This is a genomic window from Klebsiella indica, assembly GCF_005860775.1.
Lineage (GTDB): Bacteria > Pseudomonadota > Gammaproteobacteria > Enterobacterales > Enterobacteriaceae > Klebsiella > Klebsiella indica.
Map to the genome: position 1 here is coordinate 57672 of NZ_VCHQ01000026.1, position 57671 is coordinate 115342.

51 protein-coding genes (2 of these 51 cut by a window edge) are annotated in these 57671 nt (G+C 53.6%); 26 read left to right on the forward strand and 25 right to left on the reverse strand.

The genetic code is table 11. The features are described 5' to 3' along the window. The 6 genes in view from FE839_RS18155 to xdhC are tightly spaced (at most 29 nt apart) and all read left to right on the forward strand, a layout consistent with a single transcriptional unit that may run on beyond the window. Positions 1-1180 carry the 3' portion of a xanthine dehydrogenase family protein molybdopterin-binding subunit gene (locus FE839_RS18155; RefSeq protein ID WP_138362181.1) on the forward strand. It extends 1136 nt beyond the left edge of the window, so the window shows 1180 of its 2316 coding nt (coding positions 1137-2316); its start codon lies off the left edge, out of view; its stop codon occupies positions 1178-1180. Between the two features lie 11 nt (positions 1181-1191). After that, the gene (locus FE839_RS18160) at positions 1192-3582 is read left to right on the forward strand and encodes an FAD-dependent oxidoreductase (RefSeq protein ID WP_138362182.1); all 2391 of its coding nucleotides are present in this window, start codon (positions 1192-1194) and stop codon (positions 3580-3582) included. A gap of 26 nt (positions 3583-3608) precedes the next feature. Further along, positions 3609-4280, forward strand: a complete 672-nt coding sequence (locus FE839_RS18165; RefSeq protein WP_138362183.1) for a nucleotidyltransferase family protein — start codon at positions 3609-3611, stop codon at positions 4278-4280. Further along, positions 4277-5125 (forward strand): TylF/MycF/NovP-related O-methyltransferase, encoded by an 849-nt coding sequence (locus FE839_RS18170; RefSeq protein WP_138362184.1) that lies wholly within the window; start codon positions 4277-4279, stop codon positions 5123-5125. The genes FE839_RS18165 and FE839_RS18170 overlap by 4 nt, the downstream gene beginning before the upstream one ends. A 10-nt stretch (positions 5126-5135) precedes the next feature. Further along, positions 5136-6209, forward strand: coding sequence for a histidine phosphatase family protein (locus tag FE839_RS18175; RefSeq protein WP_138362185.1), 1074 nt, complete (start codon positions 5136-5138; stop codon positions 6207-6209). 29 nt (positions 6210-6238) lie between these two features. Then, positions 6239-7249 (forward strand): xanthine dehydrogenase accessory protein XdhC, encoded by a 1011-nt coding sequence (gene xdhC, locus FE839_RS18180; RefSeq protein WP_138362186.1) that lies wholly within the window; start codon positions 6239-6241, stop codon positions 7247-7249. Positions 7250-7454: 205 nt separating this feature from the next. Here the strand turns inward: xdhC and FE839_RS18185 are convergent, their stop codons facing one another. Genes FE839_RS18185 through FE839_RS18195 form a run of 3 tightly spaced genes read right to left on the reverse strand, consistent with a single transcriptional unit; the run spans position 7455 to position 10403 of the window. Continuing rightward, positions 7455-8969, reverse strand: a complete 1515-nt coding sequence (locus tag FE839_RS18185) for a tripartite tricarboxylate transporter permease (RefSeq protein WP_138362187.1) — start codon at positions 8967-8969, stop codon at positions 7455-7457. 10 nt (positions 8970-8979) lie between these two features. Continuing rightward, positions 8980-9411, reverse strand: a complete 432-nt coding sequence (locus tag FE839_RS18190; protein WP_138362188.1) for a tripartite tricarboxylate transporter TctB family protein — start codon at positions 9409-9411, stop codon at positions 8980-8982. Positions 9412-9425: 14 nt separating this feature from the next. Continuing rightward, positions 9426-10403: a Bug family tripartite tricarboxylate transporter substrate binding protein gene (locus FE839_RS18195; RefSeq protein ID WP_138362189.1), complete on the reverse strand. Its 978-nt coding sequence runs from the start codon at positions 10401-10403 to the stop codon at positions 9426-9428. A 152-nt stretch (positions 10404-10555) separates the two neighbouring features. Here FE839_RS18195 and tctD point away from each other — a divergent pair, with 152 nt between their 5' ends. Then, complete coding sequence (gene tctD, locus FE839_RS18200) at positions 10556-11230, forward strand: transcriptional regulator TctD (RefSeq protein WP_138362190.1); 675 nt, start codon at positions 10556-10558, stop codon at positions 11228-11230. Further along, complete coding sequence (locus FE839_RS18205; protein ID WP_138362191.1) at positions 11217-12686, forward strand: sensor histidine kinase; 1470 nt, start codon at positions 11217-11219, stop codon at positions 12684-12686. The genes tctD and FE839_RS18205 overlap by 14 nt, the downstream gene beginning before the upstream one ends. Positions 12687-12739: 53 nt before the next feature. Here FE839_RS18205 and FE839_RS18210 read toward each other — a convergent pair whose 3' ends face one another. The 3 genes from FE839_RS18210 to FE839_RS18220 all read right to left on the reverse strand — a co-directional run bounded on the left by FE839_RS18210 (position 12740) and on the right by FE839_RS18220 (position 14904). Continuing rightward, positions 12740-13222, reverse strand: coding sequence for a cold-shock protein (locus FE839_RS18210; RefSeq protein WP_138362387.1), 483 nt, complete (start codon positions 13220-13222; stop codon positions 12740-12742). A gap of 115 nt (positions 13223-13337) precedes the next feature. Next, entirely contained in the window at positions 13338-13877 is a 540-nt protein-coding gene (locus FE839_RS18215) for a DUF2058 domain-containing protein (RefSeq protein ID WP_138362192.1), read from the reverse strand. A 754-nt stretch (positions 13878-14631) separates the two neighbouring features. Next, positions 14632-14904: an ElaB/YgaM/YqjD family protein gene (locus FE839_RS18220; protein ID WP_138362193.1), complete on the reverse strand. Its 273-nt coding sequence runs from the start codon at positions 14902-14904 to the stop codon at positions 14632-14634. 437 nt (positions 14905-15341) lie between these two features. Here FE839_RS18220 and FE839_RS18225 point away from each other — a divergent pair, with 437 nt between their 5' ends. Further along, positions 15342-15596 carry a hypothetical protein gene (locus FE839_RS18225; RefSeq protein WP_138362194.1) on the forward strand — a complete coding sequence of 85 codons (255 nt, stop codon included), beginning with the start codon at positions 15342-15344 and terminating at the stop codon, positions 15594-15596. Between the two features lie 28 nt (positions 15597-15624). Further along, positions 15625-15885 (forward strand): hypothetical protein, encoded by a 261-nt coding sequence (locus tag FE839_RS18230; protein WP_171034922.1) that lies wholly within the window; start codon positions 15625-15627, stop codon positions 15883-15885. A gap of 156 nt (positions 15886-16041) precedes the next feature. Here the strand turns inward: FE839_RS18230 and FE839_RS18235 are convergent, their stop codons facing one another. Both FE839_RS18235 and FE839_RS18240 read right to left on the reverse strand, forming a co-directional pair. Then, the gene (locus FE839_RS18235; RefSeq protein ID WP_138362196.1) at positions 16042-17292 is read right to left on the reverse strand and encodes an MFS transporter; all 1251 of its coding nucleotides are present in this window, start codon (positions 17290-17292) and stop codon (positions 16042-16044) included. A gap of 341 nt (positions 17293-17633) precedes the next feature. Further along, a complete protein-coding gene (locus tag FE839_RS18240) occupies positions 17634-20741 on the reverse strand; it encodes a beta-galactosidase (protein WP_138362197.1) in 3108 nt (1035 codons plus the stop codon). A 208-nt stretch (positions 20742-20949) separates the two neighbouring features. Here FE839_RS18240 and FE839_RS18245 point away from each other — a divergent pair, with 208 nt between their 5' ends. The 3 genes from FE839_RS18245 to FE839_RS18255 all read left to right on the forward strand — a co-directional run bounded on the left by FE839_RS18245 (position 20950) and on the right by FE839_RS18255 (position 24666). After that, entirely contained in the window at positions 20950-22020 is a 1071-nt protein-coding gene (locus FE839_RS18245) for a LacI family DNA-binding transcriptional regulator (protein ID WP_138362388.1), read from the forward strand. A 603-nt stretch (positions 22021-22623) separates the two neighbouring features. Further along, a complete protein-coding gene (locus FE839_RS18250; RefSeq protein WP_138362198.1) occupies positions 22624-23607 on the forward strand; it encodes a DUF1852 domain-containing protein in 984 nt (327 codons plus the stop codon). 27 nt (positions 23608-23634) lie between these two features. Next, the gene (locus FE839_RS18255) at positions 23635-24666 is read left to right on the forward strand and encodes a methionine synthase (RefSeq protein WP_138362199.1); all 1032 of its coding nucleotides are present in this window, start codon (positions 23635-23637) and stop codon (positions 24664-24666) included. A gap of 140 nt (positions 24667-24806) precedes the next feature. On the opposite strand, the gene ydfZ is transcribed toward FE839_RS18255, so the two are convergent. Then, a complete protein-coding gene (gene ydfZ, locus FE839_RS18260) occupies positions 24807-25010 on the reverse strand; it encodes a putative selenium delivery protein YdfZ (RefSeq protein ID WP_138362200.1) in 204 nt (67 codons plus the stop codon). Positions 25011-25332: 322 nt separating this feature from the next. On the opposite strand from ydfZ, the gene cybB reads away from it, so the two are divergent. The 3 genes from cybB to FE839_RS18275 all read left to right on the forward strand — a co-directional run bounded on the left by cybB (position 25333) and on the right by FE839_RS18275 (position 27572). Continuing rightward, positions 25333-25860, forward strand: coding sequence for a cytochrome b561 (gene cybB / locus FE839_RS18265; RefSeq protein ID WP_138362201.1), 528 nt, complete (start codon positions 25333-25335; stop codon positions 25858-25860). A 295-nt stretch (positions 25861-26155) separates the two neighbouring features. Continuing rightward, the gene (locus FE839_RS18270; protein WP_138362202.1) at positions 26156-26431 is read left to right on the forward strand and encodes a metal/formaldehyde-sensitive transcriptional repressor; all 276 of its coding nucleotides are present in this window, start codon (positions 26156-26158) and stop codon (positions 26429-26431) included. A 22-nt stretch (positions 26432-26453) separates the two neighbouring features. Beyond that, positions 26454-27572, forward strand: a complete 1119-nt coding sequence (locus FE839_RS18275; RefSeq protein WP_138362203.1) for an S-(hydroxymethyl)glutathione dehydrogenase/class III alcohol dehydrogenase — start codon at positions 26454-26456, stop codon at positions 27570-27572. Between the two features lie 50 nt (positions 27573-27622). Here FE839_RS18275 and FE839_RS18280 read toward each other — a convergent pair whose 3' ends face one another. The 4 genes from FE839_RS18280 to pcaH all read right to left on the reverse strand — a co-directional run bounded on the left by FE839_RS18280 (position 27623) and on the right by pcaH (position 32925). Next, positions 27623-29995 carry a glucose/quinate/shikimate family membrane-bound PQQ-dependent dehydrogenase gene (locus tag FE839_RS18280; protein WP_138362204.1) on the reverse strand — a complete coding sequence of 791 codons (2373 nt, stop codon included), beginning with the start codon at positions 29993-29995 and terminating at the stop codon, positions 27623-27625. A 479-nt stretch (positions 29996-30474) separates the two neighbouring features. Beyond that, positions 30475-31398 (reverse strand): LysR substrate-binding domain-containing protein, encoded by a 924-nt coding sequence (locus FE839_RS18285; protein ID WP_138362205.1) that lies wholly within the window; start codon positions 31396-31398, stop codon positions 30475-30477. Positions 31399-31567: 169 nt separating this feature from the next. Then, positions 31568-32188 (reverse strand): protocatechuate 3,4-dioxygenase subunit alpha, encoded by a 621-nt coding sequence (gene pcaG, locus FE839_RS18290; protein ID WP_138362206.1) that lies wholly within the window; start codon positions 32186-32188, stop codon positions 31568-31570. Continuing rightward, positions 32185-32925 (reverse strand): protocatechuate 3,4-dioxygenase subunit beta, encoded by a 741-nt coding sequence (pcaH, locus tag FE839_RS18295; RefSeq protein ID WP_138362207.1) that lies wholly within the window; start codon positions 32923-32925, stop codon positions 32185-32187. The genes pcaG and pcaH overlap by 4 nt, the downstream gene beginning before the upstream one ends. 237 nt (positions 32926-33162) lie before the next feature. On the opposite strand from pcaH, the gene hglS reads away from it, so the two are divergent. The 4 genes from hglS (at position 33163) to rimL (ending at position 38588) form a co-directional block, all read left to right on the forward strand. After that, positions 33163-34506 carry a 2-oxoadipate dioxygenase/decarboxylase HglS gene (gene hglS, locus FE839_RS18300; protein ID WP_138362208.1) on the forward strand — a complete coding sequence of 448 codons (1344 nt, stop codon included), beginning with the start codon at positions 33163-33165 and terminating at the stop codon, positions 34504-34506. Between the two features lie 46 nt (positions 34507-34552). After that, positions 34553-36061 carry a carboxylesterase/lipase family protein gene (locus FE839_RS18305; protein ID WP_138362209.1) on the forward strand — a complete coding sequence of 503 codons (1509 nt, stop codon included), beginning with the start codon at positions 34553-34555 and terminating at the stop codon, positions 36059-36061. Positions 36062-36305: 244 nt separating this feature from the next. After that, positions 36306-37961, forward strand: coding sequence for a glucan biosynthesis protein D (locus FE839_RS18310; RefSeq protein ID WP_138362210.1), 1656 nt, complete (start codon positions 36306-36308; stop codon positions 37959-37961). Between the two features lie 60 nt (positions 37962-38021). After that, positions 38022-38588: a 50S ribosomal protein L7/L12-serine acetyltransferase gene (gene rimL / locus FE839_RS18315; RefSeq protein ID WP_138362211.1), complete on the forward strand. Its 567-nt coding sequence runs from the start codon at positions 38022-38024 to the stop codon at positions 38586-38588. Between the two features lie 53 nt (positions 38589-38641). On the opposite strand, the gene ydcK is transcribed toward rimL, so the two are convergent. Then, positions 38642-39622 (reverse strand): YdcK family protein, encoded by a 981-nt coding sequence (gene ydcK / locus FE839_RS18320; protein WP_138362212.1) that lies wholly within the window; start codon positions 39620-39622, stop codon positions 38642-38644. Positions 39623-39850: 228 nt separating this feature from the next. Here ydcK and tehB point away from each other — a divergent pair, with 228 nt between their 5' ends. Then, positions 39851-40447: a tellurite resistance methyltransferase TehB gene (tehB, locus tag FE839_RS18325; protein WP_138362213.1), complete on the forward strand. Its 597-nt coding sequence runs from the start codon at positions 39851-39853 to the stop codon at positions 40445-40447. On the opposite strand, the gene pepT is transcribed toward tehB, so the two are convergent. Next, entirely contained in the window at positions 40444-41673 is a 1230-nt protein-coding gene (gene pepT / locus FE839_RS18330; protein ID WP_138362214.1) for a peptidase T, read from the reverse strand. The two genes, tehB and pepT, sit on opposite strands and share 4 nt — an antisense overlap. A gap of 113 nt (positions 41674-41786) precedes the next feature. On the opposite strand from pepT, the gene FE839_RS18335 reads away from it, so the two are divergent. Beyond that, positions 41787-43379, forward strand: a complete 1593-nt coding sequence (locus tag FE839_RS18335; protein WP_138362215.1) for an ABC transporter substrate-binding protein — start codon at positions 41787-41789, stop codon at positions 43377-43379. Between the two features lie 100 nt (positions 43380-43479). On the opposite strand, the gene FE839_RS18340 is transcribed toward FE839_RS18335, so the two are convergent. Beyond that, entirely contained in the window at positions 43480-44376 is an 897-nt protein-coding gene (locus FE839_RS18340) for a DMT family transporter (protein ID WP_138362216.1), read from the reverse strand. 181 nt (positions 44377-44557) lie between these two features. Between FE839_RS18340 and FE839_RS18345 the strand changes: the two genes are divergently transcribed. Continuing rightward, entirely contained in the window at positions 44558-45424 is an 867-nt protein-coding gene (locus FE839_RS18345; RefSeq protein WP_138362217.1) for a helix-turn-helix domain-containing protein, read from the forward strand. Here FE839_RS18345 and FE839_RS18350 read toward each other — a convergent pair. The 4 genes from FE839_RS18350 to FE839_RS18365 form a co-directional block, all read right to left on the reverse strand. Next, complete coding sequence (locus FE839_RS18350) at positions 45404-46570, reverse strand: benzoate/H(+) symporter BenE family transporter (RefSeq protein WP_138362218.1); 1167 nt, start codon at positions 46568-46570, stop codon at positions 45404-45406. The genes FE839_RS18345 and FE839_RS18350 overlap by 21 nt on opposite strands. Before the next feature lie 182 nt (positions 46571-46752). After that, positions 46753-48381: a DUF4435 domain-containing protein gene (locus FE839_RS18355; protein WP_241675644.1), complete on the reverse strand. Its 1629-nt coding sequence runs from the start codon at positions 48379-48381 to the stop codon at positions 46753-46755. 278 nt (positions 48382-48659) lie between these two features. Further along, positions 48660-49091: a bifunctional diaminohydroxyphosphoribosylaminopyrimidine deaminase/5-amino-6-(5-phosphoribosylamino)uracil reductase RibD gene (locus tag FE839_RS18360; RefSeq protein WP_138362219.1), complete on the reverse strand. Its 432-nt coding sequence runs from the start codon at positions 49089-49091 to the stop codon at positions 48660-48662. Positions 49092-49310: 219 nt separating this feature from the next. Then, on the reverse strand, positions 49311-49754 hold the full coding sequence (locus FE839_RS18365; protein ID WP_138362390.1) for a cell envelope integrity TolA C-terminal domain-containing protein: 444 nt from the start codon (positions 49752-49754) through the stop codon (positions 49311-49313). A 337-nt stretch (positions 49755-50091) separates the two neighbouring features. On the opposite strand from FE839_RS18365, the gene FE839_RS18375 reads away from it, so the two are divergent. After that, positions 50092-50652 (forward strand): helix-turn-helix domain-containing protein, encoded by a 561-nt coding sequence (locus FE839_RS18375; protein WP_138362220.1) that lies wholly within the window; start codon positions 50092-50094, stop codon positions 50650-50652. A 207-nt stretch (positions 50653-50859) separates the two neighbouring features. After that, positions 50860-52821 carry a peptidase U32 family protein gene (locus tag FE839_RS18380; RefSeq protein ID WP_138362221.1) on the forward strand — a complete coding sequence of 654 codons (1962 nt, stop codon included), beginning with the start codon at positions 50860-50862 and terminating at the stop codon, positions 52819-52821. Positions 52822-52834: 13 nt separating this feature from the next. On the opposite strand, the gene FE839_RS18385 is transcribed toward FE839_RS18380, so the two are convergent. The 5 genes from FE839_RS18385 to FE839_RS18405 form a co-directional block, all read right to left on the reverse strand. Then, a complete protein-coding gene (locus tag FE839_RS18385) occupies positions 52835-53068 on the reverse strand; it encodes a DUF2554 family protein (RefSeq protein WP_138362222.1) in 234 nt (77 codons plus the stop codon). 156 nt (positions 53069-53224) lie between these two features. After that, positions 53225-53509 (reverse strand): hypothetical protein, encoded by a 285-nt coding sequence (locus tag FE839_RS18390; RefSeq protein WP_138362223.1) that lies wholly within the window; start codon positions 53507-53509, stop codon positions 53225-53227. A 97-nt stretch (positions 53510-53606) separates the two neighbouring features. After that, a complete protein-coding gene (locus tag FE839_RS18395; RefSeq protein WP_138362224.1) occupies positions 53607-53732 on the reverse strand; it encodes a DUF2474 domain-containing protein in 126 nt (41 codons plus the stop codon). Continuing rightward, the gene (cydB, locus tag FE839_RS18400) at positions 53732-54742 is read right to left on the reverse strand and encodes a cytochrome d ubiquinol oxidase subunit II (RefSeq protein WP_138362225.1); all 1011 of its coding nucleotides are present in this window, start codon (positions 54740-54742) and stop codon (positions 53732-53734) included. The genes FE839_RS18395 and cydB overlap by 1 nt, the downstream gene beginning before the upstream one ends. Then, positions 54743-56140: a cytochrome ubiquinol oxidase subunit I gene (locus FE839_RS18405; RefSeq protein WP_138362226.1), complete on the reverse strand. Its 1398-nt coding sequence runs from the start codon at positions 56138-56140 to the stop codon at positions 54743-54745. A gap of 162 nt (positions 56141-56302) precedes the next feature. On the opposite strand from FE839_RS18405, the gene FE839_RS18410 reads away from it, so the two are divergent. After that, positions 56303-57671: the 5' portion of an aminotransferase-like domain-containing protein gene (locus FE839_RS18410; RefSeq protein ID WP_138362227.1), read on the forward strand. The gene runs 44 nt beyond the window's last position; 1369 of the gene's 1413 nt are visible here — the first part of the coding sequence; it begins with the start codon at positions 56303-56305; its stop codon lies off the right edge, out of view.

The window sequence follows — 57671 nt, forward strand, 5'->3', positions numbered from 1 at the left end:
TTGTCTCTCGCTCCTGATGGCCAGAGCCATGCAGGCGGGCAATTTTGATCCTGTCGAGTGCTATAAGAAAAACTACGTTTCAGACGGCGACCCCTATATCTGGCGCGATGGCAGATTGTGGATCGCCCATTCCATTAATTATGTTCCGGCCATTGAAGCGGCCGCCGCGAAATTTGGCTGGAAAGACAAGTGGAAAGGATGGGGCGTGCCGACCTGGACCAGCGAAGACGGGACTCGGGTGCGGGGCGTAGGATGCAGCATTATCGGTAATGCCGACGTTGGCGAAGATAACACCGAAGCTTATGTACGCATCGTGCCCGATATGGTTGGCGATAAGGCTCGGGTCATTCTGCAAACGGACATCACCGAGTCCGGCATGGGGCAGCGCAGCAATATAGCGAAAATGGTGGCCGAAATACTTAACGTCCCCTATGAGCGCGTTGAGCTGACGCCGCCGTCCACGAAAATCAACCCGACCGGTTTCGGCCTTTGCGGTAGCCGCGGCACCATTACATATGGCCATGCCGTCAGTAATGCCGCGGAAAACGCGAAAAAGAAATTGTGCGAATTGGCTGTCCACCATCTTGATATATCGATGGACGCTATGGAATTACGCGATTTTGGCGTGAGCAGTAAAGCGCGGCCTGACCAGTTTGTTAGCTGGAAGAAACTGATTCCGCCGGATCTGACCCTGACAGGCTACGGCCAGCATCTGGAAAACTTTTCCACCCCCAACTTTTTTATGGTGCTTATCGAAGTTGAGGTAAACAAAGAAACCGGAAAAGTGGATGTCGTTCGCATGGTGGGCGGGACGGACTCCGGCCAGACAATCGACCCGTCGATGCTGGAAATGCAGTGCCAGGGAGGTATCGGGGCCGCATCTCTTGATACCGCCATTTACGAAGAACACATTATCGATCCCATCACTCACCGGACGCTGACATTTAACATGCTTGAATACAAATGGCGTCCGTTCAATGAGTTCCCGGTATACGAAACATCAATATTGCAGTCGCAATTCGATACCTTCCAGTTTAAGGCCGTCGGGGTAGGGGAAATCGCAGGCGCTTCGGCGGCCAGCGCGACCATGCAAGCCATTTCCAACGCCATCGGCATTCAGGTTGCTCAGTATCCCGCAACCCCGGACGTTATTTTGCAGGCCCTTGGTAAAGTCGCATAGGAGAGGTCACCATGAAAAATTTTTACTATTATCGCGCCGAAAGTTTTGCCGACGCTGCCGATTACGTAAAACATGGCTCACGTCCTCTTGCCGGGGGAACCGATCTCCTGGGCGGCATGAAAACAGCCATTTTACCGGAATACCCGGATTCGCTGGTCAGCCTGTTGTGGATCCCGGGGGCCGATGGCATCTACATCAACGGGAATAGTCTGTATATCGGCGCAACAGCGAAACTAAGCGATATCGCGGAAGACAAGACGATTCTTGACGCGGTCCCGATACTCGCCGAAGCGGCCCATTCCGTCGCGTCTCCCAACATTCGAAACCGGGGCACTATTGGGGGAAATCTCTGCCAGGACGTGCGCTGTTGGTTTTATCGTTACCCACATGAGGGCGGCGGGCGGATGGTATGCGCCAGAAAAGGGGGCGACACCTGCTACGCTATCCAGGGAGACAACCGGTATCATTCCATCTTTGGCGGCATGAAAACCCACGCCACGCCCTGTAGCCAGCACTGTCCCGCCAGCACGGATATCCCTGCCTATATGGAGCAGTTGCGTAAAGGGAATAAAAAAGCCGCCGCGCGCATCCTTATGCAGGCTAACCCCATGCCGATGCTGACCAGCAGGGTCTGCGCGCATTTTTGCCAGTCTGGCTGTAACCGCGGGCATACCGATGACAGCGTGGCGATACGCGAGGTGGAGCGCAGCGTTGGCGACTATATTCTGGAAAATGGCCGTGAATTTTATGCCCCTCCGCAGTGGGATACCGGTAAGGCAATTGCCATTGTCGGGGCCGGTCCTTCGGGCCTCGCCGCCGCTTTTTACCTCCGTAAAGCCGGGCATCGCGTAACGGTTTACGATGCCAGACCGAAAGCGGGCGGAATGCTGATGTATGCCATTCCCAATTACCGCTTGCCCAAACAACTTGTCAGAACATTCACTGAACTGCTGCAACATATGGGGATTTCTTTTGTCCTCGACACCACAATTGGCCAGGGTGTCACTCCCGCCGACCTGGAAAAACAGTACGACAGCGTCTATTACGCGCCGGGAACCTGGAAACGTCCCACCCTCGGTATTCCCGGCGAAGAACTGACTATGTACGGGCTGGATTTTCTGGTGGATATCAATACCCGGATGGAAGGCAAGATCGGCAACCGCGTTCTCGTGGCCGGGGGAGGCAACGTCGCGATGGACGTTGCGATCACCGCCCGACGCCTGGGCGCGCAGACGGTGATTCTCGCCTGTCTTGAATCCGAAGAAGAGATGCCTGCGGGCCGCGACGAGGTGGCCCGTGCCAGAGAAGAAGGCATCATCATTATGCCGCAATGGGGGCTCGATAAAGTCCTGGCTGATAACGGAGTCGTCACGGGCATGCGGCTCAAACGCTGTGTTGCGGTTCGCGATGCGAAAGGCGCTTTCAACCCGCACTATGATGACAGCGAGAAAAAGGACATTGCAGCCGACAATATCCTGATGGCCGTCGGACAGGCGGGCGACCTCTCTTTCCTTGACGAGAAGTATGACATGCAACTGACGCGCAGAGGCCTGATAGGCGTGGATGCTGGTTCGCAGATGACCAGCCGTCGCGGCGTATTCGCGGGAGGCGACATCGTTACCGGGCCATCCACGGTCATCAATGCGGTTGCAACGGGGCATAGCGCGAGCCGCAGCATAAACAGGTATCTGGGCTGCCCGGAAAACTATGAGGGAAATGTCGATAAAGCGAACGAGGCCACAGGCATTCAGTTCCTCTCTCTTGAGCCTTCAGGCATCAAAAAATACCAGCAAGCCAGACTCACAGAGTTGCCCGTGGCTGCGCGTAATATCAAAAAAGAGGACGCCTTCAGCCTGCCGATGGAACAGGCGCTCGCGGAAGCGGCGCGCTGTCTGAATTGCGGCTGCTATGCGGTCAACCCTTCTGATTTGGCACCGGTATTAATGGTCCTGGACGCGCGTATCCACACGACGCAGCGCATTGTCCCGGCAGATGAATTTTGCGGATCGACGCTGAAAGTAACGGATTGTCTTGCGCCCGGAGAGCTTGTCGAAAGTATCGAGATCCCTTTGCCGAAGGAAAGTATCGGCCATTATGACAAGTTTCGTCTGCGCGACGCCATAGACTTCGCCATTGTCAGCCTGGCCAGCCTTTTTACCGTTCAGGACGGCAAAATTACCAAAGCCCGGTTAGTCATGGGGGGCGTTGCGCCGGTTCCGTTACGCTGTCACGCGGGGGAGCGCTATCTGCTGAACAAAAAGCCTGATGCGCAGATTGCGGAAGCCGTCGCGGAACTGGCTGTAAATGGCGCGATTCCGCTTGATAAAAACAGATATAAAATCAATGAGATAAAGGGTCTTATCAAAACTGCGGTACTGCGGCTGCAGAACGCGCGCGAGTAGGTCTACGTGTAAACGCGGAGGTTGACATGTTCGCCGGAAAGTATGCCTCGCTCATCCTGGCGGCAGGATTTTCTACACGCATGCGTCAGGGCTTTAAACCGCTGCTGCCCATTCCTTTTATGGATGGCAGCCGCAGCGCGCTCGAAAACCTGGCCTGGATATATTCGGCGGCGGACGTTTCTCCCGTTCTGCTGGTTGGCGGGCAGGTCAATCAGGCGGCGCTGGCTGCCGAAGCGCAACGTCTCGGGCTGAATTACGTGCAAAATCCCGATGCGCGGCGGGGCATGTTTTCCACGGTCCGTATCGGCCTGCAGCATCTTATCGCGCTTGCGCCAGCCTGTTCGGGATGTTTCGTACATCCCGTGGATATTCCCCTGGTACAGCGGGATACGGTGCGTCTTCTGCTTGCAGCCGCGCGGCATCATCCGGGGGACGTACTCATTCCTGAGTTTGAAAATAGGCAGGGACACCCGCCGGTGATCCCGGCAGCTTACTTTGCTGGTATATGTGCGATGGCGGGGCGGGATGGCCTGCGGGGCGCCCTGATGACGTTGCCGCGCAGGCCGGTGGCTGTCGGGGACAGCGCGATCCTTCTGGATATGGATACGGATGACGACTTCACTATCGTATGTGATCGCGCCGCCCGGCTATATGCCCAGGACGCGCCAGGTATGAACCAGACGGGAAGGGGATTATGAAAACCGTGGTATTGCTGGGCGCGGGACAGATGGGCAGAAATGCTGCGTTGTTGCTTAATGAACAGGCGTTGCAACTCCTGGCCTTTGGCGACAACGCGGCGACGCGGCAGTCAACGGCGCATTATCCGCCTGTACTGTCGGTTGCTGCAGCGCTTGCGCTCCGGCCTGATGTTGTTTTTGTCAGCGTTGCGGCAAAAGAACGCGGGCTGGAACTGGAACAACAGGCCAGAGCGGCAGGCTACCACGGGCCAATCTTCCGGCTGGATACTTTACAACCGGCGATCGATATACGCGGCGCGATGACCAGGAGGATTGCCGGGCGGCTCAATGAGCTTCACACCGAAGGCGCAGTAGCCGAACTTGGCGTCTACCAGGGCAATTTCGCCCGTCTTCTGAACGCGGTTTTCCCGGACAAATCGCTGTACCTGTTTGATACGTTCCGTGGGTTTGCTGAATCAGACATAGATACAGAAAAGGCGCACGGTTTTCCGCCGGTGCGCCGGGATGAGTTCTGTGCCACCAGCGTGGAGGCGGTGATGGCGAGGATGCCCCATCAGGCGCGGGTGATCATTCGGGAAGGTCATTTCCCGGGCACGGCCACCGGTATTGAAGAACGCTTCGCCTTTGTGAGTCTGGACGCTGACCTATACGCGCCGACGCTGAGCGGCCTTGAATGGTTCTATCCCCGGCTTGTCCCAAATGGCTGCATCCTGCTGCATGATTACCACAACGCGCGTTTTCCGGGGGTGAAACAGGCCATGTCTGATTTTGAAAACCAGGCCGGTCGGCTTTGTCTGGTCCCACTTTGCGATCTGCACGGTAGCGTGTTGATCGTCAGGAATTGAGGCGATTTTTATGCCCGGCATTTTTCTCGTCCGTCACGGCCGTCCGCAAACGCCGGACAACAGGCGTTATTGTCTGGGAAACGGGAGTGATTTTCCCCTGGCGCCTGAAGGCCTCACGCAATCCTCGGCGTTGATCCCGTGTTTCTCCGGGATGGAATACGCGCTGTATTGCAGCCGTCTCAGGCGCAGTCGCGAAACGGCTGAGCGGCTTGCTACAGGGAAACGGAAAATATCCGTATCGTCGGGCCTGGATGAAATTGCCGTCGGCGAGTGGGAAGGGATGCGTTTTGAGGCGATACGCGCCAGATATCCTGAGCTGTATGCCAGGCGGGGGCGGAACTGGGCGCTGATGCCTCCCGGCGGCGAAAGCCTGGATAGCGGGGCGACGCGTATGGAAACGACGCTCAGGGAGATCGCGGAAAGAGAGGGCTCCGATATTGTGGCGATAACCCACGAGGGCGCTATTCGCGCACTGTTGTGGAAGCTTATGCATCTCGACCCCCGACATGATGCGCTAATACGTCTGCCCTACGGCAGTATTACGGTTTTGCGCTATGCCAACGGCGCATTTGCCGTGACGGCCACAGGTAAAAGTCCTGACGATATCCCGTCAGATGAAGAGATTCGGGAACTCTGGCGTTTATGCGCAACGCCGGAACCCGTGCGCGCGCACAGCCTGGCCGTCTGCGAAGAGGCGCTCAGGATTAGCACGAGTTTGCAGCGTGACGGGATAATTTTATCCCCCGGGCGGTTACGGGCCGCCGCGCTTCTTCATGATATGGCCCGGCGAGAAGGGAAAAGCCATCCGCACAAAGCCGCAGCAATACTGAGGGCGAGGGGGTATTTGCAGGTTGCCCGTATTGTTGAACTGCACCACGACATAACTTTGAGCGAGCCCATTAGCGAAGCGCATGTGCTTTTTCTCGCTGATAAAAGGATGTACGGCACGAAAAAGGTCACTCTTCAGGAACGCTTTACCGCCAGTATGGGGAAATGTCTGACGAAAGACGCGGTGTTGGCCCATGACGACAGATGGCAACAGGCTTTGGCTATCGAAAAGGCAATCACTAACAGAGTTAAGTGAGCATTGTATCTTTGCTGAAGGAGCGGACGATGAAAACACTTTTCGCACTCTTGCTGGAACGCTGCAAGAGGGGGCAAGCGACCCAGCTTGTCACGGTGGTAGCGGAAATGGGCAGCGCCCCGCGCCACGCAGGCGCCAGCATGGTTGTTGGCGAAGATGGCCGACTGGGCGGTACTATTGGCGGCGGTGTGCTGGAGTATAGCGCAGTTCAGTCGGCGCAAAGCCTTCTGGCTACCGGGCAGGGAGGGTTAAGAAAGTATCAGCTGACCCGGATCGGCATGGTTTGCGGGGGCAACGTGGATCTGCTTTTCACGTATATTTACCCCTCCGAGGTGAATCAATCGACCCTGACGGTCGCCTGTGACCATTCGGAAAAGCATAAAACAGGATGGCTTATGCTTCCTTATACCGGTGTTGAATTTGGGTTTTACAGTCGCGAAGAGGGACTTTTCGGCCTCTCCCCGGCATTCGTTCCTGAACGGAGGGGCGAGCAAGACTACCCGGCGGGCAAGACAGAAACGCCAGCAGGAACGTGCTATATACAAAAGCTGATGAATTCGGGCCGTATTTATGTCTTTGGCGGCGGGCATATCGCTCAGGCGCTTATTCCTTTACTCGAACAGTTGAATTTTCGTTGCACCGTGACCGACGACAGAGCGGAATACTCCACCCGTGAGCTTTTTCCCTGCGCCGAAGAGGTGCATACATTGGATTATGTTAACCTTGCCGACGAGATTACGATCCAGCCGCAGGATTGTATCGTTATCATTACGCGCGGACACAAGTGTGATTACGAAGTTTTGCAGTTCGCATTAAGAACATCGGCTTACTATATCGGCGTTGCCGGTAGCCGGACAAAAATTGCGACGCTCACCGCCGCCATAAAAGCCGATGGGTTTAATGAGCATGATATCGCGCGGATTACCGCGCCAATCGGGATTAAGATCAAAAGCGAAACTCCGGCCGAAATTGCCGTCAGCATCGCGGCGCAGTTGATTGAGCAACGGGCCCTGTACACAAGCAGGAGTAAAATATACTGACGAATCTGTTTAGATATGGGGCAGGATTTCTGGCTGATGACGGCCGCGCCTTATTTTGCCTTAATTTTCTACAATATCAACAGGTTATACATCACCTGTAGGCCCGTGCAAGCGGATGCGCCGCCGGGCAATTGTTTTGTGTTATGCAGAGTAAGTTATTGTGCCGCTATTTCCGCCGGATGGCGTAATGCCATCCGGCAATCCATTAACCGATATCCACCTGTGGCTTATTGTTGCGTTTGCGAATAAGGCGCAGCAGCGGCGGGATGACAATTACCGCTATCGCCATCGTCAGCAGCGCTTTCGTCACGCCGCTCTCCCACAGAATCGCCATATTGCCGTTGCTGATAGAGAGCGCCCGGCGCAGGTTTTGCTCCAGCATCTCGCCCAGCACAAAGCCGAGGATCAGCGGCGACATGGGGAAATGCATTTTACGCAGAATGTAGCCCAGTATGCCGAGCGCCACCATCAGCACCAGATCGAACGTGGTGCTGTGTACCGCGTACACGCCGACCGCGGACACGGCGGCAATCGCCGGGACAAGGAACCACAGCGGGATGGTCAGCATGCGGGTGAACAGGCCAATCAGCGGGATGTTCATCACCAGCAGCATCACGTTGGCGATCAGCAGCGCGGCGATCAGCCCCCAGACGATATCCGGTTGTTCGGTGAACATCGCCGGTCCTGGCGTGATGTTATACAGCGTCAGCGCGCCCATCATTACCGCCGTGGTGCCGGAACCTGGCACGCCAAGGGTCAGCATCGGGATAAACGAGCCGCAGGCTGAGGCGTTGTTGGCGGCTTCCGGTGCCGCCACGCCACGGATATCGCCTTTGCCGAAGCTGTCGCTGTTGCCGCTGAGCTTTTTCTCGGTCATGTAGGTGATGGCGCTGGCGATGGTGGCGCCTGCGCCCGGCAGCACGCCGACGAAGAAGCCGATCACCGATGAGCGTAACGTCGCGCCCACGCACTGCGCCCCTTCTCTGGCGTTAAACAACATACGCCCGGTTTTGCGTACCAGCTTCTGGCCGCTGCTGGTATGTTCGAGCATTAAGAGTATTTCTGAGACCGAGAACAAGCCGATCACCACCACGATGAACTGCACACCGTCGGAGAGATGAACGCTGTCAAAGGTAAAGCGATAAACCCCGGTGTTGGCGTCCACGCCGACGGTCGCCAGACCCAGACCGATCAGCGCGGCCAGAAATGATTTCAGCGGGTTTTGCGCCATCATGCTGCCGAGGCAGGCGATGGCAAAGACCATTAGCGCAAAGTATTCCGCCGGACCAAACGCCAGCGACCATTGCGCCAGCAGCGGTGCGAACAGGATGATCCCGCCGATGGCAATGATCGAACCAAAAAACGAGCTGACCGCTGAGATGGAGAGGGCGATACCGCCTCGACCCTGTTGCGCCATCGGATACCCGTCGAGCGCGGTCATGATCGCCGCCGCATCGCCGGGCACGTTGAGCAGAATCGACGAAATACGCCCACCATATTCACAGCCGATATAAACCGTCGCCAGCAGGATCAGCGCGGATTCCGCAGGCAGATGCAGGGCGAAAGCCAGCGGCAGTAAAATCGCCACGCCGTTAATCGGCCCAAGCCCCGGCAGCAGGCCGACAATGGTGCCGACGAAGCAGCCGATCAGGGCAATTATCAGATTCTCCGGCGTCATGGCCACCGCAAAACCCTGAGAAAGATATATCCAGGTATCCATCATTTCTCCGTTAACTCAGCCAGGCGCCGAGAGGTAAGGTGACATCAAGCAGGCGGTCGAAGGCATACCACAGCAGGGTGCCGAGAACCGCGCCGGAAATACCCGCTGCCGGGACCGTTGCGCCGAACAGAATGCCGACGACCAGGGTGAGAATGGCGGTGGCAATCGGAAAGCCCAGCCATTCAAAACCCCAGGCATACATCAGCAGGACGATGACCATCGTCAGCAGCTTTTGCAACACATGGCGGTGAGGCCAGTTAACGGTATCGGGATGGCGCAATAACAGCGCCAGCGCGCAGAACGCCATCAGACCGAGAATACCCAGCGGAAACGGGCGAGGGCCCACCGGTTCGTAGCTGTATTCACTGTGAATCTGCCAGGCGATAAACAGCCCGGCAATGCAGAGCAACAGCCAGATCCCGGCAAAAATACGATCGCTCATGAGTGCCTCCTGAGCTATTTCGCGAGGCCGAAGGCTTTCGCCTGTTCGCGGTAATCGGTGACCTGTTTTTTGACGTAGTCGTCAAGCTGTTTGCCGGTCATATCGAATGCAAACAGACCGCGCAGATCGCGCTGCTTTTTAAACTCGTCGGTCTGCTGGAGTTTTTTGAAGGTCTCCACCCACCACTGGTAGTCGGCATCGCTGACTTTCGGCCCCACGTAAAAGCCACGAATGATCGGCCAGACCAGGTCGTATCCTTGCTCTTTGGCGGTCGGGACGTTGGCTAACTGACCCGGCAGGCGTTGTTCAGCAAATACCGCCAGCACGCGAATTTTATCGCCGCTCAGGTAAGGCACCATTTCACTGAGGTCGCCGGAAACCACCTGCACATGGTTGCCCATCAGCGCCGTAACCGGTTCGCCGCCGCCTTCAAACGCCACGTAGCGCATCTTGTGCGGATCAACATTGGCCTTCTGCGCCAGTAGCGCCGCCTTCATCCAGTCCTGGCTGCCGATTGACGCGCCTGCGCCAATGACCACGCTCTCAGGTTTTTTTTCCATGGCGCTCAGCAGATCCTTCAGCGACTTCCACGGGGAGTCGGCGCGCACGGCGATCATCCCGTAGTCGGTCCCCACACTCGCCAGCCAGCGCACATCATCCACACCGTAACGACCAAATTTCCCCTGCGACAAATTGAGCAGCGATCCACCGGAGAAGGCGACCAGCGTTCCCGGTTCGCCAGGACGCTGGGCGACAATCGCGTTATAGGCCACCGCGCCGACGCCGCCCGGCATATAAGTGACGCGCATCGGTTTATCGATTGCGCCGGTTTCCATCATGCTCACCTGAATCAGCTTACAGGTAAGGTCGAATCCGCCGCCGGGTTTGGCCGGGGCGATGCATTCGGTGCGCGACGGTGCGTCCTGCGCCAGTACAGCGGTACTCATCAGTAAAATGCTTGCAGTAAGGGTGCGAAGTAATTGTTTTTTCATTGTTTATCCTCACGCGGATGTCCGAATTTTCAGGTACGGAAGAAGATTTTTGTGATTATGTGAACCGACATGTAGCAGTACGGTTGCGTGATTGTTAAAACAATAACCTTTCAATTCCCTTTCAATGGGGCAGAAACTTTACAGGATGTGATATGCGTCTCTTATTAGCGGAAGATAACCGTGAGTTGGCTCACTGGCTGGAGAAAGCGCTGGCGCAAAACGGTTTTGCCGTGGACTGCGTATTCGATGGCCTGGCGGCCGATCATCTTCTGCACAGTGAAAGCTACGCGCTGGCGGTGCTGGACATCAATATGCCTGGACTGGACGGGCTGGATGTGGTGCAACGCCTGCGCAAGCGTGGACAAACGCTGCCGGTGCTGCTGCTGACGGCGCGCAGCGCGGTGGCGGATCGGGTGAAAGGGCTGAATGTCGGGGCGGATGACTATCTGCCAAAACCGTTTGAAATCGAAGAGCTGGATGCGCGATTACGGGCATTACTGCGGCGCAGCGCGGGCCAGGTGCAGGAGTTACAGCAGCTTGGCGATCTGGCGTTTCACGATGAAGGTTACTTTTTGCTTCAGGCGCAGCCGCTGGCGCTGACCCCGCGTGAGCAGGCGTTGCTGACGGTATTGATGTACCGCAGAACGCGACCGGTGTCGCGCCAGCAGCTGTTTGAACAGGTCTTCAGCCTGAGCGATGAGGTCAGCCCGGAGAGCATCGAACTCTATATCCATCGTCTGCGCAAAAAATTACAGGGCAGTAACGTGCGGATCACCACCCTGCGTGGGCTGGGTTACGTGCTGGAGTGCGGCGATGAGGTGGGCTAAACCCCAGTCGCTGTATCTGCAACTGCTGCTATTCCTCGGATTGCCGCTGGTGCTGCTATGGGCGCTTTCCGCCTTTAACAGCTACGTTAGCGCGCTACAGGCTGCAACCCAGGCCTACGACAGGACGCTGCTCTCTTCTGCCAGAACGGTGGCGGAGCGGCTGGTGGTGCGCGACGATAAACTGGAAGTGAATGTGCCCTGGGTGGTGCTCGACAGCTTCGAACTGAACATGAACGATCGGCTCTATTACAAAGTGGTGGATCCGGATGGAAAGGTTATTTCCGGGTATGACGATCTGCCTGCGATGCCGCCAGCGACCTCGCGAACCCGGCTCTATCCGGCGCTGGCATGGTTTTATCATACTCAGTATCGCGGGGAAGCGATCCGCGTGGCGCGGCTATTACAGCCGGTAAACGAAGGGGCGATTTTCGGCATGGCGGAGATTTACGTTGCCGAAACGTTGCAATCCCGGCGCTATCTGGCCGGGCATTTGTTGTTTTCATCCTGGGTATCGCAAGGTCTGCTGGTGCTGCTGACGTTAGTGCTTGTGGGCTGGTTGCTGCGGCGGATATTAAGACCGATACGTCAGCTCTCTTCGCTGATGGTGCGGCGCGAACCGGGCCTGCTGACCCCCTTGCCGGAACTGCTGCCCTGGTCAGAGACCCGGCTGCTGATCGTCGCCTTTAACCGCTACATCGATCGCCTGCGCGCGCTGATCTCCCGTCAGGAGCGCTTTAGCGCCGATGCGTCCCATCAGTTAAAAACGCCGCTGGCGGTACTGAAAACCCAGGCGGCGGTGGCGTTAGCCAGTCAACAGCCGCAGCAGTGGCACGAAAGTTTGCGGGCGATGAGCGCCACGCTGGATAATACCATTCAGTTGACGGAGAGATTGCTACAGCTTTCGGCGGTGAAACGTAAAGAGCAGGGGGAGCGACAGTTCTTGCCGGTTAATCTGTATGATGTGGTGCAGATGAGCTGTTTTAGCCGTCTGGCGCAGGCCCGTAGCAAAGCGATCGATCTGGGATATGAAGGCGAGCAGACGGCGCAGTGGATCGAAGGCGATGAGGTTTTACTTGGCGAACTGTGTGCGAATCTGCTGGATAATGCGTTGAAATATACCCCATCACCGGGCACCGTCACCGCGAGGCTTCTGCGTGATGACGATGCGGTCATTCTGGAGGTAGAGGATAGCGGTCCGGGCATTGAGGATGAGCAGATCTATCAGGCGTTGCAGCCGTTTCAGCGACTTGACAACGCGGGGACCGAGGCGGGGGCGGGGATCGGGCTGGCGCTGGTTAACGATATTGCGCGTTTGCACCACACACATCCCCGGCTTTTACGCAGCGAAACGTCAGGTGGATTAATGGTGCGGGTGCGGTTCCTGGCTATTCGTTCCCCCGGGGAAACGCGATATGATGAAAACAAGCGGGCTGAGCAGCATTTCAGCAAGATATAATCTGACAGATATCGGTATAAATAATCGCTGGCTGCCAGATCGGGCCGGAATGATTACACCTTCAGCATTTTCACTGTGGCTTCTATATCTATCTCATCTTCCGAGAAGATAAGCGTCGTTCCCTGGAAGGTGGTGATCGCCAGTTTTTTCAGTGAACGCATTTCGCCGGGCTTAGCGGCTGATTTTGGCTTGATATTGCCCATCAGCAAACCGACAGACAGCACCGCATTTTCTTTATCGATGCGGGTATCGGCAGGAACCTCTTCACTGTATACCAGCCACGATTTGATTGAGGTAAGTTTAAGACGCTCGCCTGCGATGTAGATGTATTTGCTTTCAGGGATGACCTTCACGGCATACGATGACAAGCCCTTGTTATTTGTCGTGGGCTCGAACGTTACCGCCGCGTTTTTTTTAAGCAAATCAGGGTTGGCAACCTTAATCACGTGAAAATAGCGATTATCACCGTTTTCATCTTTGATAAATCCAAAGCCTTTATCTTTAAACCATGTCGTGATCGTTCCGTTCATTGCCATTACCGCCTGATTAATCATTCATTACCTAATTTTTGCCGCGCGCAGTGTAAAGCATAATGCCCGCGCAGACTACGCCTTTAGTGTGACCGATGGATCTCTGCTCCGCGAGCGCTGCTTACCACATTAAATCATCGGGCACTTTAAAATCAGCATAAGGATCGTCTTCATCCTGTGTCTGCTCACTCAGCGCGCTGTTTAAGACAATGCAGCTTGCGTCCCGCTGGGCGATTTTATCGGCTACGCTCCCGGGGATGATTGCGTATTTATTCTCGCCGTTATGATCAACAGCCAGGCGGACAATAGCCAGACGACCGCTAATCAACTGGGCCTGCGTCAGCTTGTCTACGGTCATTTTCTTAATAAAATTATTATCCGTAAAGTTAAAATCAATATCGCCTTTTGCAATGTCGATTTTGTTCATTTCAATAAGCTGCTTGATCTGAGCTTGATATTCTTTGGCCAGCGCCGCTTGTTTTTGCTGCTCGCTTAGCTGCTTATCCCGCTCAAGTTGCGCTCTCTTATTCTCTTCCACGGCTTCTCTGGCTTCGCGAGCCTGAACGCGCGACTTTTTAGCGGTTCTCTGGACCTTGGCCATTTTTTTGCTGGTTACTAATCCGGCTTTGAGCATCTGCTCTTGTAAGGTGAGTTTTGTCATACGGGTGTCTGAATCTGCTGAATATTGTGGGGCATTATAGCGGTAAATTTAGCGAATGTACCAGGCGGCGTGTTGCGACCTGTAGGGCCTTGAGGCTGATGACAACTCTGTTTGAGATATTGTGTCCGCATTTTCGCCGGGTGGTGATTACCGCCTTTTCTGGCTTGAAAAAACAATAATATCATTATGTTATCTGCTTTTTATCGGCCCGCGATCGGTGGTTCTGGCGAACATGACGCATTTTTCATTTTCACCCATTCAGATTCCGTGGTCTGTTCCGTTCACGGGTAATTCGCGGATATTCGTTATATCCACAGCGTGTGAACGGGCAGGGGGACGTTTCGCCCGTCCCCCTGCACCCCCGGCATGGCGCTGAAAACCTGCCGCTGCGCGGTCCGCTCCACTCCGGCTTCATCTGGCGGACCGGCTGAGACGCGGCATCCTTGCCGCGACTCAGCCTCTGGCCGCCGTCCTGGCGGCCAGTCCTGGATGTGCGCCTGCGTTCCCGCCAGGTTTCCTTGATGCGCCCAACCCCCATGCGGTGAGTCCGTTATTCGTCAGGGGCTTTTCAGAGGCTGAAAGTCATAAAAAAAGTTATATCCTTTATATTTCAGCCTGTATCAGCTCAGTTAGTGAATCAACCGAATCAGATTTTCGTTTAAACCACCGATAATGCGATTGCCACAGGCAAATAAAACAAAAGACAACACCGATGATTTGCTTAAGTGAACGGCATTGGCCCGGTGGCCTGAGATTATTTCCGACCGACCAGTAAACCAATCACCAGTCCGATGGCACCGGCTGCCAGTAGCCCGGTCAGCGGATTTTCCTTTACGCGTTCTGAGACTTCTGAAACCGCATCCGAAGCCTGGGCGGCGTATTTACGGGCCGCGCCTTTGAGCTGATGCCTGGGCGAATCTACGACATGACCAAATTGTTGTTGGGCTTCCCCGGCAAATTCATTGACTTTATTGTCGACTTTGTCCACCAGATCTTGCGCGTCGTTTTCATAATCTTGCGATGACATAGGACTCTCCTTTTGGTTGACTTGTTTAAGTCTAGTGGCTGACAAGAGAAGTTCAAATGTGTGAGACACTCCAGGATTAATCCAGAGGGGGCAGGCGGCTCGTTTATGCGGCCAGACCCCCGCGACCAGAGTGATGCCATGCGTCTGGTGAATAGCCTGTATTTGTTATTGCGAATATCAGCGATGTGTTTGCTGATGATGTCGCGCGGGTTGATGGTTTATCCAGAGGACTGTCGTGGCGCGGTGATTTCAATTGATTAAGATAATTCCGGGTTATAGAATTCTGCGCCTGTGTGCGGATTAACGGCCATAACAGGTAAATAAGGGGTAATGAGATTCACAATTTCTCATTTTTCCTTCATCATTTGCCAGATTTTATGCCTAATAATCAACGTGTCGCTCAGCATAAGAATTAAATTTTTTTACTCAAGGCCGGTATGAACTATAAGAATGTACTGAAGACTGCGTTTCTGTTTGCTCCCGTGGCGCTCCTGATTCTGCAAACCTCAGCCAGGGCCGCAGAGGTAACGAAAACGTCGACCTGTCAGAAAGCGTCGCCTGTAGTGGATAAAGACGGTGTTCCACTACCGCCGATAGTGGAAGGCGAAAGCACCCATCGGCTCCCTGCGCATGACACGTCCGGCTACGGTGGCGCAACAGTCAACTGCCAGCCTGCGGCCATCAAAAATTAATCATTGACCTCAACCCGGGAGGGACATGGTGCACTCGCTAATTAAGGTGATGCTGGTAGGTGGAAAAGGCGACGGTCTGATGGTCAGCGTTGCCGATAACGCGACAGAGGTTTCCGTTACCCCCGCGCAATACGGCGCGAAGTCCGGTCAGCCGCTAAACTACAGGATCGTGTCGCAAACCATTGACAATGAACGCTATTTCTTTGGCGTTTTCAACGAGAGTCATGAGAACACGGATAAGCTTAAAAGAGTGGCATTGACTCGTGGCATGAAAAAATTCTTCTGTTAAGCCGTATTGGCGAAATATCTGGCAGAAAAGATCATAAAAAAACAGATGGCCCGATATTCTTCAGGCTGGATCGGCGCTGCATGCCTGCACACCTTATCATCTTTGTCAGCCTGCAAATGTGAAAAGCCGCAGGCAACTGCCCGCGGCGGTATTATTTTACGCTGTTGCCGTAAGCAGCGTTTTGCTCCCTTTTAGGGTAAACAGTGAAATAATGGTAAAGCTCAGCGTAATACAGCCCAGAATCAGATAAGCCTGATGGAAACCGACGGTATCATACATCCGTCCAACCCATGCCGAGAGCACAACCCCCGAAAGCTGTTTCGACAAATTAAAACCAATCAGGAATAGCGTTGCCGAAAGCTTTGGATTAAACGCAGAGGCGATATACTTAAAGGTGCCGACCAGCAGGAACGGTACTTCAAACATATGCAGCATTTTCAGGATAACCACTTCCACCGCCGAGCTGGCAAAAGACGACCCCAGAATACGCACGGACATAATTAATCCTGCGGTCAGCAGGGCGTTCTTGGCGCCGATTCGGTTAACGATAGCCGGGGCGCAGAACATAATCAGCGCATTGAGCAATTCTCCGCCAGTGGTGACGAAGCCAAAAACTTCGGTTCCACGTTGCGGGCTGGAAAAGAATCCTTTGAAAAAATTAGCGAACTGCTGGTCGAAAACGTCATACACGCTGGCAACGCCGACCACGTAAATGATAAAGCCCCAGAAACGCGGCATGCGCAGCAGTTCAGCGGCGGTGCGCATCGAAAAAGCCTTGCGGTTAGCGCCAAGCGCATCGATAACTTCAGCGCTATTGCTGCTCTCCGGCTTCGATACCCACAGCAGTACGCCGAGGATCAGGGCAAAACCGGAGGCGATCCAGAAGGTGATATTGGGGTCAATCCCAAACAGAATACCGGTGATCGAGGCGCACAGGGCCCAGCCGACACAGCCGGAGACACGGACTTTGCCATATTCAAAGCGGTTAGCGCGACTGACGCGTTCGATATAGGCTTCTACAGCCCCGGAACCGCTGGAGAAGACAATTCCCAGATAGATCCCGCCCACCAGGGCACCTGCAATAATATTGATCTGCAATAGCGGCGAGAAGACAAAAATAAAGAAAGGGGCAAACAGCATTAATAAAATGGCGATAGTCCACAACAGATGCTTGCGCAGCCCAAGCTTATCGGAAACCAGACCAAAAATAGGCTGGAAGATGATAGCGAATAACGAAATAGAGGAAAAAACAATCCCCGTTTCAGTTTTGGTTAAGTGGTTCACTTCCGCCAGCCACACCGGAAAGAAGGGGAAGTAGGCCGACATAATGAAATAGTAGAAGAAAAAGAACAGCATAAAATAGATAAAGTTATGCCGTTCCCGTGGTGCGAGTTCAGAGAGTTTCATTGTGAATAGTCCATATTATGATACGTTGTCATTCAGGTTGTCTCTTCATTGGCTACGCCAATTACCGGCCCATCCCTGGACCTTAGCCCTACGGCACCGTTGTAAACGGCGTCTTTTGATTCGCCTGCGGCCGCGATGAGAGCCGAGTGACATTATGTATCTGTTTATTATAGGGATTTATAGCCTATCCCATTAAGGCTATTTTGCTTGTCATTTTGAACCTGGGCAGTGTTCAGAATCCTCACGTACTGCGTGTACGCTCCGGTTCATCCGCGCTGGCCGTGTTCAAACTGTCTGCGCCAATAACGCCTGGTGGGATAGGCTCTTATATTCCCCGCTTATTATTGGAAATAAATCGTTAGCTGATAGTGCCAGTGCGTCTCCAGCAGCAGCCATTGCGGGAGTACGCTGGGAGTCCAGGAGTCATCGCCGCCGATACCCATATGCTGGCCATCAAGAGTGATCCAGACGCCGTTTTCCGGTTTCATCCAGTGCCAGTGGTCAGTGTCCATTAGCTGCCGGGTGCTGTAGGGTTGTACAGAGAAGTGGAAATTACCCGCCACGTGCCAGTGTCCCCAGTCCAGCGCTTTGTTGTCACAGCGCAGGCCATTTTCCGTCGGGAAAATATAGGGCGTGGTCATCTCCTCCAGCGGCAACTCCCAGCGGGAGAAACAGGCGCTGCTGCGGCGGTCCGGGTAGTTTTCGTGCGGGCCGTAGCCAAGCCAGGAGACCGGTTTACGCTGATCAGGAACCTGGAAATTGAGTCCGATGCGCGGCAGCGGCGGCAGGGTTCCGGCGCGTTCGCCCTCGATCGCCAGGTGCAGCTTACCCGCGGCATCGAACGTCATCCGCCAGTGGCTGACGATCGCCACCTCGTCGCCGCGTAGATAGTGCCAGCGGCAATCAATCACCACCTCATGGTTCAGGCGCTGAGCCTCACACTGCACGCAGCGCGGGCTAAGGTTGTAGAGATCCGCGCTTTTCCAGCGTTCCACCCAGGCATCAGGATCGATACGTTCCACTTCGCTGACGCCAATATCATTATCCAGCGGCGCGCGCACAAACTGGTCGCGCAATGGCGTCAGCAGTTGTTGCACACCGTCCACCCGCCAGTGGGTTAACAAACCGCTTTGTTTGTCGATAACCCAGTGCTGCGCGCCGCAGCGTACGGTCCAGGCGTTATCGCTACATTCCAGCGCGGGCGCAGTACCGGCGGGAGCCGGTGCGTGAACAACTAACGGAGCGGCGAGCGGAAATTGCTGCCAGGCGACGCGATGCCCGGCAGCGGACCAGGCGGTGGCCTGCGGCTGGATAACTTCCAGCGTCAGCCACACCTGTTCAGCACCGGCGGGTAGCGGCAAATTCTCGCACAGCGTCAGTTCGTTGCGTCCTTCCGGCGCAAGCGCAAGCCTGACGCTCCCCTGCGCAAAGGTTTCGCCCGCTGCTTGCACCTGCCAGCGCAGCAGTTCGTTATCGGTGGCGCGGAACAGATATTCGCTGCAGATGCTGATACGCAGTGGACTTTGCGCCAGCAGGGAGAACTGGAAAAACTGCTGTGCGTGTTTGGCTTCAATTAATGATGGGTGCGGGCGGCGATCGGGGAAAACCAGCCCGTTCATGCAGAACTGGCGATCGTTGGGTTTATCGCCAAAATCACCGCCGTAGGCCCAGCCAACTCGGCCGTCATCAAACGTTTTACTGATGGCCTGATCGGCCCAGTCCCAGATAAAACCGCCCTGCAGGCGCGGATAGTCGCGAAACGCCTGCCAGTAATCTGCAAAGTTGCCCAGGCTGTTCCCCATCGCATGGGCATATTCGCAGAGGATCAGCGGGCGCTGCTCGCCTGGCAAACCGATCCACTTCTTGATCCCCCATTTCGGCACTTCGGGAATGCGCTGGTCGCGTTCGACGCGGGCGTACATTGGGCAGATAATATCGGTTGTCGTGCTGTCGGCGCCGCCGCCTTCATACTGCACCGGACGGGAGGGATCGTTGCGCTTCAGCCAGTGATACATCGCTTCATGGTTGCCGCCGCCACCGGACTCATTTCCCAGCGACCAGATAATAATCGACGGATGGTTGCGGTTGCTTTGCAGCATCCGGCTGACGCGCGCGCTGAAGGCCGGTAGCCAGGCTGGATCGTCGGAAAGACGATTCATTGGCACCATGCCGTGGGTTTCAATATTGGCCTCGTCAACGACATACAGCCCGTAATGGTCGCACAGTTCGTACCAGCGCGAGGCGTTAGGGTAGTGGGAGCAGCGCACCGCATTGAAGTTGTTCTGCTTCATCAGCAGAATGTCCTGCACCATATCCTCTTCATTCACCACCTGCCCGCGCTGGTGGTGATGTTCGTGGCGGTTGACGCCGCGGATCAGCAGCGGTTTACCGTTCAGCAGCAGCAGGCCGTCTTTGATTTCCACCCGGCGAAAACCGATATCCCAGGCTTCGGCTTCAAGCAGATGATCTCCACGCCACAGGGACACAACCGCGCGGTAGCAGTTCGGCGTTTCCGCGCTCCACAGCGCCGGGCGTTCTACCGGCAGGTGAATCGTCGCGCGTTCAGCATAGTTTCCACGCTCATCAATTATCGGCGATCCTGGTGTCTGCTGGTGACTGGCGACACGGTGCGCGTTATCCCAGAGCTCTACTTTCACCGTCAGTTCGTCCAGTTGCGATGCCGGTGCGGCGACGCTTACATTCACCAGCAGATCGGCATCGCGATAGAGTGCATCCAGGCGTGGCGTGAGCTGCACATCGCTGAGATGTAACGACGGTTTATTCAACAGCCAGACCGACCGGAAGATCCCGCTCATACGCCACATATCCTGATCTTCCAGCCAGCTTCCCGCGCTCCAGCGCATCACCATCACACAAAGGCGGTTATCGCCTGCCTGAAGGTATGGCGTGAGATCGAAGGCCGCAGGCAGACGACTGTCCTGCGAGTAACCGACCCATTCGCCGTTACACCACAGGTGGAACGCGGAGTTGACGCCGTCGAAGATAATTTGCGTCTGGCCGTCGGTCCGCCAGCCTTCGTCGACGCGAAATATCAGCGAATAGCAGCCGGTCGGGTTCTCCTCTGGCACGCGCGGCGGCGTTGTGTCGATAGGGTAACGGACATTGGTATAGATAGGGGCGTCATAGCCTTCCATTTGCCAGTTAGACGGGACCGGCGTACTGCGGCTGTCCGGCAAATCCCTTTCCAGCCAGCAGGCATCGACGTCAAACGGGCTGCGGGCGTAAGAAAACTGCCACTGACCATCAAGCTGGCGGCGATTGAGCGAAGGCTGGTTTTCCCGTGCCGCGCCGGTATCGCGCCAGCTGGAAAAGGTCGGGTGGGCCGGCAGGCGATTAAGATGAGTGATAGTCTGGTTTTGCCAGTCTTCCCGGGCGAGCACTTGATGAAACTTTGCGCTCGTAGCGGAGATGGAATCGAGTTGTTGCATACGTATACCTGACGAATTTTTGATAAAAATGTCGTTCGCTAGACAATGATGATCCGGTTATCAGGTATTTTCCTTTTTCCCGCAATATTGGTGAAAATGAAACCCACTTTCGATCACGAAACGTGAGTAAAATGGCGGATTTTTGTCGTTTTCTAAACATAAAATGTTAGCGTAAGACATTGAGGTTTTCTGACAGAAGGAGCGTATGATGCCGCGGCGTTTGGCAAGGTTAGAAGATGTGGCCCGCGAGGCGGGTGTTTCTCAGCAGACGGTTTCCCGGGTACTGAATAATCCGGACGTGGTTTCCGAGCGTACTCGCGATAAAGTGATGCGCGCCATGCAGGCGCTGCACTATGTGCCGAACCGTTCAGCACAATTACTGGCTGGCAAATCCGCGTCATCAATTGGGCTGATTACTGCCTCGCTAACGCTGCATGCGCCTTCACAAATTGCGGCGGCGGTAAAAAGTCATGCCGGTGCGCACCAACTGGAGGTCTCTATCGCGATGCCAGCGCAGGTCAACGCTCCCTCCCTGCAGGCCAGGCTAAATGAGTTTCGCGCCCAGAATATTCGCGGGGCGATTATCAGTTTGCCATTAGAAAGTACGCTTGCGGAGCAACTTGTGGAGGAGAATCCCGACATTGCCTGCCTGTTTCTGGATGTGTCGCCGGAGACCGATGTGTGCTGTGTACGTTTCGATCACCGCGACGGTTGCGGCGCCTGCGTGCGCCATCTTTGGGACGCGGGGCACCGTGAGTTCGGCCTGCTTGCAGGGCCGGAGAGTTCCGTCTCCGCGCGCATGCGGTTAAGCAGCTGGCGCGAGGCGCTGCACCGGCTGGGAGTCAGCAATGCGGTGACGGTATTTGGCGACTGGAGCGCCGCCAGCGGCTGGAATAAGACCTTTGAGCTGCTGCATCGGCACCCGCGGATTACGGCGATCGTAGTGGCTAATGACCAGATGGCGCTCGGTGTACTTAGTGCCCTGGCGCAGCTTAATCGCACCGGAAGCCAGGCGATTTCAGTCACTGGCTATGACGATACGGCCGACAGCCTGTACTTCCAGCCGCCGTTAACCACCGTCGCTCAGGATTTTAACCTGTTGGGTAAACGGGCGGTTGAGTTACTGATTCAGCTAATGGCCGCGCCGCAGATGAAAATTCGTGAATTGCTGCCCGCGCGCTTGATTATCCGCCAGTCAACCTGGCCTCATACGTCAGGCGACGACGGGGAAAAAAAAGCGTTAATTGCGCAGCTTAAAGCGCTGGCAGAGAAACTTTGAGCACCAGCGCTGTTTAGCTTTCATTGAAGTCGTTTGTGGTAGCGTGACGAAGAGACGTAAGCAGGGTGCCTTACACCCTGACTATAAAAATGCATAATACGATCTATACCCTAAATTATTCGAGTTGCAGGAAGGCGGCGACGCAGTGAATCCCCGGGAGCGTACTCCAGTACGTGACTGGGGTAAACGAGGAAAGCCTACGCACATGCAACTTGAAGTATGACGGGTATATCCATGCAAGCATTCATTTACCGCCAGATATATGGCGGTTTTTTTTGCCCGTTTCCCGGTAGTGCGCATGTAACGTAATCATGATATTCCTGTCCTCTTCCGGACAGACCCGCAGCAGATCCGGGGATTTCGCCCAGTTCCGGATGAACAAGAGGGGAGACAATAGCGCATGACCCGGCCGTCTCTTCGATCATGAATATGGCTCATGTTGTAATGAAATTAACTCGCTTTCACTCAGCCGCTGGTTCTGGCATAAAATATGCAATATTAACTTACTGGCAACATGAAAGCTGCGGTATGCGTAACCAGTTAGTGCTGGGAAATCAACAAAAAACGCAGTTTTCATAACAGAACTCAGGATGCAAGTTCGCGATGAATCAAGATTTTACATTTACTGTTAAGCGCACACTTTTCGATGAAAACTATAACCCTTCGGCGAATACGCGTATTACGACCAACTTTGCGAATTTGGCCAGAGGTGACAATCGTCAACAGAACCTGCGCAACACATTAGTGATGATGAACAATCGCTTCAATACGCTGGCGTACTGGGATAACCCCAAAGCCGACCGTTATTCCATCGCGCTGGAAATCATTTCTGTTGATATGCAGATTGCAGCTAACGGTGATACCTTTCCAGTAATTGAAATACTGGAAACCGCTATTGTTGACCACAAGACCGATAAACGTATTGCAGGCATTGTCGGGAATAACTTCTCTTCATATGTCCGGGATTACGATTTTAGCGTATTATTATTGCAGCATAATAAAAACCAATCCAGCTTTAGCATCCCGGATAACTTTGGCGACGTACACGGAAATATCTTCAAGCATTTTGTTAACTCGAAAGAGTACAAAGATAATTTCCAAAAACAGCCGGTGATTTGCCTTAGCGTATCAAGCAAAGATGTTTATCAACGGACGGGGAATGAGCATCCTGTGCTCGGTATTGAATATCAGCCAGATGGTTCGTCTTTGACCGAACAGTACTTCAATAAAATGGGTCTGCGGGTGCGTTATTTTATGCCCAAAAACAGCGTTGCGCCCCTGGCATTTTATTTTGCCGCTGATGCCGATTTACTGACTGATTACACTGATCTTGAACTTATCAGTACTATCAGCACTATGGAGACATTCCAGAAAATCTACCGGCCTGAAATTTATAATGCGAATTCTGCCGCGGGACAATGCTATCAACCTGATCTGAATCATCAGGATCACTCATTAACAAAAATTGTTTATGACCGGGAAGAGCGTACTCAGTTAGCTATTGAACAGGGTAAGTTTACTGAAGAGCACTTTATCAAGCCGTATAAAAATATGTTTGAGCAATGGTTTGCTCACTATGCTCTTTAATTAACCGAACAAATAAGGCGATTTACGATGAAAACGTTGTTACCCACTTCGACTGCCGGTAGTTTACCGAAGCCTTCCTGGCTTGCACAACCTGAGACGCTCTGGTCCCCCTGGAAATTACAAAACGAAGAGTTAGTTGAGGGGAAAAAAGATGCGCTGAGTCTGGCCCTGTACGATCAACTCCGTGCCGGTATTGATATCGTCAGCGACGGCGAACAAACGCGTCAGCACTTTGTCACAACCTTTATTGAGCACCTCAGCGGTGTCGATTTTGAGAAACGTCAGGTGGTTAAAATTCGCGATCGCTATGATGCGAGCGTACCGACGGTGGTGGGGGCCGTTGAGCGCCAGAAACCTGTTTTTGTTGAAGATGCCAGGTTTCTACGGCAGCTCACTAAAAAGCCGATTAAGTGGGCGCTGCCGGGACCAATGACGATGGTCGATACGCTCTATGATAGCCACTATAAAAGCCGTGAAAAACTGGCCTGGGAATTCGCAAAAATTCTCAACCAGGAAGCGAAAGAACTGGAAGCTGCCGGCGTCGATATTATTCAGTTTGATGAGCCTGCCTTTAATGTTTTTTTTGATGAAGTGAATGAGTGGGGAATCGCCGCGTTAGAAAAAGCCATCGAAGGGCTTAAATGCGAAACCGCCGTTCATATCTGTTATGGCTATGGCATTAAGGCCAATACCGACTGGAAAAAAACGTTGGGATCGGAGTGGCGACAATATGAAGAAGCGTTTCCTAAACTGCAAACCTCCGCGATCGATATCATTTCACTGGAGTGCCATAACTCGCATGTGCCAATGGACCTGCTTGAACTGATTCGTGGCAAAAAAGTGATGGTTGGGGCCATTGACGTGGCAACCAATACCATAGAAACAGCGGAAGAGGTCGCCGCGACGTTACGTAAAGCACTTCAGTTTGTTGATGCCGATAAGCTCTATCCTTCAACTAACTGCGGAATGGCTCCGTTATCTCGTCGGGTAGCCAGAGGTAAGCTCGATGCGTTAACGGCCGGCGCAGAAATTATCCGCAGAGAATTGCAGGCTAAATAATCGGGCCAACTGGCTGAAATTGACCCGTTTTTGCGCATTATTCTCCTGTTCGTTACAGGAGAGCGCCTTCCCGGCGCCGTTTGCCGAACCTCTGATTTTCCAGAGTGTTGTCAGTCGGCGCCGCAGCAATATTCACGTTCTTAGTGGAACCCCAGGCGGATCAGTTCGACAGGTTCGAACTTGCCTTCATTGCCTTCGACTTCAACAGTTTTGTTGCGACGTAATTGGGCTGGAGTTAACCCATTGGAATGTATGGCAATAATTCTACCTGTCTTACCTGTCCCATTAATCATCACCTGGCTTCCGTTGGTAATGGGATTGCGGTTACGATCGTAAGTGACCATGGTTACTTCTCCTCTTAATGCTTTGGTATCGAAAAATCCGCGCAATAACACTCAGGGCATACCCCGGTAACGGACGTAATACAAATACTCCTCTGCGTCGGTTATTTTTTTGTGTTTGATCAACATCACACTTTTTTGTCGTATGTAAAGGACGATTTACCTGCGAGTGGTCGGACGGTTAATTGCCTTCGCCGATAACGCCAGTACGCCCCGGCAGAGGTGTCTATGGGGTATTGTTTTTTATAAGTACGTAAACGTTAATGATTTTTTAATAAAAGGTGGCTATGTTGACGGCATCACAGCGTCTTTAAAGGGTTTTTCCATGCGCGATAAATACTCCGGCATACAGATTGGTATCCACTGGCTGGTCTTTCTATTCGTGATCGTTGCTTATGCCGCGATGGAACTGCGGGGCTTTTTTCCACGTAGCGCACGGCCAGCCATTAATATGCTTCATGTCTCATGCGGGATCGCTATCTTTGTTCTGATGGTGGCGCGCTTGTTAGTGCGACTGAAATTTCCGGCACCGCCGATTGTACCCAAACCGTCACCAATGATGACGGGCTTTGCTCACCTCGGTCATCTGATTATCTATCTGCTGTTCATTGGGCTGCCGGTGATTGGCATGGTGATGATGTATTATCGCGGTCATCCCTGGTTTGCTTTTGGTCTGACTATGCCGCATGCGGCGGAAAGCGACTTTGAGCTGGTGGATACGCTGAAAGGGTGGCATGAGCTGCTGGCCAATACAGGTTACTTTATTATTGGCCTGCATGCGCTGGCAGCGCTGATGCACCACTATTTATGGAAAGACAACACGCTGCTGCGGATGATGCCCCGCAAACGCTAATTGCGCTGAAAACCTGCCGCTGCGCAGTCCGCTCAACTCCCGCGTCATCTGGCGGAGCGGGCGCGACTCGTGATGAGGGACTCGCCCTTCCAGGGCCAGCACAAGCGCTGTTCAAAATTGCTCCGGGACATTTTGTTTCGTCTGGCTGAGCAGATTTACGCGGCGAATCGATGATCCTTCACCTCAGTTAAACGCAAATTCTCATCGCTATGCTACGGTTAAAACGGCGAGTTAATTTGCCTCTTTATACGAATCAATATAGTATACCCCCCTATATAATATGGAGGGCGTAATCATGCCACATTCACCTGAAGATAAAAAGCGCGCCCTCAGCCGGGTACGGCGCATCCGCGGCCAGGTCGAAGCGCTCGAACGGGCGCTGGCGTCCGGAGAACCCTGCATGACCATTCTGCAACAGATTGCCTCTATTCGCGGCGCGGCTAACGGTCTGATGGGAGAAATGGTTGAAATTCACCTGAAAGATGAACTGGTCAGCGGTGAAACAACGCCCGATCAGCGGGCCGCCAGAATGGCGGAAGTCGGCCATCTGCTACGATCCTATTTAAAATAAAATCACCATGAGGAAGAGAGATATGAAATCACGTGCAGCCGTCGCGTTTGGCCCGGGCCAGCCGCTGAAAATTGTTGAGATTGACGTCGCGCCGCCGAAAAAAGGCGAAGTGCTGGTCAAAATCACCCACACTGGCGTTTGTCATACCGATGCCTTCACCCTTTCAGGCGACGATCCCGAAGGCGTTTTCCCGGCGGTTCTCGGCCATGAAGGCGGCGGTATTGTGGTTGAAGTCGGTGAGGGCGTGACCAGCCTGAAAGCAGGCGACCACGTTATTCCTTTGTATACCGCCGAATGTCGCGAGTGCAAGTTCTGCAAATCAGGTAAAACCAACCTCTGTCAGGCGGTTCGCGCCACTCAGGGTAAAGGCCTGATGCCGGACGGCACCACCCGTTTCTCTTATAACGGCGAGCCGATTTATCACTATATGGGCACCAGCACCTTTAGTGAATATACCGTCTGTGCGGAAATTTCCCTGGCGAAAGTGAACCCGCAGGCGCCGCTGGATAAAGTGTGTCTGCTGGGCTGCGGCGTGACCACCGGTATCGGCGCGGTACACAATACGGCGAAAGTGAAAGAGGGCGACACCGTGGCGGTCTTCGGTCTCGGCGGGATCGGCCTCGCGGTGATCCAGGGCGCGGTGCAGGCGAAAGCCGGACGTATTCTGGCGATCGATACCAACCCGGAAAAATTCACTCTCGCTAAAGAGATGGGGGCGACCGACTTTATCAACCCCAACGACTACGATAAGCCGGTTCAGGACGTGATTGTTGAACTGACCGATGGCGGCGTGGACTTCAGCTTTGAATGCATTGGCAACGTTAACGTGATGCGCGCGGCGCTTGAGTGCTGCCATAAAGGTTGGGGGGAAAGTGTGATTATCGGTGTGGCTGGCGCCGGGCAGGAGATCAAAACCCGTCCGTTTCAGCTGGTTACCGGGCGCGTCTGGCGTGGTTCGGCGTTCGGCGGCGTTAAAGGGCGTACCCAGTTACCGGGGATGGTGGAAGAGGCAATGGCGGGCAAAATTCGTCTTGATCCGTTTATTACCCACCGCATGCCGCTGGACCAAATCAATGAGGCTTTCGACCTGATGTATCAGGGGAAATCAATTCGTACCGTTATTCATTTCGGCGAGAATTGATCTTTCTGACGCTAACAATAACCCGGGCATGCCCGGGTTATTCAACCGTATCACTTCCGATCCGGCAGCGCGTAGGCGATGATGTAATCGCCACGATCCGGTGACTGGCGAGCGCCGCCGGCGTTGATGACGATATACTGCTTGCCGGTTTTTGGCGACACATAGGTCATCGGCCCGGACTGGCTTCCCACCGGCAGACGAGCTTTCCAGATCTCTTTCCCGTTAGCGGTATCAAATGCCCGCAGATAGAAATCCTGAGTGCCAGCAAAGAACAGCAGGCCGGACTGGGTTGCCAATGACGCGCCCAGGGTCGGCATACCGATAGGGATGGGCATATGCATGCGGATCCCCAGCGGGCCAGTGTCTTCGACGGTGCCCACCGGAACCTGCCATACCAGTTTGCCGGTTTTCAGATCGACAGCCGACAGGGTGCCGAAGGGCGGTTTCTGGCAAGGAATACCCAACGGCGACAGGAAACGCTGGCGCATCGCGCCGAACGGTGTACCGTCCATTGGCACAATACCCATCTCAATACCGCTGGCGTTTTTCGCTACTTTTGCGCGTGGCACCATATAGTTGGCGAGACCGAGGCGCATATCGTTAACGAACATCAGGCTGTTATTCGGGTCAACGGACACGCTTCCCCAGTTCATGCCGCCTAAAGAGCCCGGATACTGCAAAGAACGATCTTCGCCCGGCGGCGTAAAGATACCCTGGTGGCGCATCTCTTTAAACTCAATACGGCACAGCAACAGATCGACTGGCGTTGCGCCCCACATATCCGATTCTGTCAGCGTTTCGTTACCGATCATTGGCATTCCGACGGAGTAGGGCTGGGTCGGGGAGTAGCGTTCGCCTTTGATGTTGCCAGCCGGAACCGGGCGTTCTTCCACTTTCGCGACGGGCTGACCGGTTACCCGGTTGAGCATAAAGATCATGCCCTGCTTGCTGGTTTGAACCAGCACCGGCGTCGTGCCGCCTTTACCGTCAGGCAGATCGTACAGCAAAGGTTGAGACGGCAGGTCGAAGTCCCACAGATCGTGATGAGTGGTTTGGTAATGCCAGCGTACCTGACCAGTGGTCGCATCAACGGCAACGATAGATGAACTGTATTTATCGTCGAGCGGGGTACGTTCGCCGCCAAAGAAATCCGGTGTAGCGTTACCAGTTGGTAGATAAATCAGATTCAGTTTCGCGTCATAAGACATCGCCGACCAGACGTTAGGTGTCCCGCGAGTATATGTCTGGCCTGCTGGCGGTTCGCCAGTCAGATTCGGGTTACCCGGATCCCATGCCCACGCCAGCTTACCGGTATGTACATCATAAGCGCGAACGACGCCCGGAGGCTCGCCGGTGGAGAAGTTATCCGCCACGCGACCGCCCACCACCACTAAGTGGCCTGCAACCAGCGGTGTTGAGGTTTGCTGATAGTAACCCGGTTTGATTTCTCCCATACCGACGCTGAGATCGACAGTACCGTGGTTGCCAAAGTCGTCGCATAGTTGGCCATTGTCGGCATTAATGGCGATCAGACGGGCATCAATGGTTGGCAGAAACAGACGACGGGTACAGGCGGCAGGTTGCGCGTCGGTGACTGGCGTCGTCCGGGCCTGGCTATCTTCGTAATAACCTAAACCACGGCAGCGCTGCCAGTTAGGAGAACTGGCTTTTGAATCGTAGCGCCATTTCTCTTTACCGCTATCCACGTCCAGCGCCAGTACTTTACTGTAAGGGGTGCAGACGTAAAGCGTATCGCCAATCTGTAGCGGTGTATTCTGATCCTCCGCCCCAGCGCCATTGCTCTGTGGAATATCGCCGGTATGGGCAATCCACGCGACCTTCAACTGGTTAACGTTCTGTTTGTTGATCTGGTCAAGCGCGGCGAAACGGTCACCGTGGGTGGTGTTGCCCCAGTTCTCCCAGTTTTTTTGTTCTTCGCCAGCGGCGACAGGTTTTACCGGTACCGCTTCAGTGGCGCTGATCAGCGGCTGGGATTTGAACATCCAGCCGAAGCTGGCCAACAGCACAATAGCGATCACCGCCGCGAGGCTAAATGCCGGACCTTTTTTCGCTGGCGTGGCTGAAAGGAAAGGCCAGAGCAGCGCTGAAAGACAGGCCAGTACGCCAAAGGTAAACAGGCGCGAGAACAGCGGCCAGTAGGTCCAGCCAGCGTCACCGATCGCCCAGATGATCGATGCAATAAACGCAATTGCATAGAGTATGAGACCGCTGCGGCGGTGACGGAAAATGAGTACCGAGGCGATAACCATCGCCAGGCCCATTATCGCGAAATAGAAAGTGCCGCCGACAGCGATGAGTTTTGCGCCGAGAATACCGATTGCCAGGCCAATGATGAGCATCAGCCCGGCAAGAATCCACTGCAGGATCCGAGGGAGCCCACGTGGCGCATTGTCAGTTGCCATTTTTTCTCCTTAACCATGCCGGAACAGGCATGAACCATATGGATCAATTTTTGAAGTAAGATCTTTGAATGAAGGCATAATAACCGTCATAAAAGCAGGTATTTTTGCTATTATTGATTTCAAATGAATCATTTGGTGAAATCGAGAATATGATAGATCTGTTAAATAAATTTACGCAATTGTTAATGAATTATTCCGCACTAATTGATTATCGAGGTAAATGGCATGGGCTGCGGCCATAAAAAAAGCGGCAAAACGTAAGGGGAGTCTGTTCGCTTTTGGGCGGGTTTTCGTGAAAATGGCGCATCATTTGTTTTCACCCCTGTGATTAAGCGGTCGTTCTGTTCACCGTCAGACGAGGGTATTTGTCATTTTTCTCGCCAGTGAACGGCCAGAGGACGGTTTCTCTGGCATTGCGCTGAAAACCTGGTGTGGTGTGCGCCGCGCCAGGTGTATCTGGCGCACCGGAAAAAGACGCATCAGACGGGCATTGATTTACGAATGGCGCTAAGTAAGGTTTGAGTGCCTGCGGTAAGGGTCGCGTCTACGCGGGTCAAAATACCGATAGGTTCACCCGTTCCCTGCGTGGGGATCGGCAGCGCAGCCAACAGGCCACGGCGAAGATCGTCCTTAACCGCACCAGAGGGGACAAACCACACGTAATCATAGTCGACCGTCAGCTGGCGCGACAGGGAGGCTGACAGTGTTTCGATACAGCCAGCAGGGATTTTACATCCCTGGCTTTGCAGTAGCGTTTCGGCGTTCTGGCGGGGCAATGTGCCTTTTGGCGACACCACTACCGGCCACTCCATGACCCGGCTTAATGTCACGGTTTCTTGCAGTAGTGGGTGTCCGGGGCGGACTACCAGTTTCAGTGATTCGAGAAACAGCAGCTCGTAGTTCAAACCACTCATTAATTCCGGATCGGACATCCGTCCGATACCAATATCGATTTCTCCCGATTTCAGCCCAGCCAGCAACATGGTGTTGTTCATGGTCGCGACCTGCAGCGTGATATCTTTTTGCTGCCGATGAAACTGGCCAATGACCGAGGGCAAAATACCCAGCGCGGCGGTGGGGAGCGCGCCGATGCGCACAATGTCGCTATTAAGGCCTTCTTTACGATTTAGCGCCTGCCCGGCGCTATTGAGGGCGTCAAGCACCTTAACGGCATGGGTGAGGAACTGTTCGCCAACCAGCGTGAGCTGTGCGCCCAGCCGCCCGCGCTCAAACAGACGCGTGCCGGTCAACTGCTCCAGTTCATTCAACGTCTTGGATAAAGCCGGTTGGCTAAGGTTTAAGGTTTCAGCCGCACGCCCAAGGGTTCCCTGTTGAGCGACGGCCACGAAAGTATGTAAATGGCGCAAGCGAATGCGCTGACTGAAAAGACCATTTTTTTGCATAATTCATGTTAAGAACAGAGGTGTGTCGGTGGCAAGTCCGAATGTTTGTAATTGTTAACTTAATAGCAAAGTATTATTAACATCTCATATTATTATTTTACAAGCTGAATTTTGCTGAGCGGGGTAAAATTGCCGCCCGGCCAGCAGGGGCGGCAAAGGAAGAGAAAACTCAGATATCGAAGAAAACGGTTTCGTTCTCCCCCTGTAAATGAATATCGAACCGATAAACGATTTCAGTGCCACGTACCTCACGCTGGGCGATTAACGTCTGACGGCGCACTTCCCATTCAATCAGATTCAGCACCGGATCGGCCCGGTTGGCATCGACCTCGTCGGAGAAGTACATCCGCGTGTTAAGACCAATATTAATCCCCCGTGCGACTATCCATAGATTGACGTGTGGGGCCATGAGACGACCATCGCGCCCGACAACGGAGCCCGGTTTAATGGTTTCAAAGCGCCAGATACCGCTGGTGAAGTCGGAACAACTGCGTCCCCAGCCGCGGAATTCGGTATCCAGTTTCTTGCTCTGCTGGCGATCGTCGGGATGGTTATAGCGCCCGGCGGCGTTGGCCTGCCAGATCTCCAGCAGCACATCGCGCACCGGCGTCCCGGAGCCATCAATCACCCGGCCTTCAAGGGTAATATGTTCGCCTTCGGTCCCCGGCGTGGTGAGGATCGGGCCGAAGTTCTTTTCAAAAATATGAAATCCGGCGGCCTCCGGTGCGAGACCGATGTGTACATAGGGTCCTGCGGTTTGCGAGGCGGTTTCAGGTAAAAAATTTTTCATCGGGCGGCCCCCTGAGTGCGGTTTTCAAACAGCGTCGCGCGATGACCGCGCAGCACGAGGTCAAAACGGTACGCCAGGCAATCCAGCGGTACGGCGGCATGGGTGTCCAGTGCGGCGATTAATGTCCGAATGGCATCATCATTATTGATGGTTTTGACAATGGGGCACTGTTTAATCAGCGGATCGCCTTCGAAATACATTTGGGTAATTAACCGCTGCGCCCAGGCGTCCCCGGAAAGCGAGAAGTGAATATGCGCCGGACGCCAGTCGCTCACCTGGTTACGCCAGGGATAAGGGCCTGGCTTGATGGTGCGAAAACAGTAGTAGCCGTTTTCATCGGTCAGCACCCGGCCACAGCCGCCAAAGTTAGGATCGATAGGCGCCAGATACTGATCTTTTTTATGCCGATAGCGTCCACCCGCGTTGGCCTGCCAGACTTCAACCAGCGTGTTCTTCAGTGGGCGGCCAAAACCATCCTGTACGTATCCGTGTACGATAATACGTTCGCCAATGGGCAGGCCATCTTTGGCGTAGTTAAGGATCAGGTCGTTATCCAGCGCGCCGAGATCGTCGCTGCTGAATACCGGCCCGGTGATTTCTGAGAGTGAGTTTTGTAGTGAGATCAGCGCATTGCGCGGTGAGCGCAGAACGCTGGTTTTGTAGCCCGGCGCGTAAGCCGGGGGATGGCTGCTATAGTCGCGATGTACAACCTCGCGCGGTGACCATTTCTCGTTCATAGGGTACTCCGTCTTATCGGTAGAGAGGCATGTTGTTGTCATATCGCCACACGCAGTGTGTGTAAATATATTGTTAATTTAAAGTGAAATTAATGGGTGTTTAACATAACCAGTGGTTATGAATTATTCCGATCAGCAGTGGCCGTCAGCTATCGACATCACAGTTTGTAAATTCTTCCCACTCATTGCGGGGACCTTTTCTACACTCCAGGGAGAATTCACTGGAGGTATAACATCATGGCGAACACCATCACGGCTGATGAGATTCGGGAGTGCTTTTCACGGGCGATGTCGGCGATGTATCAGCAGGAAGTTCCTCAGTACGGGACGTTAGTGGAGCTGGTTGCCGATGTGAATCTTGCGGTACTGGAAAATAACCCGAAGCTGCATGAACAACTGGCGAATGCCGATGAACTGGCGCGCCTTAATGTTGAACGTCATGGCGCGATCCGCGTCGGTACGGCAGCGGAACTGGCGACCTTGCGCCGTATGTTTGCCATTATGGGGATGTATCCCGTTAGCTATTACGATCTGTCACAGGCGGGAGTCCCGGTTCACGCCACCGCGTTCCGTCCGATAGACGATGAGGCGCTGGCGCGCAATCCGTTTCGCCTTTTTACCTCGCTTCTGCGGTTAGAGTTAATCGCGAACGTCTCCCTGCGCAACCGGGCGGCGCAAATCCTCGCAGGTCGGGATATTTTTACGCCTCGTTGTCGTGAGCTGATCGCGCTTCACGAGCAGAAGGGGGCGTTCAGCGTCGCGGAGGCGCATGAATTTGTTGAACAGGCGCTGGAAACCTTTCGCTGGCATCGCCATGCCACCGTTGATGAAGAGACCTATCGCGCCCTGCACGCCGAGCACCGTCTGATTGCCGATGTGGTCTGTTTCCCCGGTTGTCACATTAATCATCTGACGCCACGCACGCTGGACATTGACCGGGTGCAGGCGTTGATGCCTGAGTGGGGCATCGCCCCGAAAGCGCTGATTGAAGGACCGCCGCGCCGCGATGTACCGATTTTATTGCGCCAGACCAGTTTTAAAGCCCTTGATGAGCCGGTAATGTTTGCCGGAGAGCATAGCGGTACGCATACCGCCCGCTTTGGCGAAATTGAGCAGCGCGGTATTGCGCTGACGCCAAAAGGGCGCGCGCTGTATGACCGGCTGCTTAGCGAGGCGGGGGTGGGTAAAGATAATCTAAACCATCAGCGCCATCTGCAGGAAGCGTTCAGTCAATTCCCGGATAGTGAATTTCTGCTGCGCCAGCAAGGTCTGGCATGGTTCCGCTACCGCCTGACCCCGATCGGTGAAGCGCATCGTCAGGCGTTTCGTCCGGGCGATGATCCGCAGCCGTTGATCGAATGCGGCTGGGTTATTGCGCAACCGATTATTTATGAAGACTTTTTACCCGTGAGCGCAGCCGGTATTTTTCAGTCGAATCTCGGCAGCGACAGCCAGCCCCGCAGTCACGGTAACGCCAGTCGCGAGACTTTTGAGGCGGCGTTGGGTTGCCAGGTGTACGACGAGTTTGTTCTGTATCAACAGGCGGAAGAACGCAGCAAACGACGTTGCGGTCTGCTGTAAAATCAGTACTCTGCTGGCATGAGTTGTTAAAGGAAGCAAGCAGGTCATGCAAAATTCGTCCACTCCGCTGGTGAAAACCCGGCAGGGCATATTATCCGGTACCGCTGAAGATAACATGCATATCTGGCGCGGCATTCCCTATGCGGCGCCGCCGGTCGGCGATCTTCGCTGGCGCGCGCCGCAGCCTGCCGCACGCTGGCAGGGCGTGCGTCGGGCGGATACCTTTTCCCCCGCCAGCTGGCAGGATATTGAATATTGCCGTGAACTTGGCGGTGGCGATCCGGGGCGCTTTTCTGAGGATTGTCTTTATCTCAACGTCTGGTCGCCCGCGTCACGCGCGCAGCCGCTGCCGGTGATGGTCTGGCTGCATGGCGGCGGTTATACCATCGGCGCCGGGAGCCTGCCGCCGTATGATGGCAAAGCGCTGGCTTCCCGTGATGTCGTGCTGGTAACGGTCAACTACCGTCTCGGACACCTGGGCTTTTTTGCCCATCCGGCGCTGGAGGAGGAAGAGGGCGAGCGCATATATAATTTTGCGCTGCTTGACCAGATCGCCGCCCTGCAGTGGGTTCAGGAGAATATTCATGCGTTTGGCGGCGATGCCGCCAATGTAACGCTGTTTGGCGAGTCCGCAGGCGCCCGCAGCGTGCTGTCGTTAATGGTCTCGCCAAAATCCAGGGGGCTATTCCACAAGGCGATAATCCAGAGCGGCTATACCTTGCCGGATCTGCCGCGGGAAAAAGCGCTGGCAAAGGGGCAACTGATCGCAGAACACTTCGCCTTGCCGCAGGCCAGCGCCGAACAACTACGAGCAATTCCGGCGGAGGCGTTCTGGCCGTTAACCGCGCCGCTCACGCTCGGCCCGGCGCCAATCGTTGGCGACGTCGTCCTGCCGCAGCCGATGCTGGAGACTTTTTTTCGCGGGCGTCAACATCCGCTGCCGGTCATGATTGGCTCTAACAGTGATGAGGCCAGCGTTATGACGGTATTTGGCGTCGATATCGCCGGACAAATCGCGAAACTGCGCCGGGAACGCCGGTTCGGGCTTGGCTTAATTAAGCTGCTTTACCCTGGCGTGAAGGGTGATGAAGCGCTGGGGCGTGAAGTGTGCCGCGACATGGCCTTTACCACCCTGGGCTACGTCGTGATGCAGGCGCAGCAGCGGGTAGGGCAACCGTGCTGGCGCTACTGGTTTGACTATGTTGCTGAAGCGGAGCACCAGACCTATCCCCATGGGGCATGGCACGGTAATGAAGTGGCATATGTTTTTGATAATCTCGACCTTGCCGAGCCGGTACGCCATTATGCGAATGATAACGATCGGGCATTTGCCGCACAGGTCGCCGACTATTGGGCTAACTTCGCCCGTTTAGCCGGTAACGACTGTCATGAACTCGCCGGGCCGCTACGCTGGCCAGCCTGCGTGCGCGGGCGGGACCGGCTGTTACGCATGGGTTTGCGCAAGCAGGCCGGTTTCAAAGTGGAAAACCGTTTTATGCGCGCGCGTCTGGCGCTGTTTCGCCGGGTGATGAAACATCATGTCACGCTGGATTAACGTCTTCTGAGCGATTGCATGCGGATGCCTGGCGGGCAGATCCCTTTGTCGCTGTACACCAAAGGGATTCAGCGTCGCCTCGGCGATATTCGGTCTGGTCTGGTGGACATATTTTTTTCACAGGTTTTCTGTCGTCGACAATTGGATTATCAACCGTTTTTGTCTAGAGTGAGCGACATCCACGACGCATGGGTTTGTTACGTCGCGTCTCAATCCACATATGAAGAAGGATGCTTTCTCAGGCATGAACCGCAGACGTTTTCTCAAATCTTCCATGGCTGTTGCCGCTGTATGCGGAACGTCAGGAGTAGCCTCTCTATTTACGAAAGCCGCATTTGCCGAAGATTCGGCAATTGCCGACGGACAGACGCGTCGCTTTGACTACGCGGTGCTACAGTCGATGGCCCACGATCTTGCCCGTCAACCCTGGGGCGGCGCACCTCGCGCGCTGCCGCCGACGCTGGCAAACCTGACGCCGCAGGCCTACAACAGCATTCAGTATGACGCGGCGCACTCCCTGTGGAATAACATTGACGAACGCAAGCTGGACATCCAGTTTTTCCACGTGGGTATGGGCTTTCGCCGTCGGGTACGGATGTTCTCCCTGGATGCGCAAACGCAGCAGGCACGGGAAATCCACTTTCGTCCTGAATTGTTTAAATACAACGATGCCGGTGTTGATACCCGCCAACTGGAAGGCCAGAGCGATCTCGGTTTTGCCGGATTCCGCGTCTTTAAGGCGCCGGAGCTGGCGAGACGCGATATTGTCTCCTTTCTTGGCGCCAGCTACTTCCGCGCGGTGGACAGTACGTATCAATACGGGCTCTCTGCGCGCGGTCTGGCTATCGATACCTTCAGCGATACGCCGGAAGAGTTCCCGGACTTCACCTCCTTCTGGTTCGAGACCGTTAAGCCGGGCGCAACGGTATTTACCGTCTATGCGTTGCTCGACAGCCCAAGCGTGACCGGCGCCTATAAATTTGTCGTCAACTGCCAGGAAACACAGGTGATCATGGATGTGGAGAACCATATCTATGCGCGCAAAGATATCAAACAGCTGGGTATTGCGCCGATGACCAGTATGTTCAGCTGTGGCACCAACGAGCGGCGGGTGTGCGACACTATTCATCCACAGATCCACGATTCCGACCGGCTGTCGATGTGGCTGGGGAACGGCGAATGGATTTGCCGCCCGCTCAATAACCCACAAAAACTGCAGTTTAACGCTTTCCAGGACAAGAACCCGCGGGGTTTTGGGCTGTTGCAGATGGATCGCGACTTCTCTCACTATCAGGATGTTATGGGCTGGTATAACAAGCGTCCGAGCCTGTGGGTCGAACCGCGTAATCAGTGGGGGAAAGGGGCGGTCAGCCTGATGGAGATCCCGACGACCGGTGAAACGCTGGATAATATCGTCTGCTTCTGGCAGCCAGCGAAACCGGTAAAAGCCGGGGATGCGCTGGATTTCCGCTATCGCCTTTACTGGAGCGCGCAGCCGCCGGTCCGCTCACCGCTGGCGCGGGTCATGGCGACGCGTACCGGAATGGGCGGCTTCCCGGAAGGCTGGGCGCCGGGTGAACATTATCCGGATAAATGGGCGCGCCGTTTTGCCATCGATTTTATCGGCGGCGATCTGAAAGCTGCCGCGCCTAAAGGGATTGAACCGGTGATTACCTTGTCCAGCGGCGAAGCAAAACAAATAGAAATTCTCTATGTTGAACCATTCGATGGCTATCGCATCCAGTTTGACTGGTATCCAACCTCTGATTCGACCGACCCGGTTGAGATGCGTATGTTCCTGCGTTGCCAGGGGGATGCGATCAGCGAAACCTGGCTGTATCAGTATTTCCCGCCAGCGCCGGATAAACGCAACTATGTTGATGACCGGGTGATGAAGTAATTGCTGTTCTGCCCGCAGAGGTGACTTTGTGGGCGTTTCTTTTTTTGCCCGGAGTGTGCTATGCCTGATGAAAATACCCCTGCGATAGAACAAATTCCTGTCACTGAATCGCTTTTCCTGCGCGCGGTTGATGAGCGTTACGTGACGGAACTGCACCAACTGGTGATTAAAAACCGGGTTTGGCTTCAGCAGTCATTAAACTGGCCCGCGGATGTCAGTCACGAAGACGAAACCCGCCGCCATGTGCAGAGCAACATGATGCTGCACCAGCGTGGCTATGCCAAAATGTTTTTACTCTTTCTGGATGAGAAGATAATCGGCGTGCTGTCGTTTAACCAGATTGAACCGATCAATAAGGCCGCATATATCGGGTACTGGATTGATGAACGCCACCAGGGGCAGGGGCTGCTTTCTCAGGCGTTGCAGGCGTTTATGGACTATTTTGCCCGTAACGGTACGGTCCGGCGCTTTGTGATTAAATGCCGGGTATCGAACCTCAGGAGCAATCAGGTGGCGCTACGCAACGGTTTCAGCCTTGAAGGGTGTCTGAAGCAGGCTGAATTCCTTAATGGATCGTATGATGACCAGAACATCTACGGGCGAATTATTGATTTTTCGCGGCAATAACCTAAAGGGGCGCTCAGGCGCCCGCTGGACAGGCGCGTCAGTGGGCGCCGAGGCTACAGGAAACCCACTATGGGTGTGCGGGTAACATGCTCGTCGCCGTTAATCACTTTCGCGCCGCGAAGATGAATGGCAGCGCCGGGGGCCGCCGTTATCCGCACGTCATCGCAGATGGTCACCTGATGCTCAATCACCACATCGCCACAGATAACCGCATGGCCTTCGACCCGCACGTTGTCGTCAAGCAGAATCGGCCCGCCGCGTAGCTGCGCATGTCCACCGACCGTCACCCGATGCTTTAGCAGGCAGTTTCCTTCCACGATCGCGTGTTCTGCCACCTGCGAACTGTAGCGCAGGGTTGGAATGGCGTCCTCTTCGTGCCCGGCGATAATTCGCGCGTTACCGTATACTCTGGCGTTATCACAGACCCAGATAGTGTTTTCTGCATTGCCTTCCAGGCGTGCGTGGTCGAAGATTTCCGCCCGGTGCTCAATAAACGCGTATTCCACAAAGGCGTTACCGTATATCTGCGCCTGATGAACAATTTGCGATGCACTCACGATAGCCTGTTGATGGATACGCAGGATTTTATCATGATCCGCGGTTAACCCCTGGGCGGCGATAATCAGAGAATGGGGGAGGATCCGCGCATTGTCCGCCACCTGACATGCACCGCGGATCTGCGAACACGCAACAGTGACGTTGTCACTTATCTGCGCATGATGACTGACGCAGACATTATCCAGGTGAACGCTATCGCTGATAATCGCGCCATGGCTGATTATGCACTCGCCGGTTAAGCGCGCATCGCCTTTAATCCTCGCGCCGGCGAAAACGGCGCTATTGGTATCATAAACCCAGCACGCGCCGTTCTGGCTCAGCGCGGCTTCATCGTCCAGCCAGCCGCCTTCGCTCCCGCTTTTCACGTCGGCGAAATCACGCAAGGCGACAATTTGCCGTAAATTCACGCTATGTTTGATCCCGTCTATATGATAGTGAAACGGGCGAACGTTGTCGCTGAGACGATATTTACGCATCTGTCTATCTCACTACTTACGCATAACATAAACATAGCAAAAAACACCGTAGCGCGTTTTTTAAGGTTCTTTTAAAATGCAACTTAAGTTTAAAGCCAGAATCCGACGCGAGACGGGAGTGACCGCCAGGTTATTTGGCGCTGGTTCAGGGCGTGATTACGCTCACCGTTATGCCAGCGCCTTCTGCCCGCTGTGGGTTCATGTTGCACACAAAAATAAGGATTAATCATGACGCTTCGTGATGAAAATTACTTCACCGATAAATACGGGCTGACACGCACGCACTCAGAAGTGGTGTATGCCGCGACGCTGATTGCGCCAGGCAAGGCGCTGGATCTGGGCTGCGGTAACGGGCGCAATAGTCTGTATCTGGCGGCCAACGGTTTTGAGGTAACCGCGTGGGATAAAAACCCGGCGAGTATCGGGAATCTTGAAAGCATTCGTCAGGCGGAAGGACTGGAAAGGCTGGAAACGTCGATTAAGGACCTTAATACGCTGAGTTTTGACGGCCAGTATGACTTTATTCTCTCCACCGTGGTGATGATGTTCCTTGACGCGAAGACTATCCCTGGCCTTATTGCCAATATGCAGCGCTGCACCAGGCCTGGCGGCTATAACCTGATTGTAGCGGCGATGGATAGCGAGGATTATCCGTGTACCGTCGACTTTCCGTTCACTTTTAAACCGGAAGAACTGCGTCATTACTATGCGGACTGGGCACGACTCAAGTACAACGAAGACGTCGGTGAACTGCACCGCACCGACGCCAACGGTAACCGGATCAAACTGCGTTTTGCCACCATGCTGGCGCGCAAACCCGCTTAACGGGCCGCCAACAGGCAGAGCTGAAACGCGGTCTGATAAGAGGCTTCAAAGGCGCGCAGCGGCAAAAATTCAAATTTTGAGTGGAAATTGTGCGCGCCGGTAAAGAAGTTTGGCGTTAACACGCCCTTTGCCGAGAGTGCTGCGCCATCGGTGCCGCCGCGCATCGGCGTGGGTTTCGGCGTAATTCCCAGGCTTTCCATCGCCTCAAACATTAAATCAATGGCCCGCCGGTCCTCGCCGATTGCATTGCTGATATTGCTATAGGTATCGCTGACCTGAAATTCGACTTTACCGGTGGGATACTGCGCGGCGATTTTCTGCGCCACTTCGCCGATCTGCTGTTTACGGTTATTAAAGCTTTCGAGCTCGAAATCGCGAATGCTGGCCTGCAACAGCGCGCAGCTTTGGTCGCTTTTGATGCCGTTAAACCAGACGTAACCTTCGCGTCCGGCGGTATGCTCCGGCGTTTGCTGACGATCAAAATGACTTATGTAGTCAGCGGCCATCAGCAGCGGGTTGACCAGCACGCCTTTTGACGACATCGGGTGAGCGGTGACGCCGGTAAAGCGGATCTCTGCCGCTGCGGCGTTAAAGTTTTCATAGACGATTTCGCCCAGTTCGCAGCAGTCGATAGTCCAGGCGAAATCGACGGCAAAGCGCGAGAGATCCAGCGCTTTCGCGCCGCGCAGGCCAACTTCTTCATCCGGTACAAACGCGACGACGATATCGCCATGACGATGTTCCGCCGTCAGGTTTTCCAGTACCGTCATCACTACCGTCACCGCAGATTTGTTATCGGCGCCGAGCACGCTGGTGCCATCGCTAAAAATAATCTCTTCATCGCGATACGCGAGGATTTCCGGGTGTTCAGCCACCCGCAGCCAGATGTCTTTGTCAGCGTTCAGACAGAGATCGTCTCCTGTAAAACGCAGAATTTGTGGATGAATATCCGCTGACAGGCCGACGTCCACGGTATCGATATGGGTAATAAAGCCAATCCGCGGCGCGCCTGGAACGTTACCTCTTTTTACCGCTGTAACGGTCGCGTGTTCGTCAATTACGATCTCATCCAGCCCCAGTTGCCGCAACTCATCGGCAAGGGCCTGCGCCATTGCGTGCTGCCCGTCCGTGGTCGGGAGTGTGGTGGCGCGCGGATCGCTCTGACTGCTGATCGCCAGGTAGCGAAAGAAGCGTCGGGTTAATTGACTGGCTAACGCTGATGACATAGTGATTCCTTCTTTATTCGTGTTATTAGGTGTTTGCAATCATGCTTTAGTGTTATGTATGGAAGGGAAAACAACAAGCGATTCATTCGCTGACAAATTAAAAAGGAAAGCATATGCAACGCAAATTTATCAGGCTTGCTCTGGCATTCGCGGTTCTGACTGCCAGTTCTGCGGTTAGCGCAAAAACGCTGGTCTACTGTTCCGAAGGATCGCCGGAAAACTTTAACCCACAGCTCTACACCTCCGGGACCAGCGTAGACGCCAGCGCGGTGCCGGTTTATAACCGGCTGGTCGATTTTAAAGCCGGGACCACTGAATTGCAGCCAAGCCTGGCGGAAAGCTGGGAGGTCAGCGACGATGGCAAAGTCTATACTTTCCATTTGCGCAAAGGGGTGAAATTCCAGAGTAATAAATATTTTAAACCGACCCGTGATTTTAATGCTGATGATGTTATCTTCTCATTTATGCGGCAAAAAGATCCGCAAAATCCCTATCATAATGTTTCCAATGGGAACTATTCTAATTTCGAAAGTCTCGAATTTGGGCAGCTTATTACCCATATTGATAAACCGGATGAATATACGGTGCGGTTTACTTTAGCGCATCCGGAAGCGCCGTTTGTGGCGGACCTGGCCTGGTATTTCGCCTCTATTTTATCGGCGGAATATGCGGATGCGATGCTCAAAGCCGGGACGCCGGAACGCGTGGATATGGATCCGATTGGTACCGGACCTTTTAAACTCGCGCAATATCAAAAGGACTCCCGCATTCTTTTCACCGCGTTCCCGGAATACTGGCAGGGGAAAGCGCATATTGACCGTCTGATTTTCAGCATCACCCCGGATGCTTCAGTGCGCTATGCCAAACTGGAAAAAAATGAGTGTCAGGTGATGCCGTTCCCGAACCCGGCGGATTTGCCGCGAATGAAGGCGAATAAAGACATTAATCTGATGAGCAAAGCGGGCCTCAATACCGGTTTCCTGGCCTTCAATACCCAAAAAGCGCCGCTCGATAACGTTAAGGTCCGCCAGGCCTTAGCGATGGCCATTAATAAACCGGCCATTATCGACGCCATATTCCACGGTACGGGCACGGTGGCAAAAAATTTACTGCCCCCGGGAGTGTGGAGCGCGGACAGTACCCTGAAGGATTATGATTACGATCCGCAGAAGGCCAAAGCTTTGCTGCAGGAATCAGGCGTGACCGGCCCGATTACCATCGACCTGTGGGCGATGCCGGTGCAGCGACCCTATAACCCAAATGCCAAACGTATGGCTGAGATGATACAGGCCGACTGGGCGAAAATTGGCGTGCAGACCAAAATCACCACTTATGAGTGGGGGGAATACCTGAAGCGGGTAAAAGATGGCGAGCATCAGGCGGCGCTGATGGGCTGGACCACCGCCACCGGCGATCCGGATAACTTCTTCGGTCCGTTATTTACCTGTCAGTCGGCAAACGGGGGATCTAACTCGGCAAAATGGTGCTATCAGCCATTTGATAAGATCATCGCTGAGGCAAAATCGATAACCGATCGCCAAAAACGTGAAGCGCTATATATTCAGGCCCAGCAGATGATGCACGACCAGATGCCGGCGGTGATGATTGCCCATTCGACGATTTTTGAACCGGTACGTAAAAACGTTTCCGGCTACGAAATCGATCCTTTTGGCAAACATATTTTTTACCAGGTGGATATCAAATAATATATTGATATCACAGGATTTGCAGGCCGGGTCAGGCGTTAGCCGCCACCCGGCAGCAATGCCGAACACTCTCTCTGGTATGTTATCCAGCGAAAGTGAATCAGGCGGGTTTACGCCGCAAATGCCACTGTTCAGGACGGGCGAACATCACCAGATTTCCGACCAGTATCAGCACCAGCCCAATCACGGCATTGTGATGCCAGACATATCCTTCATAAATCGTGGAAATCGACAGCGCTACCAGCGGGAACAGCAGGGTACTGTAAGCGGCTTTGCTCGCACCGATTCTCCCCAGCAAGGTGAAGTAGGCGGCGAAAGCGATAACCGAACCGAACAACGCCAGATACAGCAGCGCGCCCATATAGCTCAGCGTCCACTGAGGCGAAAAATCATCGCCGCGCACCAGGGCAATCGCCCCCATCACCAGCGTGCCATAGAGCATCGCCCAGCTATTGGTACTTAATGTGTCCAGGCCACGGCGCTGGTGGCGAATACTGAGCATATTTCCCAAAGAAAACCCGTAGGTTCCTGCCGCGCTCAGGGCGATACCCAACAGGATCGATGCATTGAGGCCGCTGGCCCATAAATCATCCCAGAATAGCGTGACGATCCCCGCGAGGCCCAGTGCGGCCGCCAGCCAGAAGCGACCCGGAGGCGGCTGGCGGAAAAAAAGAAAGCTGTTAATCGCGTTAAACAGCACCGCCATGGAAAAGATCACCGATTCCAGACCGGTATTGATATACGCGGCCGCGGTATAGAAGCACCAGAAATTGAAGCAAAACACGCAACAACCCTGCAGCAGGCAGAAAAAATGGTCGCGTCTGCTCAACGATCCCAGACGACGGGTGACCCGCAGAATGGTCAACATTGCGGCGCTGGCGACGGCAAAACGCCAGAAAATGGACACCGGCGCGGCAACCGGGCCCTGCTGTAAAAAAATCGCGATCCAGGTCGTCCCCCAGATGACGACAACTAAGCCATAGAGTAAAGCGTTCACAATGTCTCTCCTGTGAGTGTGGTCGCGACTATTTTGCGCTGGCGGAGAGAGGGGCGCTGTCATCGGCTTGTTGCCGACTTGCAAAATCTTGCGCATATTTTGCTTTACCGGCAGTGAATACTGGTATCTGTCGGCGGCTCTTCATAGACTGGATATCTGCGAAATCGACAATGTGAAGGCTATGGTTTACGAGACTTTCGAAACATTGCGGCGAAAGAATGCCGTACTGCGGGAGACGGTGAAGCTTAACTCAGGTATTCAGCTGGCAGCCTGGTATAACAATCTCGATACCATAACGGTACAAAGCGGTCATCACACGCTGAGTTTGTATATTGCCGATGGCTATGAAAGCTATCAAAAAACACCTCACGGCTGGAAAAACGGCGGCGGGCCGGATCGTTTCTGTCTGATGCCGAAAGGCGATGAGAGCACCTGGGATATTCGCGGCGATCTGTCGTTTGTGCATTTGTACTGTACCGATGAACATTTGCGTCGAATTGGTGAACAGATCTGGGACCGTAGCCCGGCATCGTTGACATTGCAGGTGAAAACCTTTGCCAGCGATGACAGGATCACTGCTGTTTATCGCCAGTTTCTCCTGAGTAACGACTGGCAACAGAAAGCGAACCAGCTCACGCTCAGTTCTGCCAGCACGTTGTTGCTGACGCACCTGATCCAGCATTACGCGAACGTCCAGTGGCGTTTACCGACGGTCACCGGCGGGCTGGCGCCCCACGTATTGCGTAATATTGTGGCGTTGATTGAAGAGAATCTGGACCAGCCGCTAACGCTGGCCTCCCTCGCCCAGGAAGCGGCGCTGAGCGAGTACCATTTCGCGCGCATGTTTCGTCAATCGATGAAAATGGCCCCACATCAGTACGTGATGCAGCGCCGGATGGTTAAAGCGCAGGCGCTGATTTGTCATAGCTCGTTGCCGTTAACCGATATCGCCATCGCCTGTGGTTTTAGTTCCGCCAGCCACTTTAGCAACCGGGTCAAGAGCGCCATGGGTCTGACGCCATCACAGCTACGCGCGGCGCAGCGTTGACAGCAGAGTATAGCTGACGCCGCCCAGCACCAGCCCCCAGAATGCGGAACCAATACCTGCCAGCGTGACGCCGCTGGCGGTGATCAGAAACGTGATTACTGCCGCATCACGCTCATTCTCATGATTCAGCGCCTGAAACAGACTGCCGCCAATGGTACTGAGGAGCGCCAGCCCGGCAAGCATCTGTATCCAGTCGATGGGTAACGCCGACATCAGAGCGGTGATCGAACCGCCGAAAATTCCCGCCAGAAGATAAAAAACGCCAGCCGCCGCAGCCGCAAGCCAGCGCTTTTGTGGTTCCGGGTGGGCTTCCGGGCTTTGGCAAATGGCGGCGGTAATTGCCGCGATACAGATGGAGTAGACGCCAAACGGCGACAGCAGCAGCGCCAGCCCCCCGGTCGCAACGATTAACGGTGAGGCGGGAACGCGGTAGCCGGAGGCCTGAAGGGTGGCGAAGCCGGGAGCGTTTTGCGAAGCCATCGTGACAAGGAAAAAGGGCAAACCGACGCTGAGCAGCAGCGTCGGGGAAAAAACAGGGGCAATATACGCAGGCGCGACAAAATCAAAGTCTATTTGTGACGCCGTCACCTCTCCGTTTAATCCGGCAACCATGCCGCCGACCAGCAGGGCGGCCACTACGGCAAAGCGGGGAAACCAGGCTTTACACAGCAGCCATGCGGCTAACATACTGCCGCACAGCAGCAGATTGCTCTGCAGAGCGGCGAAAGCCTGCATACCGAAACGCAGCAGAATGCCTGCCAGCATAGCCGCCGCCAGCGAATGGGGAATGATTTTCATCAACCGCGCGAATATACCGGTGAGACCGCAAAGCACGATTAAGACGTTGGCAAAAATAAAGACACCTACCGCCTGTGCCAGGGTGACACCTTGCAGGCCGCTGACCAGTAGCGCAGCGCCTGGCGTTGACCAGGCGGTGAGAACAGGCGCCTTGCGCCATAACGTTAACGCCAGCGTGCTGACGCCCATCCCGAGACCTAACGCCGTCATCCAGCCGGCGATTTGCGTAGCATCCGCGCCCGCAGCGGCGGCGGCCTGCCAGATAATGGCGGCGGAACTGGCGTAGCCTACCAGTACGGCGACAAAGCCGGCGAGTAGCGTCGGGAAAGGAAGAGAGAAAGCGCGCATGATAACACCTTGTGCGTTATAACGGTCGTTGCACTTTAACATTGTGCGTTATAGCGCACAATAAACTTATTAACGCCGCCTGATGAAACGAGGCGGACCGAAGAGTAGGTGTAAGGGGGCGCTCTGAGCGAAAAGCGGACACATGAACCGCACACATCATTCAACCACAGTCATGATAAATATTATGCATTCTGTATGACTATTTTACTCGAAAACTCACCAAAATATGGTCTGAGAGCCTTTCTCATTGACTCTCCACTTTCATTGTGAACCATCCTAACTACTAATTCAGCAAGTTGGCCGTTAGCTAGCCCCAGATGCTTACTCACTTGGGATGAAAGGCTCTTCCTGTTATAAAGTTTTAATGCAAGAAGATAATCACGTTTCTCAACTGCATTTTTAAACAAAGATAAACTTTCATTATAAAGTTCTTTAACATTAATTTTTGACGTCAACAAGTTAAGAGCGTTACTAAGACCATCGATCCCTTTTGCTTTTTCATCGAAACAATTAAGCATGAATTTAATTTCGCCAGCCACACGCAGTGAAATCTGAGTATCTAGCTCTGAGGATATTGCACGGAACACAAAATCTTTAACTGATTGTAGATCTTCATCTGGATTTCTGACTAATCGTTCGCTAACTAAAGTTATAACTTCCGGAACGCAAAAGAGATTTTCGACTTCTGCTACGCTTAGAGTATAAATACCATATTCTAGAAGCGATTGAATTTCCCCTTCAACACGCCTATCCCTATCAATAATACCAAAAACTTCCATATAATGGAGTTCTTCACTGGTTCTTAGAGCTTTAACATTTTGTATTACTTGGCTACAAGAACCAGATGGTATCACTAGATAATTATTTAACACAGCACGGTAAAGGGATACATCATAGCTTCCATTTTCCCCCTCTACAAAAACAATTGGTTTTCTACTGCCCAATATTTCAATTAGTAAACTTTCTGGTAGGCCTTCTACATCGGGAACGTCTTCCCAATCCCAACAGGAACCATCATAACCTTTTAACCAGATTTTCTTTGCTTCATGCAGTGCTGCAGCAAAATCAGTATCATGAGTCATATATACAAACAGGCAATCAGGTCGGAGTTTTTCTATATCCTTCCATAATGGAACTTGCACAGATTTGTGAAGATGAATTTCTGGCTCGTCTATGATAATAATTCCATTTTCAGGTGCTGCAAGACATTGCCCAATTAGATAGAAAATAACTCGCTCGCCGTCGCTCATTTCTGAGGGGTTATAGACAAAATCGTTATTTCCTCTTACTCGTGTTTGAATTGTCAAACCACCTAAAACAAGCTCTCGGTGAGGTAAAGTTTTTTCCCAAACGTATTTAACCTTATCTAATTTAGTTGTCAGTGGTTCAATTCTTTCGTCTGAAAGTTTTACTAATTCAATATATTCCGAATTCACTTCAACTTTGTCTGAAAAGAGATACACCATTAATTTATCATAATCATTTAATGATGATATGGCAGGTTTATTTACCCAGCGCCTATGCTCTTTATACCAAAATGGTTCCGAATTTCCCAAATCCGCATTTCCATAGAGTAAATTGTTCTGTGCTTGTTTAAGCGAAGTTGGTGTTGTATGGTCAGGCATCGCTAAAGCCCGTTGAGCGGAAATACGATGAACCATATTTTTTTGAGGAGATTTAAGATCCATCCATGTCCCAAGGCGAGACTTTCCAGAACCATTCGCACCGATAATAAGCACACTCTGATTAGTCTCTATTTCCTCTAGGCTATTTTCTTTTTTAGGTAGTATAATTGAAAAGGAATTACTCATTTTTTTTGCTTGCCTTATTTGTATAGAGTTTGATAAAAACTTAACATCCTATTAGATACCACTATTTTTCTTATCAGGCCACAATTAATTGAAGATAACTTTTGTTTGCATTTTTAGCAATATACTAATATAAAATAATTTCATGATAATCAGATCCAATAGTGATAGCAAATTACGCAAAGTGTCCGCTCCTGGCACGGAGCTGCCCCTGGGGTGGCTACAAGCGAGAAACTGACCGAAATTTTATAGCCAACATAGTTTTGATGTGTCCACACTGCTTAAGACTTTATCAGATAAGGTTTTAGAAAATTCTCCACTTCTCGTCTTCCAACTCCTAGCGTAAAGCTGACTCCTGCATTTTTTAAAATTCTGAGGCCTTCACCTCTGTTTCTAGGATGCGGGTCTTCCATGGCAACATAGACATGGCGTGGTTTCAATTCAGCAAGTGTCAAGGCACAGGAGGGAGTTCTTCCTTGATATGAGCAGGGTTCAAGTGTGACAAAGATTTCACATTCACTAATTGGAACCGTTAGTTTTGAGATGGCGTCTATCTCTGCGTGATGATGGCCAGGATGTTGAGTGAAGCCTTCGGAAACTACCGCCCGTTTATGGACAATCACGCACCCTACAGGTGGATTTGGTCTGCAGCCAGGTAAGGCTTGACGTGATTTTTCAAGCGCTAACAACATGAATTCTAAATTTTCGCTCATCCGCATTTATGCCCGAATATGTAAATCATAGAATTACGATTTTCAAACCATCCGGCATGATGGTCCATTATTTAGATTAATTACTCAACAGCTATGACCAACCCGTCGTTAATTCACTCGCACTGACCCTTTGATACTTCTGCTTTTGGCACACAGCGGACAGTACAGTTGGCTGTCCGCTGTGTGCCAGGAACCGACATTTAGATAGCCATGGTGTGGTTAACCGCGCATGTCGAAGCCGGATTTTTGAAAATCTCGATAGACTTCCGGATTGTTGAAGGCCGGGAATTTAGCTTTCTGGGCTGCTGATTTAATCGCTTCGCAATAGGCTTTGTTGCCGTTGCTGGTTGATATTTTTAAAGCCGTACCATCCTGAGAAAATTCCATATGCAACCTGCATTTTTTCCCTTTCCAGTTTTGCGGTTCATCAAGTTTGGCATTTATTGCCGCCCTGATTGCCCGCGCTTGCGCACCCCATTCATCCTGATCATCCCAACGTCCTGAACTGCAATTCCCCGTTGCAGTGGTCTTATGGCAGCCGGAAGGATGTAACGGCGCGCATCCCGTGGCCAGGCTGACCGCAATGGTCAGCATAACGATTTTCTTTACTGTTTCAGACGATCCCACTTCTTGCCCCTCAATCCATTTAAACCTCAGCAATATTGGCATATTCTTCCGGCAGTCCATTTCAACCACCAATTATCTACATACTCTCTTTGTAGAATATGACCATGATAACTGTTGAGAAGTCAGACCTATATCCCATCAATTAATCGAAATGCTGTCATCTGAACTTACCACAATTACCGCTGATAACGGCAAAAGCCATTTTCAGACCGAAGTGTGCCAGGCATTGGTAGCGCTTTACTCATTTTTCTGGAAACATCTGCAAAAGAGAAGGGATATAGCGAAGCACGGTGCGCAATCGCGTTTACCGCTAAACGTTCTGTGGAATTCATTGAATATGCGTATAATTCCTTCAGATATAACGGGAGGTGGAATGAATATTGCGCAACATCTGTCGACAACGTTAAAAACACTACGTCAACAGCGTGGCTGGAGCCTGTCGCGACTGGCGGAAGAAACCAGCGTATCGAAAGCGATGCTTGGCCAGATTGAACGTAACGAATCCAGCCCGACGGTTGCCACGCTGTGGAAAATCGCCACCGGCCTCAACGTGCCGTTTTCTGCCTTTATCGTTGCCGATAACGCCGCCGGGCCGACGGTGTTTGATCCCCAGCAGCAGGCCATGGTGGTGACGCCCATTTTTCCCTGGGATCCGGTGCTGCGATTCGATCATTTATCCGTTACGCTGGCTCCCGGCGCGCTGAGCGAATCCGCACCCCATGAGAAAGGCGTTATCGAGCATGTGGTGGTGATTAGCGGTGAACTGGAACTCTGTTTGCAGGGGGAATGGCAGTCACTACGGCCCGGCGAAGGGCGACGTTTCGCCGGTGATGTCGCCCATGCCTATCGCAATAACGGCGTGCAGACAGCCCATTTCCATTCGCTGATTCATTATCCGAAAGAAAACAAAAGCCGCGGCCTGGCAAATGACTAAGATAATAATCACACCATGACGTGGAAAATCCGCAATACGTGATAACGGTATCCGCGGACATTTTTCCAGAGAAACACATTTTTCTTCAATGCGTTGCTGAAAAGTAAAAATTCCCGCTGCGGCGGTAGCGGAAAACATTTTGGTCTGCGTGGCGTTCTGACTACAATAGCCGCCATTTCGCCCCCTATAATGGATAACGACGAACGTATGCGCCTGCAAAACCATCATCTTGAACTACTGAGTCCTGCCCGCGATGCCGGGATTGCCCGTGAAGCGATTTTGCACGGCGCGGACGCGGTCTATATCGGCGGACCGGGATTTGGCGCGCGCCACAATGCCAGCAACAGCCTGAGCGATATCGCAAATCTGGTACCGTTTGCCCATCGCTACGGCGCCAAAGTGTTTGTGACCCTGAATACCATTCTGCATGATGATGAACTGGAACCCGCCCGGCGCCTGATTACTGACCTGTATGAAACCGGCGTGGATGCGCTGATTGTCCAGGATATGGGGGTCATGGAGCTGGACATTCCGCCAATTGAGCTGCATGCCAGCACCCAGTGCGACATTCGCAGCGTTGAGAAAGCAAAATTCCTCTCCGATGTCGGTTTCAGCCAGATCGTTCTGGCGCGTGAGCTGAATCTGCAGCAGATCAAAGCGATTTACGATAACACCGATGCGACCATTGAATTCTTTATTCATGGCGCTTTATGCGTGGCCTATTCCGGGCAGTGCAATATTTCTCACGCGCAGACCGGCCGCAGCGCCAATCGCGGCGACTGCTCCCAGGCTTGTCGTCTCCCTTATACCCTGAAAGACGATCAGGGGCGCGTGGTGGCCTACGAAAAACACCTGCTGTCGATGAAAGATAACGATCAGACCGCCAACCTGGCCGCGCTGATTGATGCGGGCGTACGCTCGTTTAAGATCGAAGGCCGGTATAAGGATATGAGCTACGTGAAGAATATCACCGCGCATTATCGCCAGATGCTCGACGCGATCATCGACGATCGCGGCGACCTTGCCCGTTCCTCTGCGGGCCGGACCGAACATTTCTTTGTCCCATCCACGGATAAAACTTTTCATCGCGGCAGCACCGACTATTTTGTTCATGCGCGCAAGGGCGACATTGGCGCGTTTGACTCGCCGAAGTTTATTGGCCTGCCGGTGGGGGAGGTTCTGAAAGTCGGCAAAGATTTTCTTGATGTTGAAGTGAGCGAAGCGCTGGCCAACGGTGACGGGCTTAACGTAATGATTAAACGTGAAATTGTCGGCTTTCGCGCCAACACGGTAGAAAAAACCGGCGAAAACCGTTATCGCGTCTGGCCAAACGAAATGCCTGCCGATTTATATAAAGCGCGACCGCATCAGCCGTTAAACCGTAACCTCGATCATAACTGGCAGCAGGCGCTGTTGAAAACGTCCAGCGAGCGTCGAATCGCAGTAGATATCGAACTAAGCGGATGGCAGGAACAACTGGTTCTGACCATGACCAGCGAAGAGGGGGTGAGCGTTACGCATACTCTGGACGGTGAGTTTGTCGAGGCGACCCAGGCGGAGAAAGCGAGGGCCAGCTTACGTGACGGCGTGGCCAGGTTAGGCCAGACAATTTACTACGCGCGTGATGTACAGATTACGCTCCCGGCGCTGTTCGTACCCAATAGCCTGTTAAACCAGTTGCGCCGTGAAACGGCTGAAATGCTGGATGATGCGCGTCTCAGGGCAGTAGTGCGTGGCCGCCGTAAACCGGTTTGTGTACCGCCGCCTGTTTATCCGGAAACCCATCTGTCGTTTCTGGCGAACGTTTATAACCATAAGGCGCGCGAGTTTTATCAGCGTTACGGCGTGCAGTTAATTGATGCCGCCTATGAAGCACATGAAGAGAAGGGAGACGTGCCGGTAATGATCACTAAGCACTGCCTGCGCTTTGCCTTTAATCTGTGTCCAAAACAGGCGAAAGGCTCTATTAAGAGCTGGAAAGCCACGCCAATGCAGCTGATTCATGGCGATGAAGTGCTCACGCTGAAATTTGATTGCCGTCCTTGCGAAATGCATGTGATCGGCAAGATAAAAAACCATATCCTGAAAATGCCGCTGCCTGGCAGTATCGTGGCTTCTGTCAGTCCGGATGATCTGTTGAAAACGCTGCCGAAACGTAAGGGCATCTGAGCGCCGAGAGTTGCTACCGGTCGTCATGCATTTTGGGTTTCCGTGCATTCTGCCAGTGATGATGTTCGCGCAGGTCGGATGCGGCTTCCTCGCTCCGACTGCGCAGTTCATCGCTGTCTGCTTCATGTCGCAATTGTTGTTCGAGACTTTGAATCGGGAAGAAATCGTGCCCTTGTTTGCGGGCCAGCACGTGCCCGGAAAACAGCGCACACATTAGCAGTAACGTCGCGATGTATCTCTTAAACATACTTTTTTCCGTTCTGTCGCTAACTGTGGCTCACTATGCCAGGGATTTGTTGAGCTTATTTCTGCGGTTATCAAAGAAGGGAAAATCCTTTGTCAGCGTCGCCTGACAGAGGGCGAAAAAAAGCCCGACAGGTTCGCTATCGGGCGGAGGGGCAATTTAGTTTTTCGGCGGTAACGGCTTATTGTTCTGCTTACCGTCTTTATGCTCACCTTTTGGCGGCTGTTTGCCATCCTTGCGCACACCTTTCGGCTGGTGTTTACCGTCATGCTTCTTGCCTTTCGCCGCTTGCCTGCCGTCGTGCTGATGCGCTTTCTGCTGGCGATCGTTATTGTGCTGCGTCGCGGAAGTTTTTTCTGGCGGCGGGGGCGGGTTATCTGCTGCAAAAACGAACGACGACAGCCCAAGCGTCATCACTGCGGATAACAAAAAAATCTTTTTCATCACGACATCCTTTATTTTTATGTGCTTAGCGATTTCAGCAAATAAAAATGGAGACAAGATGGAGATACGGCAATCAGTTTCATTGCCGCAGGGTGTCTTAGGCCTTTAGTCCTGCCGCGGTCATTAATAGCCTGAATCCCAGACTTATTGCCGCCAGCGCGAGTACGCTGGCTCCCCACAGGGCGAGCATCCATAATATTCTCTTGAGCCATAATTGTTGCATCAGTGGTATCCCTCTCCATGTTGAACTTTGCCGCGAAATACGTAGTAACTCCAGAAGGTGTAGCCGAGGATTACCGGCAAAATAAGCAACGCGCCGACCAGCATAAAACCCTGACTTTGCGGGGGCGCGGCAGCCTGCCAGAGAGTAATGCCCGGTGGAATAATATGCGGCCATATACTGATGCCCAGACCGCCAAAACCGAGAAAGATCAGTCCCAGCGTGAGGACAAAAGGCAGCAGGTGGCTGGTGCTGTTATGCAGCGTGCGCCATAACCAGGCGCTTAGGGACGCGACCAGCAACGGTACCGGTAGCAGGAAGAAGATGTCAGGCAAACTGAACCAGCGTTCGGCAATGGCCGGTTGGGTTAACGGAGTCCAGATGCTGATGCCGGCAATAACGATCAGCAGAGCCAGCAGCAAACCGCGTGCGATGACTCGCATATTTCTGTGCAGTGAATTTTCGCTTTTCATCACCAGCCAACTGGCACCTAGCAGTGCATAGGCAATACACAACCCCAAACCGCAGAACAGAGTAAACGGCGTGAGCCAGTCAAACATTTCGCCGCTAAAATGGCGGTCGCTTACCGCGAAGCCGTTGATTACCGCGCCAACCACCATTCCCTGGGTGAACGTCGCGAGAATCGAGCCCCCCATAAAGGCGATATCCCAAAACGGGCGGTGTGATGGGGTAGCGTTAAAACGAAATTCAAAAGCGACGCCGCGAAAAATAAGGCCGATCAGCATCAGAGTGAGTGGGATCGTGAGGGCATCAATAATCACCGCGTAGGCCAACGGAAACGCGCCAAACAGGCCAGCACCGCCAAGCACCAGCCAGGTTTCGTTGCCGTCCCAGACCGGGGCGACGCTATTCACCATGACGTCACGATCGGCGACATCCCGCGTGACGCTGAATAACATGCCAATGCCCAGATCGAAGCCATCCATCACGATATACATCAGGATGGCGAAAACGATAATGACAAACCAAATGACGGATAAGTCGATACCCATTTAACGAGACTCCTTAGATTTAAAATCGTCCATTGCGGCAGAGAGTGGGCGTGCTGGCGTGCCTGAGGTCGCTGGCTGCGCTTCCTGTGGTCCTTTACGAATCAGACGTAGCATGTAGCTATAGCCGATACCGAATACCGCGCTATAGACCACAATAAAGGTCAACAGACTGATCGACATATGCAGGGTACCGTGCGCGGAAACGGCATCAGCGGTACGCAGTACGCCGTAAACGACCCAGGGCTGACGACCCACTTCTGTCGTGACCCAGCCCGCAAGGATGGCAATCAGCCCCGAGGGGCCCATCCACAGCGCAAAGCGTAAAAAGGGGCGGCAATGATACAGTCGACCGCGATAACGCAGCCACAGGCCCAGCGCGCCGAGCAGGAGCATCAGCATGCCGAGCCCGGCCATCAGGCGGAAAGACCAGAAAACGATGGTGGAATCAGGACGATCTTGCGGGGCGAACGCCTTCAGCGCGGGAACCTGTTTATCCAGACTATGGGTGAGAATCAGGCTACCGAGGGCAGGAATTTCCAGACCATAGCGAGTACGTTCCCGTTGCATATCCGGCCAGCCGAATAGCAGCAGCGGGGTGGGTTCTCCGGGGATATTCTCCCAGTGGCCTTCAATGGCGGCGATCTTGGCGGGCTGGTACTTGAGCGTATTCAGCCCGTGCATATCGCCGATCGTTGCCTGAATAGGGGCGACAATCAGCGTCATCCATAGCGCCATGGAGAACATCGCGCGAACGGCGGGGGGATTGTTGCCGCGCAACAGGTGCCATGCCGCTGAGGCGCCGACGAATAGCGCGCTGCTGAGAAAGGCCGCCAGCGACATATGCAGCAGACGGTAAGGGAACGATGGATTAAAAATAACCGCGAACCAGTCCACCGGCACCACCTGGCCGTTGACGATCTCAAACCCCTGCGGCGTTTGCATCCAGCTATTGGAGGCGAGGATCCAGAACGTGGAGATAATCGTCCCCAGCGCCACCATACAGGTGGCAAAGAAGTGAAGGCCGGGGCCGACACGATTCCAGCCAAACAACATCACCCCGAGGAATCCGGCTTCAAGGAAGAAGGCGCTCAGGACTTCATAGGTCAGCAGAGGGCCGGTAATGCTCCCGGCGAACCCGGAGAATCCGCTCCAGTTTGTTCCGAACTGCCAGGCCATCACCAGTCCGGAAACCACGCCCATACCAAAGTTGACGGCGAAGATTTTCGACCAGAAGTGGTAAAGCGAGCGCCAGGTCGGATTTTGGGTTTTTAACCATAAGCCTTCCAGCACGGCCAGGTAGCTGGCTAACCCGATGGTGATGGCGGGGAAGATAATATGAAATGACACGGTGAAGGCGAACTGGATCCGCGCCAGGTGGAATGCATCGAGATCGAACATGCAGAACTCCGCAATAAAATTGATTCAGCGCAATTCTAAGCCGGGTTATAAATGCGTTGCAGGAACAGAAAAGGTGTTTTTTCCTATAACAGTTTTTATAACCGACTATTATTTTTCATCTGATATATTATTGTTCCTGAGAATGGCGAAGCGGAATGCGTAATGAAAAAGTATCAGCAGTTGGCGCAGCAGATTAGCGAACAGATTACGCTTGGGGTGTGGCTACCCGGGGATCGGCTACCCTCACTGCGTGAACAAGTGGTAAGCAGCGGGATGAGCTTTATGACCGTCAGCCACGCCTATCAACTGCTGGAAAGTCAGGGACGGGTTATCGCGCGTCCACAGTCGGGCTATTATGTCGCGCCGCAACCGAGCAAACAGCGCCAGGCTGAGCCGCCCGCGCAGGTGACCCGCGATGAATCGGTTGACATTAATACCTACATTTTTGAGGTGCTGCAGGCCAGTCGTCAGGCGTCGATGCTGCCGTTTGCCTCCGCCTTCCCCGATCCGCGTCTGTTTCCCTTACCGCAACTCAACCGCTCGCTGGCGCAGGTGAGCAAAACCGCGACGGCCATGAGCGTGATTGAAAACCTGCCGCCGGGCAGCGATAAATTGCGGCATGCGATTGCCCGACGCTATGCGCTTCAGGGGATGAATATCTCCCCGGACGATATCGTTATTACCGCCGGAGCGCTGGAAGCGCTCAACCTTAGCCTGCAGGCGGTCACTGAACCCGGCGACTGGGTCGTGGTGGAAAATCCCTGCTTCTACGGGGCGCTACAGGCGCTGGAAAGGCTGCGTCTCAAGGCCTTGTCGGTGGCGACGGATGTCAGAGAGGGGATCGACCTTGCCGCGCTGGAACAGGCGTTACAGAACTACCCGGTCAAAGCCTGCTGGCTGATGACCAACGGGCAAAATCCGCTCGGCTTTACCCTTAGCGCAGAGAAAAAATCCCGGCTGGTGGCGCTGCTGGCACGCTACAACGTGATGCTGATTGAAGATGATGTCTATAGCGAGCTCTATTTTGGCCGCGAAAAACCGTTACCAGCGAAGTTCTGGGATCGCGATGACATGACGCTACACTGTAGCTCTTTCTCCAAGTGTCTGGTGCCAGGGTTTCGCATCGGCTGGGTGGCGGCGGGCAGGCACGCCCGGCGAATCCAGCAGCTACAGTTGATGAGCACGCTTTCCACCAGTTCGCCAATGCAACTGGCGCTGGTGGACTATCTTGCCACCAAGCGTTACGACGCGCATTTGCGGCGTTTACGTCGTCAGCTCGCCGAACGCAAACAGCAGGCCTGGCAGGCATTGTTGCGCCATCTCCCTGCGGAGGTGAAAATTCATCATAGCGATAGCGGCTATTTCCTCTGGCTTGAGCTCCCGGCTGGCGTCGATGCTGGAGAACTTAGCGCCCGCGCACTGACTCATAACATCAGCATCGCGCCGGGTAAAATGTTTTCCACCACCGCAAGCTGGACCTCATTTTTCCGCTTTAATACCGCATGGGGCTGGGGCGAAAGAGAAGAGCAGG

Excerpts from the sequence above, each read along its gene's own strand:
- FE839_RS18160 (WP_138362182.1), top strand. The coding sequence starts at position 1,192 with ATGAAAAATTTTTACTATTATCGCGCCGAAAGTTTTGCCGACGCTGCC.
- FE839_RS18165 (WP_138362183.1), top strand. The coding sequence starts at position 3,609 with ATGTTCGCCGGAAAGTATGCCTCGCTCATCCTGGCGGCAGGATTTTCT.
- FE839_RS18170 (WP_138362184.1), top strand. The coding sequence starts at position 4,277 with ATGAAAACCGTGGTATTGCTGGGCGCGGGACAGATGGGCAGAAATGCT.
- FE839_RS18175 (WP_138362185.1), top strand. The coding sequence starts at position 5,136 with ATGCCCGGCATTTTTCTCGTCCGTCACGGCCGTCCGCAAACGCCGGAC.
- xdhC (WP_138362186.1), top strand. The coding sequence starts at position 6,239 with ATGAAAACACTTTTCGCACTCTTGCTGGAACGCTGCAAGAGGGGGCAA.
- FE839_RS18185 (WP_138362187.1), bottom strand. The coding sequence starts at position 8,969 with ATGGATACCTGGATATATCTTTCTCAGGGTTTTGCGGTGGCCATGACG.
- FE839_RS18190 (WP_138362188.1), bottom strand. The coding sequence starts at position 9,411 with ATGAGCGATCGTATTTTTGCCGGGATCTGGCTGTTGCTCTGCATTGCC.
- FE839_RS18195 (WP_138362189.1), bottom strand. The coding sequence starts at position 10,403 with ATGAAAAAACAATTACTTCGCACCCTTACTGCAAGCATTTTACTGATG.
- tctD (WP_138362190.1), top strand. The coding sequence starts at position 10,556 with ATGCGTCTCTTATTAGCGGAAGATAACCGTGAGTTGGCTCACTGGCTG.
- FE839_RS18205 (WP_138362191.1), top strand. The coding sequence starts at position 11,217 with ATGAGGTGGGCTAAACCCCAGTCGCTGTATCTGCAACTGCTGCTATTC.
- FE839_RS18210 (WP_138362387.1), bottom strand. The coding sequence starts at position 13,222 with ATGGCAATGAACGGAACGATCACGACATGGTTTAAAGATAAAGGCTTT.
- FE839_RS18215 (WP_138362192.1), bottom strand. The coding sequence starts at position 13,877 with ATGACAAAACTCACCTTACAAGAGCAGATGCTCAAAGCCGGATTAGTA.
- FE839_RS18220 (WP_138362193.1), bottom strand. The coding sequence starts at position 14,904 with ATGTCATCGCAAGATTATGAAAACGACGCGCAAGATCTGGTGGACAAA.
- FE839_RS18225 (WP_138362194.1), top strand. The coding sequence starts at position 15,342 with ATGAACTATAAGAATGTACTGAAGACTGCGTTTCTGTTTGCTCCCGTG.
- FE839_RS18235 (WP_138362196.1), bottom strand. The coding sequence starts at position 17,292 with ATGAAACTCTCTGAACTCGCACCACGGGAACGGCATAACTTTATCTAT.
- FE839_RS18240 (WP_138362197.1), bottom strand. The coding sequence starts at position 20,741 with ATGCAACAACTCGATTCCATCTCCGCTACGAGCGCAAAGTTTCATCAA.
- FE839_RS18245 (WP_138362388.1), top strand. The coding sequence starts at position 20,950 with ATGCCGCGGCGTTTGGCAAGGTTAGAAGATGTGGCCCGCGAGGCGGGT.
- FE839_RS18250 (WP_138362198.1), top strand. The coding sequence starts at position 22,624 with ATGAATCAAGATTTTACATTTACTGTTAAGCGCACACTTTTCGATGAA.
- FE839_RS18255 (WP_138362199.1), top strand. The coding sequence starts at position 23,635 with ATGAAAACGTTGTTACCCACTTCGACTGCCGGTAGTTTACCGAAGCCT.
- ydfZ (WP_138362200.1), bottom strand. The coding sequence starts at position 25,010 with ATGGTCACTTACGATCGTAACCGCAATCCCATTACCAACGGAAGCCAG.
- cybB (WP_138362201.1), top strand. The coding sequence starts at position 25,333 with ATGCGCGATAAATACTCCGGCATACAGATTGGTATCCACTGGCTGGTC.
- FE839_RS18270 (WP_138362202.1), top strand. The coding sequence starts at position 26,156 with ATGCCACATTCACCTGAAGATAAAAAGCGCGCCCTCAGCCGGGTACGG.
- FE839_RS18275 (WP_138362203.1), top strand. The coding sequence starts at position 26,454 with ATGAAATCACGTGCAGCCGTCGCGTTTGGCCCGGGCCAGCCGCTGAAA.
- FE839_RS18280 (WP_138362204.1), bottom strand. The coding sequence starts at position 29,995 with ATGGCAACTGACAATGCGCCACGTGGGCTCCCTCGGATCCTGCAGTGG.
- FE839_RS18285 (WP_138362205.1), bottom strand. The coding sequence starts at position 31,398 with ATGCAAAAAAATGGTCTTTTCAGTCAGCGCATTCGCTTGCGCCATTTA.
- pcaG (WP_138362206.1), bottom strand. The coding sequence starts at position 32,188 with ATGAAAAATTTTTTACCTGAAACCGCCTCGCAAACCGCAGGACCCTAT.
- pcaH (WP_138362207.1), bottom strand. The coding sequence starts at position 32,925 with ATGAACGAGAAATGGTCACCGCGCGAGGTTGTACATCGCGACTATAGC.
- hglS (WP_138362208.1), top strand. The coding sequence starts at position 33,163 with ATGGCGAACACCATCACGGCTGATGAGATTCGGGAGTGCTTTTCACGG.
- FE839_RS18305 (WP_138362209.1), top strand. The coding sequence starts at position 34,553 with ATGCAAAATTCGTCCACTCCGCTGGTGAAAACCCGGCAGGGCATATTA.
- FE839_RS18310 (WP_138362210.1), top strand. The coding sequence starts at position 36,306 with ATGAACCGCAGACGTTTTCTCAAATCTTCCATGGCTGTTGCCGCTGTA.
- rimL (WP_138362211.1), top strand. The coding sequence starts at position 38,022 with ATGCCTGATGAAAATACCCCTGCGATAGAACAAATTCCTGTCACTGAA.
- ydcK (WP_138362212.1), bottom strand. The coding sequence starts at position 39,622 with ATGCGTAAATATCGTCTCAGCGACAACGTTCGCCCGTTTCACTATCAT.
- tehB (WP_138362213.1), top strand. The coding sequence starts at position 39,851 with ATGACGCTTCGTGATGAAAATTACTTCACCGATAAATACGGGCTGACA.
- pepT (WP_138362214.1), bottom strand. The coding sequence starts at position 41,673 with ATGTCATCAGCGTTAGCCAGTCAATTAACCCGACGCTTCTTTCGCTAC.
- FE839_RS18335 (WP_138362215.1), top strand. The coding sequence starts at position 41,787 with ATGCAACGCAAATTTATCAGGCTTGCTCTGGCATTCGCGGTTCTGACT.
- FE839_RS18345 (WP_138362217.1), top strand. The coding sequence starts at position 44,558 with ATGGTTTACGAGACTTTCGAAACATTGCGGCGAAAGAATGCCGTACTG.
- FE839_RS18350 (WP_138362218.1), bottom strand. The coding sequence starts at position 46,570 with ATGCGCGCTTTCTCTCTTCCTTTCCCGACGCTACTCGCCGGCTTTGTC.
- FE839_RS18355 (WP_241675644.1), bottom strand. The coding sequence starts at position 48,381 with ATGAGTAATTCCTTTTCAATTATACTACCTAAAAAAGAAAATAGCCTA.
- FE839_RS18360 (WP_138362219.1), bottom strand. The coding sequence starts at position 49,091 with ATGAGCGAAAATTTAGAATTCATGTTGTTAGCGCTTGAAAAATCACGT.
- FE839_RS18375 (WP_138362220.1), top strand. The coding sequence starts at position 50,092 with ATGAATATTGCGCAACATCTGTCGACAACGTTAAAAACACTACGTCAA.
- FE839_RS18380 (WP_138362221.1), top strand. The coding sequence starts at position 50,860 with ATGCGCCTGCAAAACCATCATCTTGAACTACTGAGTCCTGCCCGCGAT.
- FE839_RS18385 (WP_138362222.1), bottom strand. The coding sequence starts at position 53,068 with ATGTTTAAGAGATACATCGCGACGTTACTGCTAATGTGTGCGCTGTTT.
- FE839_RS18390 (WP_138362223.1), bottom strand. The coding sequence starts at position 53,509 with ATGAAAAAGATTTTTTTGTTATCCGCAGTGATGACGCTTGGGCTGTCG.
- FE839_RS18395 (WP_138362224.1), bottom strand. The coding sequence starts at position 53,732 with ATGCAACAATTATGGCTCAAGAGAATATTATGGATGCTCGCCCTGTGG.
- cydB (WP_138362225.1), bottom strand. The coding sequence starts at position 54,742 with ATGGGTATCGACTTATCCGTCATTTGGTTTGTCATTATCGTTTTCGCC.
- FE839_RS18405 (WP_138362226.1), bottom strand. The coding sequence starts at position 56,140 with ATGTTCGATCTCGATGCATTCCACCTGGCGCGGATCCAGTTCGCCTTC.